Source organism: Streptomyces sp. NPDC050806 (assembly GCF_055586425.1).
The window spans coordinates 168,004-210,485 of sequence record NZ_JBVJIF010000012.1; the positions used below are offsets into that span (position 1 = coordinate 168,004).

A 42,482-nucleotide genomic window follows, 5' to 3' on the forward strand; every position below is an offset into this window, starting at 1 on the left:
ACCATCATCGGCGGCCCGATGGAGATCAACGGGATCAACCCGACGGGCGGCCGCGAGAAGCGGGTGCGCGAACTGCTGGAGACGGTCGGCCTCAACCCGGAGCACTACAACCGCTTCCCGCACGAGTTCTCCGGCGGCCAGCGGCAGCGCATCGGCGTGGCCCGCGCCCTCGCGCTGGAACCGAAGCTGATCATCGCCGACGAGCCGGTCTCCGCGCTGGACGTCTCCATCCAGGCCCAGGTCGTCAACCTCCTCCAGGAACTCCAGCGGGAGCTGGGCATCGCGTTCCTCTTCATCGCCCACGACCTGGCGATCGTCCGGCACTTCAGCCAGCGGGTGGCGGTCATGTACCTGGGCAAGATCGTCGAGGTCGGCGACCGCGAATCCATCTACACCCGCCCGCGCCACCCGTACACGCACGCGCTGCTCTCCGCCGTACCGGAGGCGAAGTTCACCGAGGACGACGAGGAGCAGCGCGAGCGCATCCGGCTCGCGGGCGACGTGCCCTCGCCGGTCAACCCGCCCTCCGGCTGCCGGTTCCGCACCCGGTGCTGGAAGGCACAGGAGAAGTGCGCGACGGAGGAGCCGCCGCTGCTCCAGATCGCCGGCAACGCCGCGGGCCACCTGACGGCCTGCCACTTCCCCGAGGAACCGACGCTCGCCGCGCGCGGCGAGGACATCGTCCTCGACCCGGCGCTGGCCGCGATCGAGGACGCGGCGGATTCGGACTGACGGTCCCGCCACGGCAGGCCAGGACCGTTGCCGGCTGCCGCGCCGTCGTGGCCGGTCGCGCAGTTCCCCGCGCCCCTGACGGGCGCCCCGTAGGGGCGCGGGGAACTGCGCGAGCAACCGGCACGGCGCGCCAGCCGGCCACCGGCCCCAAGGGGCACCCCCGGTCGCCGCCCGCCCCTACTCGCTCGGCACGACGTTCCGCTCCTCCGCGAAGTGGCACGCGGAGGGATGGTGCGCAGCACCGGCCACCCCCTCGAACCCCGCCGGAACGGCAAGCGGCGGAACGACCTCCGCACACACCGACCGCGCCTTCCAGCACCGCGTGCGGAACCGGCACCCCGACGGCGGATCGGCCGGCGACGGCACGTCCCCGGCGAGCAGAATGCGCTCCCTGTGCTCCCGGGCCTCCGGATCCGGTACGGGCACGGCGGACAGCAGCGCCTGGGTGTACGGGTGGGTGGGGTGCCCGTAGATCTCGTCCTCGGTGCCGGTCTCCACGATCCGGCCCAGGTACATCACCGCCACCCGGTCCGAGATGTGCCGCACCACCGACAGGTCGTGCGCGATGAAGACGTAGCTCAGGTCGAACTCGTCCTGGAGACGCTCCAGCAGGTTCACCACCTGCGCCTGGACCGAGACGTCCAGCGCGGAGACCGGTTCGTCGGCGACGATGATCTCGGGCCGCAGGGCCAGCCCCCGCGCGATGCCGATGCGCTGCCGCTGGCCGCCGGAGAACTGGTGCGGGTACCGGTTGACGTACTCCGGGTTCAGCCCGACCACGTCCAGCAGCTCCTGGACCCGGCGCCGCCGGTCGCCCTTCGGCGCCACCTCCGGGTGGATGTCGTACGGCTCCCCGATGATGTCGCCGACCGTCATCCGCGGGTTCAGCGAGGTGTACGGGTCCTGGAACACCATCTGGATGTTGCGGCGGACCGCCTTCAACGCACGCCCGGACAGGGCGGTGATGTCCTCGCCGTGGTAGCGGATCGCGCCGGCGGTCGGCCGCTCCAGGCCGACCAGCGTCTTGGCGACGGTGGACTTCCCGCAGCCCGACTCCCCCACGATGCCCAGCGTCTCGCCCTTGCGCAGGTCGAAGGAGACCCCGTCGACCGCCTTGACCGCGCCGACCTGCCGCTTCAGGACGATGCCCTGGGTCAGCGGGTAGTGCTTGACCAGGTCACGCACTTCGAGAATGGCCTCAGCCGGCATGCGGGGGCTCCTCGTCTCGCAGGGTCTCCTCCCAGAAGTGGCAGGCGCTGGTCCGGCCCGCCGCCACGTCGTACTGCGGCGGCCGGTCCGTGGCGCACCTGTCGCGGGCCCGCGGGCAGCGCGGGTGGAAGGGGCAGCCGGGCGGGATCGCGGTCAGGCTCGGCGGCAGGCCCTTGATCGCGTACAGCTCCTGGCCCTTCTGGTCCAGGCGCGGGATGGAGTCCAGCAGGCCACGCGTGTACGGGTGGGCCGGGGCGCGGTAGAGGTCGTGCACGGGCGCGTGCTCCACGATCCGCCCGGCGTACATCACCGCGATCCGGTCGGCGACGTCCGCGACCACCCCCAGGTCATGGGTGATCAGGATCAGCCCCATGTCGTACTCCCGCTGGAGGTCGGCCAGCAGGTCCATGACCTGCGCCTGGACCGTGACGTCCAGCGCGGTCGTCGGCTCGTCCGCGATGATCAGGTCCGGCTCCAGGGCCAGCGCCATCGCGATCATGATGCGCTGGCGCATGCCGCCGGAGAACTGGTGCGGGTAGTCCCCGACGCGGCTGCGGGCCGCCGGGATCTTCACCCGGTCCATCAGCTCCACCGCCTTGGCGCGCGCGTCCTTCCGCTTCATGCCCTGGTGGACCTCGTACATCTCGCCGAGCTGGGCGCCGACGGAGAGCACCGGGTTCAGCGAGGACAGCGCGTCCTGGAAGATCATCGCCATCCGGGCACCGCGCACCTTGCGCCGCTCCTCGGGCGCGGCCTTCAGCAGGTCCTGTCCCCGGAAGAGGATCTCGCCGCCGGTGACGAAGCCGGGCGGCGAGTCGAGGATGCCCATGACGGCCTGCGCGGTGACGGACTTGCCGGAGCCCGACTCGCCCAGCACGGCCAGCGTCTCGCCCGCGTCGACGCGGTAACTGACGCCGTTGACGGCCCTGGCGACGCCGTCCCGGGTACGGAACTCCACGTACAGGTCGCGCACGTCGAGCAGCGCGGGCGACGCCGCGCCGGGATCGGGCGCGGCGTCGGGGTTCGTCGCGGTGGCCATCGGCTCTCTCCGTCTCCTCAGCGCAGCTTGGGGTCGAGGGCGTCGCGCACCGCGTCGCCGAGCATGATGAACGCCAGCACCGTGATCGACAGCGCGCCCGCCGGATACAGCAGCATGTGCGGCGCGTTGCGGATGTAGGTGGAGGCGGTGGAGATGTCGATGCCCCAGGAGACGTTGGGCGGCTTCAGGCCCGCGCCGAGGTAGGACAGCGTGGCCTCCAGGGAGATGTAGGTGCCCAGCGCGATGGTGGCGACGACGATTACGGGGGCCACCGCGTTCGGCGCGATGTGCCGCAGCAGCATCCGGCCGTTGGAGGCGCCGAGCGCCCGCGCGGCCTGGACGTAGTCGTTCTGCTTGGCGGTGACGACGGAGCCGCGGGCGATCCGGGCGATCTGCGGCCAGCCGAGCAGCACGATGAAGCCGACCACCGGCCAGACCGTCTTGCTGGTGACCACCGAGAGGAAGACCAGGCCGCCCAGCAGTACGGGGATGCCGAAGAAGATGTCGGCGAGCCGGGAGAGCAGCGCGTCCCACCAGCCGCCGAAGAAGCCCGCGAGGCCGCCGAGGAGGCTGCCGAGGAGCGCGGCGCCGGCGGTGGCGCAGACGCCGACGGTGATGGAGGCGCGCGCCCCGTAGACGGTACGGGTGTAGACGTCCCGGCCCTGGGTGTCGAAGCCGAAGGGGTGGCCGGGGGCCGAGCCCTCCTGGGCCTTGGCGAGGTCCGCGCGGTACGGGTTCCCGTCGGTGATCAGCTGCGGCCAGATCGCGATCACGACGAGGAAGAGGATGATCAGCGCGGAGATGAGGAAGACGGGATTGCGCCGCAGGTCGCGCCAGGCGTCGCCCCACAGGCTGCGGGGCCTGCCGTCGGGGCGCCCGCCGCCCCGCCCGTTCCGGCCGCCCTCCAGGGTCTCGGCCTCGGCCATCGCCAGGGCGGTGGTGGCGCCGTCCCCGTGCGTGACCGCCTCTTTGGGCACGTAAGCGTCAGGCATAGCGGATCCTCGGGTCGAGTACGGCGTACAGCAGGTCGACGACGAGGTTGGCGAAGAGGAAGACCAGTACGAGGACGGTGACGAAGCCGACGACGGTGGGCGAGTTCTGCCGCAGGATGCCCTGGTAGAGCTGGAAGCCGACGCCGTGGATGTTGAAGATCCGCTCGGTGACGATGGCGCCGCCCATCAGCTGGCCGATGTCGGTGCCGATGAAGGTGATCACCGGGATCAGGGAGTTGCGCAGCAGATGGCGGGTGACGACCCGGCGGCGCGGCAGGCCCTTGGCGACGGCCGTCCGTACGTAGTCGGCGCGGGCGTTCTCGGCCAGCGAGGTGCGGGTCAGCCGGGTGACGTACGCGAGCGAGACCAGCGCGAGCACCACACCGGGCAGCAGCAGCTCGGTCAGGTACGCGTCGGTGGAGACGGTCGGCGTCACCCACCCCCACTTCACGCCGAGCAGGAACTGCAGCACATAACCGCTGACGAAGGTCGGAATGGACACCACGACGAGCGTGAAGACGAGCACCGAGGTGTCCAGCGCGCGCCCGCGGCGCAGCCCGCTCAGCACCCCCAGCGTGATGCCGACGACGATCTCGATGACGATGGCGACCAGGGTCAGCCGCAGGGTGACGGGGAAGGCGGTGCCCATCAGCTCGGTGACCGGCTGCCCGTTGAAGGCGGTGCCGAAGTCCCCGCGGAAGATCTGGCCCATGTAGTGCAGGTACTGCTTCCACAGCGGCTGGTCGAGGAGGAGTTCCTCGCGGATCCGCGCCGCGGTGGCGGGGTCGGGGGCGCGGTCGCCGAACATCGCGGCGACCGGGTCCCCGAGCGCGTACACCATGAAGAAGATCAGGAACGTGCTGCCGATGAACACCGGGATCATCTGGAGCAGCCGCCGGATGACATAGCGTCCCATGGGGTCAGCTGCCGACCTTGATCTGCTCGTAGACGGGCACGCTGAACTGATTCAGCCGGACGTTGCTCAGCCGGTCCGTATATCCCCCGCTGCCGTTCTGGTACCAGAGCGGGATCACCGGCATGTCCTTGACCAGGACCCGCTGCGCGTCCTGGAACTTCTTCACCGCCGCCTGCTGGTCGGGCTCGGCATTCGCCTCGTCGACCAGCTTGTCGAACGTCTTGTTGCTGTACTTGCCGTCATTGGAGGAGGCATCGGTGTAGTACATCGGCTGGAGGAAGTTCTGGATGAGCGGATAGTCCATCTGCCACCCGGCCCGGAACGGCCCCTTCATCTTCTTAGCCGTGATCTGATTCCGGTAGTCGGCAAAGGTCCCCACCGGATTGCCCACACACGCCTTGTCGTCCTTCAGCACCTTGTTGACGCTGTTGCAGAGCGCGTCGACCCAGTCCTTGTGCGAGCCGGTGTCGGCGTTGTACGTGACGGTGACCTTGCCACCGGGCAGCCCGCCGCCCTCCTTGATGAGCTTGCGCGCCTCGGCCGGCTTGTACTGGCACGCCTCCCCGCACAGGCCCGCCTTGTAGCCGCCGTCCGCCTTGAGCACCGGGGAGGTCCAGTCGGTGGCCGGGGTGCGGGTGTTCTGGAAGATCTGTTTGGTGATCGTCTTGCGGTCGATCGCCATGGACAGCCCCTGCCGCACCTTGGCCATCTTCCGCGTCCCCCACTTCGGGTCGTACATGGGGAAGGTCAGGGTCTGAATGATTCCCGCGGGCTGATTGATGTACCGATCGCCGAGGTCCGCCTCGGCGTTCTTCAACTGCGCGGCCGGAATGTCGTCGGTGAGATCCAGATTCCCGGCCTGCAGATCGGTGTAAGCGGTGTTGTTGTCGGTGTAGACCCGCAGATCCACGCCACCGTTCTCGGCCTTGTCGGGCCCCTTGTACTTGCTCCACTTCCGGAGCTTCATGGCCGAGCCCTTGTCGTACGACTCGATCTTGTACGGCCCGTTCCCGACCGGCTTCTTCAACCACCCGTCATGATCCTTGAAAAACGCCCGCGGCAGCGGAGCGAACGCCGGGTACCCCAGCGTCTGCGGCCATGTGGAGAACTTCTGATTGAGCGCCACGGTGAAGGTGGTGTCGTTCTTGACCTTCAACCCGGAGAGAGTCTTCGCACTCGGCTTCCCGCTCTCGGGATGGACCTTCTCATACCCGTCGATATACCCGAAGAAATAGGCGTTCTTCTGATTGTTCTCCAGATTGGCCCCGTAATTCCACGCATCCACGAACGACTGCGCCGTGACCGGCTCCCCGTTGCTGAACTTCCACCCCTTCTTGATCGTGACCGTGTAGTTCTGCTGGTCATCGGTCTCGATCTGCTGGGCGAGCATGTCCTTGGCCTCGCCGGTCTTCGGGTCGTACCGCTTCAGCCCCCGGAAAACCATGTCCAGGACCTTGCCGCCCTGCACCTCATTGGTATTGGCCGGCTCCAGCGGATTCTGCGGATCCCCCCACGACGAGCTGAGCACCCCCTTCCCGTCACCACCACCGCCGCCACCCCCGCCACCACACGCCGTCGCCACGAGAGCGACCGCCACCGTTCCCACCGCCCACTTCGCACGGGTGGCTCCACGCATCCGGTGCCTCCTCCGACCAATAGGTACGTAGGCCATATAAGAACGCACAAGGGATGACACCGCACTTCTGTCACGGCCGTACGAGCCGCACGCTTCCGGGAAACCGCCCGAATGCGGGAGCACGGCCACGCGCATGGCGGGCGGAGGCACGAACGGCGAAGGCGCCCGGGGCACGGATGCTTCGGGCGCCTTCGACGGGCGGGTAGGGGGTCAGGCCGCCCCGACCACGTCCTTTTCTTCCGCGAAGTGGCAGGCCGACTCGTGGGCGGCCGGGGAGCCGGTGGCCTTGAAGACCTCGGGGACGGCGAGGAGGGGGGTTTCCTCGGCGCACTTGTCCTGGGCTTTCCAGCAGCGGGTGCGGAAGCGGCAGCCGGAGGGCGGGTTGGCCGGGGAGGGGACGTCGCCGCTGAGGATGATGCGCTCGCGGGCGCCGCTGACCTCCGGGTCGGGGACCGGGACGGCCGAGAGGAGCGCCTGGGTGTAGGGGTGCGTCGGGTGCTCGTAGATCTCCTCGTCGGTGCCGATCTCGGCCATCCGGCCCAGGTACATCACGCCGACGCGGTCGGAGATGTGCCGGACGATGGAGAGGTCGTGGGCGATGAAGAGGTAGGAGAGTTCGTACTCGTCCTGGAGCTTCTCCATCAGGTTGATGACCTGGGCCTGGACCGAGACGTCCAGCGCGGAGACCGGCTCGTCGCAGATGATGATCTCCGGGTTGAGCGCGAGGCCGCGGGCGATGCCGATGCGCTGGCGCTGGCCGCCGGAGAACTGGTGCGGGTAGCGGTTGACGTACTCGGGGTTGAGGCCGACCACGTCCAGCAGCTCCTGGACCTTGCGCCGCCGGTCGCCCTTGGGCGCCACCTCGGGGTGGATGTCGAAGGGCTCGCCGATGATGTCGCCGACCGTCATGCGCGGGTTCAGCGAGGTGTAGGGGTCCTGGAAGACCATCTGGATGTTGCGGCGGACGGCCTTCAGGGCACGCCCGGACAGCTTGGTGATGTCCTCGCCCTTGTAGAAGACCTCGCCCGCGGTGGCCCGCTCCAGGTTCATCAGCAGCTTGGCGACGGTGGACTTGCCGCAGCCGGACTCGCCGACGATGCCCAGCGTCTCGCCCCGGTACAGGTCGAAGGAGATCCCGTCGACCGCCTTGACCGCGCCGACCTGCTTCTTGAACAGCACGCCCTGCGTGAGGGGGAAGTGCTTGACCAGGTTGCGGACCTGGAGGATGGGCTCGCGGCCGCCCGCGGCCTGCTCGGCGGACTGCTCAGCCATGGAGCGTCTCCTTCCAGAAGTGGCACGCGCTGCCGCGGTCGTCGGCGACCGTGACCAGGGCCGGGATCTCCGTACGGCAGACGTCCTGGGCCTTGGGGCAGCGCGGGTGGAAGGCGCAGCCGCCGGGGATGTTCAGCAGGTTGGGCGGCAGCCCCTTGATCGCGTACAGCTCCTGGCCCTTCTGGTCCAGGCGCGGGATGGAGTCCAGCAGACCGCGGGTGTACGGGTGCGCGGGGTTCTTGTACAGCTCGCGCACGGGAGCGTTCTCGACGATCCGGCCGGCGTACATCACCGCGATCTTGTCGGCGACGTCGGCGACCACGCCGAGGTCGTGGGTGATCAGGATCAGGCCCATGTTGTACTCGCGCTGGAGCTCCGCGAGCAGGTCCATGACCTGGGCCTGGACCGTCACGTCGAGGGCCGTGGTGGGCTCGTCGGCGATGATCAGGTCCGGCTCCAGGGCCAGCGCCATGGCGATCATGATGCGCTGGCGCATACCGCCGGAGAACTGGTGCGGGTAGTCCCCCACCCGGTTCCTCGCCGCCGGGATCTTGACCTTGTCCATCAGCTCGATGGCCTTGGCCTTGGCGTCCTTCTTGGACAGGCCCTGGTGGACACGGAACATCTCGCCGAGCTGGTAGCCGACGGAGAGCACCGGGTTCAGCGAGGACAGCGCGTCCTGGAAGATCATGGCGATCTTCGCGCCGCGGATCTTGCGGCGCTGCTCGCCGGACATGGTCAGCATGTCCTGGCCGCGGAAGAGGATCTCGCCCCGCGGGATCTTCGCCGGCGGCATGTCGAGGATGCCCATGATCGCCTGCGCTGTCACGGACTTGCCGGAGCCGGACTCGCCCAGCACGGCGAGCGTCTCGCCGGCGCTGACGCTGTAGTTGACGCCGTTGACGGCCTTCACGACGCCGTCCCGGGTGTGGAACTCCACGTGCAGGTCACGGACCTGGAGCAGCGGCGTTCCGGCCGCTTCCGGCGTCCGCGGCTCGGGAACGGCCGCGGTCTTCTCGGTGGTGGTCACGTACGCCTCCCTCAGCGCAGCTTGGGGTCGAGGGCGTCGCGCACCGCGTCGCCGAGCATGATGAACGCCAGCACCGTAAGCGACAGCGCACCTGCCGGGTACAGCAGGGTGTGCGGGGCGTTGCGGATCTGGGTGGCGGCCTGGGAGATGTCGATGCCCCAGGAGACCGTCGGCGGCTTCAGGCCGACGCCGAGGAACGACAGGGTGGCCTCCAGCGAGATGTACGTACCGAGCGCGATGGTCGCCACGACGATGACCGGCGCGAGGGCGTTCGGGGCGATGTGCCGGAGCAGCATGCGCGGGGTCGAAGCGCCCAGCGCACGGGCCGCCTGCACGTAGTCCTGCTGCTTGGCGGTGATCACCGCGCCGCGCGCGATACGGGCGATCTGCGGCCAGCCGAGCACGGCCATCAGCAGCACGACGGTGAAGATCGAGCCGCCCTTGACGACGGACAGGAAGACGATGCCGCCGAGCAGGATCGGGATGCCGAAGAAGATGTCGCCGATCCGGGACAGCAGCGCGTCCCACCAGCCGCCGAAGAAGCCGGCGAGGCCGCCCATGACGCAGCCGATGACGGCGGCGAGCAGGGTGGTGCAGATGCCGACGGTGACGGAGGCGCGGGCGCCGTGGACCGTACGCGCGTAGACGTCGCAGCCCTGCTTGTCGAAGCCGAAGGGGTGGCCGGGGGCCGCGCCCTGCGCCGACTTGGACACGTCGCAGGCGTACGGGCTGGTGCTCGTCATGATGCTCGGCCAGATCGAGACGACGACCAGGAAGAGGATCAGTACGGCGGAGATGTAGAAGATCGGGTTGCGCCGCAGATCCCGCCAGGCGTCGCCCCAGAGGGAGCGGGCCTTGTCGGCCTGTGCCGGCGCGGGCTCGGCCGCCGGTCCGGCGAGCGCCTCCGCGGGGGTCTTGGTCATCTCAGGCATACCGGATCCTCGGGTCCAGGACCGCGTAGAGCAGGTCGACGAGCAGGTTGGCGGCGAGGAAGACGACCACGAGCACGGTCACGAAGCCGACCACGGTCGGCGCGTTCTGCCGCAGGATGCCCTGGTAGAGCTGGTAGCCGACGCCCTGGAGGTTGAAGATCCGCTCGGTGACGATGGCGCCGGCCATCAGGCCGCCGATGTCGGTGCCGAGGAAGGTGACGACCGGGATCAGGGAGTTGCGCAGCAGGTGCACGCTGATCACGCGGCGGCGCGGCAGGCCCTTGGCGGTGGCGGTGCGGATGTAGTCGGAGCGGATGTTCTCCGCGATGGACGTACGGGTCAGCCGGGCCACGTACGCCAGCGAGACGCCCGCGAGGACGATGCCGGGCAGGATCAGTTCGTCGAACCGCACGTCGGCGGAGACCGACGGGGAGGCGAGGCCCCACTTCACGCCGACGAAGTACTGCAGCAGGTAGCCGGTGACGAAGGTCGGGATGGAGATCACGATCAGCGTGAGCACCAGCACGCCGGTGTCGATCAGGCGGCCGCGGCGCATGCCGGCGATGACGCCGAGCGTGACGCCCACCACCAGTTCGATGGCGAAGGCGACCAGGGTGAGCTGGATGGTGTTGGGGAAGGCGTCCCCCATCAGCTCGATGACGGGACGGCCGTTGAAGGCGGTGCCGAAGTCACCCTGGAAGATGCCCGCCATGTACTGCAGGTACTGGCTCCACAGCGGGTCGTTCAGGTGCAGGGACTCCCGGATCTGGGCGGCGGTGGCCGGGTCGGGGGTCCGGTCTCCGAACATGGCCGCGACGGGGTCGCCGAGCGCGTAGACCATGACGAAGATCAGGAAAGTGGTGCCGATGAAGACGGGCACCATCTGGAGCAGTCGTCGCACGACGTAGCGCCCCATGTGGTCCTCCAGATATGCGCCGACGCGGGCACGGCCGGGCCCGCGGCCTCCTGAGAGAGGCCGCGGGTGGCCGGCTGTCCCCTGCCGCCGTGAGCGGTCGGAATGACTGGGCCCCGCTCAGGGGCTCATGCGTCGGACGGGTCAGCCCTTGACCTTGATGTCGGAGAAGACCGGCACGCTGAAGGGGTCGAGCGTCACGTCGGAGACGTTCTGGGACCAGCCGGCGACGCCGTTCTGGTACCAGAGCGGGATGGCGACCATGTCGTCCAGGACCAGCTTCTCGGCGTCCTGGTAGGTCTTGGTGGCCTTCTTGGTGTCGGGCTCGGCCGCGGCCTTCTTCAGGAGACCGTCGAACTCCTTGTTGCTCCAGTGCGAGTCGTTGGAGGAGGCACCGGTGCCGTACAGCGGGGTCAGGAAGTTCTCGATCTGCGGGTAGTCCATCTGCCAGCCGGCGCGGAAGCCGCTGGTCATCTCACCCTTGGTGATCTGGGTACGGAAGTCGGCGAAGGTGCCCACGGGGTTGCCCACGCACGCCTTGTCGTCGCCCAGCACCTTGTTGACGCTGTTGCAGACCGCGTCCACCCACTCCTTGTGGGAGTCCTTGTCCGCGTTGTAGCTGATGGTCATCTTCCCGCCGGGAAGGCCGCCGCCCTCCTTGATGAGCTTCTTGGCCTCGGTCGGGTTGTAGGCGCAGGCGTCGCCGCAGATGTCCTTGGAGTAGCCGTTGGCGTCGCCGAGCACCGGGGAGGTGAGGTCGGTCGCCGGGGTGCGGGTGCCGTGGTAGATCTTCTCGGTGATCGTCTTGCGGTCGATCGCCATGGAGATGCCCTTGCGGACCTTCTCCATCCCCTTCTTGCTCCAGGCGCCCTTGTCCAGCGGGAAGCTGACGGTCTGCACGATGCCGGCCGGCTGCGAGACGTAGTTGCCCTGCAGGTCGGTCTTGGCGTTCTTGATCTGCTCGGCGGGCAGGCTGTCGAGCACGTCGAGGTTGCCGGCCTGCAGGTCGGAGTACGCGGTGTTGGAGTCCGTGTAGACCTTGAGCAGGACGCCCTTGTTCTTCGGCTTGTCGGCGCCCTTGTACTCCGGGTTCGGCACGAGCTTCATCTGCGAGCCCTTGGAGTACGAGTCGACCTTGTACGGGCCGTTGCCGACGGGCTTGTCGAGGTAGCCCTTGTGGTCGGTGAAGAACTTCTCGGGCAGCGGCGCGAAGGCCTTGTAGCCCAGGCGCGTCGGCCAGGTCGACATCTTCTGGGTGAGCTTGACGGTGAAGGTGTGGTCGTCGACGACCTTCAGCCCGGAGAGGGTCTTGGCGGTCGGCTTGCCCTCGGCCGGCGCGACCTTGTCGTAGCCCTCGATGTCGGAGAAGAAGTAGCTGTTCTTCTGCTGGTTGGTGGCGAGCGCGCCGTAATTCCAGGCGTCCACGAAGGACTTGGCGGTGACGGTCTCGCCGTTGGAGAACTTCAGGCCCTTCTTCACCTTGATGGTGAAGGTCTGCTGGTCCTTGGTGTCGATGGACTCGGCGGAGTCGTTGTGGGCCTCGCCGGTCTTCGGGTCGTAGCTCTTCAGGTTGGCGAAGATCATGTCGAGGACCTTGCCGCCCTGCACCTCAGTGGTGTTGGCCGGCTCCAGCGGGTTCTGCGGGTCGCCCCACGCGGCCCGTACGACGCCGGCTTCCGAGCCCGCGCTGTCGCTGCTGCCGCCGCACGCCGAAACCCCCAGGGCCACGGCTATCGCTCCTGCGACCCAAGTGGCGCTTCTGGCACCGCGCATGGGACTGCCTCCTCATGAGTCCATTCTTGACATGGAAAGGAGCCGGTCGTCCGCTGACACCCCTGACAGCGCGCGACCAGCCCCCGATGCTCGTGAGTCGGCGCCTTTCACAGCGCGTGACCCATTGACCCGAGCTCAATAGCCCCCATCCTCAGTCACGTTCGCCCCATAAGCCACGAGTTAGTGGTTACTTTTTGGTCACATCGCGGTGAGCCTCGTTCGGAATCCGGACAAACCAATCCATCCAGACGGGCAAAAATCGGACCTCCCGCCGACCGGCGGTTCCCTTGTGTCCATTTTCCGGACGCCCGGCGGGGTGGTGGACGACCCGCGGCGTCTTGACGTCACCAAGCATGTGCGGTAAGTGACCCTCTCCGCGCACGAAAGCGCCCCGCCGGACAGGAAGTCCGGCGGGGCGCTCCGTCGCTCTACTGGGGCCCTGCGGGCGTCAGTTGTGCTTGGCGCGGGAGGCGGCGCGGGCGCGCTCGCGGGCGTCCAGGTTCACCTTGCGGATACGCACGGCCTCCGGGGTCACCTCGACGCACTCGTCGTCGCGGCAGAACTCCAGCGACTGCTCCAGGGAGAGCTTGCGCGGCGGCACGATCGCCTCGAAGGAGTCGGCGGAGGAGGAGCGCATGTTGGTGAGCTTCTTCTCCTTGGTGATGTTGACGTCCATGTCGTCGGCGCGGCTGTTCTCGCCGACGATCATGCCCTCGTACACCTCGGTGCCGGGCTCGGTGAAGAGCACGCCGCGCTCCTGGAGGTTGGTCATCGCGAAGGCGGTGACCGAGCCGGAGCGGTCGGCGACCAGCGAGCCGTTGTTACGGGTCGTCAGCGTGCCGAACCACGGCTCGTGGCCCTCGTGGATCGAGTGCGCGATGCCCGTACCGCGGGTGTTGGTCAGGAACTCCGTACGGAAGCCGATCAGACCGCGGGAGGGCACGATGAACTCCATGCGGACCCAGCCGGAGCCGTGGTTGGACATGTTGTCCATCCGGCCCTTGCGGACACCCATGAGCTGCGTGACCGCGCCCATGTGCTCCTCGGGCACGTCGATGGTCATGCGCTCGGTCGGCTCGTAGGTCTTGCCGTCGACCTCCTTGGTGACCACCTGCGGCTTGCCGATGGTCATCTCGAAGCCCTCGCGGCGCATCTGCTCGACCAGGATGGCCAGCGCCAGCTCACCGCGGCCCTGCACCTCCCAGGCGTCGGGGCGCTCGGTGTCCAGCACGCGCAGCGAGACGTTACCGATCAGCTCGCGCTCCAGGCGGTCCTTCACCTGGCGCGCGGTGACCTTGCGGTCCTTGACCGCGGCCTTGGCGTCCGCGCCCTTGCCGGTGCCGCCGCGGCCGACCAGCGGCGAGGTGTTCGTGCCGATGGTCATCGAGATCGCGGGCTCGTCGACCGTGATCAGCGGCAGCGCGACCGGGTTCTCCGGGTCGGCCAGCGTCTCGCCGATCATGATGTCGGGGATACCGGCGACGGCGCAGATGTCACCGGGGCCCGCCACCTCGGCCGGCTTGCGGGTGAGCGCCTCGGTCATCATCAGCTCGGTGATGCGCACGCTCTGGACCGACCCGTCGCGCTTCATCCACGCGACGGTCTGGCCCTTGCGCAGCTCGCCCTGCTCGACGCGGAGCAGCGCGATACGGCCGAGGAAGTTGTCCGCGTCGAGGTTGGTGACGTGGGCCTGCAGCGGCGCGGCCTCGTCGTACTCGGGGGCCGGAACGGTGTCCAGGAGCGTGGTGAAGAACGGCTCCAGGTTGGTGCTGTCGGACGGGACGGTGCCGTCCTCCGGCTTGGTCAGCGAGGCGACGCCGTCACGGGCGCAGGCGTAGACGATCGGGAACTCGATCTGGTCCTCGTCCGCGTCCAGGTCCAGGAAGAGGTCGTAGGTCTCGTCGACGACCTCGGCGATCCGGGAGTCCGGCCGGTCGGTCTTGTTGATGCACAGGATGACCGGCATCTTCGCGGCCAGCGCCTTGCGCAGCACGAAGCGGGTCTGCGGCAGCGGGCCCTCGGAGGCGTCCACGAGGAGGACGACCGCGTCGACCATCGACAGACCGCGCTCGACCTCACCGCCGAAGTCGGCGTGGCCGGGGGTGTCGATGATGTTGATCGTGATCGGGTCCCCGCCGCTCTTGGGGTGATACTTCACCGCCGTGTTCTTGGCGAGGATCGTGATGCCCTTCTCACGCTCCAGGTCGTTGGAGTCCATCATGCGCTCGTCGAGGTTCTCGGCGGCGTGCGCGGCGAAGGCTCCCGCCTGCTTGAGCATGGCGTCGACAAGGGTGGTCTTGCCGTGGTCGACGTGGGCGACGATGGCGACGTTACGAATGTCGTGGCGCGTGGGCATACTTGCGGCGCTTCTCCCGGATTGTGGATGACGGCGCGTACGGTCCGGCACGCGCGCCCGCCGGGCATCATCACGCCACGGCCTCACCCCATGGTACGGGGCTGGCGCGGCAACAGCCGCCCCAGCCCGTTCGCACCCGTGCTGACCTGCTACTTCTTGTATCCGATGTCCTGGTACCTGGGTGTCGCGAAGCCAAAGGCGCCGACATTGGCCAGATCGGACCTGGCCGCGACGAGCTGTGGCCGGCGGTACAGCGGGACCGACCCGGCGGCGGCCCAGATCCGCTGGTCCGCCTGGGCGACGAGATCCCGCGCCGCCTCGGGGTCCAGCTCGGCGGATGCCTGGTCGAAGAGCTGGTCGATCCGGTCGGTGCCGACCCGGGTGTAGTTCTGCTCGACGGTGAGCGAGCCGTCCGCGGCGGGCCGGGGCTTGGCGTAGATGGGCCGGGCGTCGGTCGCCGGGTAGGCGCTGCCCGGCCAGGAGTAGAGCGCCAGGTCGTAGTCGCCGGACGCGATGTGGTCCTGGAAGTAGCTCTTGTCGGCCACCTTCTGGACGGTCGTCCGTACGCCGATCTTCAGGAGCATTTCCGAGATCCGGTCGGCGACCGTCCGCAGCTGGGCCGTGCCGGGGCCGTCGGGCAGGACGAAGCGCAGCATCAGCGGCCGGCCGTCCTTCTTCACGAAGACGGCGCTCCGGCCGGCCGCCGCGTCGTCGTGGCCGCGCGCCTGCCGGCCGTGCTCGGCGGCCTTGCCGTCCTTGTCCCCGGACCCCTTGCCGTCCTTGTCCCCGGCCTCCCCTCCGGGCGCGTCCGCGGCGCCCGGGACGTCCATCCCGGCCCGGACGGCCCGCTCCTCCGCGGGCGCCTTCTCGTCCTCGGCGGCCTGGGCGTGCTCCCGGTCCGTACGCTCCGCGTCCGCCGCGAGCCGGTTCCGCTCGGCGGCGGCCGCGGCCTCGCGGGCCTGGACGACGCTGAGCGGGCCGGCCGGGCCGGTGCCGGCGACGTCGTCCCCGCCGGCCCCGGGCTTGGTGTCGTCCCAGCCCGCCGCGAGCGCGGTCGTCTGCTGCCGGGCGGCCTCCGCCAGGACGTCGGCCTCGTCCCAGGCGTCCGCGGCGCGGCCGCTCGCCCGCTCGTACGCGGCGTACGCGGCCGAACCGCGGTCGCCCAGGGCGCGCCGCCGCTCCGCACGCGCCGCCACGTCGTACAGCGCCGCGCTCTGCCGCAGCAGGGCGGCCCGCTGGACGCCCGCCGAGCCGGCGCCGGTCAGCGTGGTGAGCGTGACGGGGGCCGTCGCGGCGGGCCGGTCGGCGCCGGCGCGGCCGGGGCCGCTGTGCGGCCGGCCGGCCCCGTTCTGGGGGCCCGGCTGCCCGTTCTCGCCGTCGGACCGGCCGGTGTCCGCGTCGGTCCGGCCCCGGCCCGCCTCCCGCTCGCCCGGCTGCGCGTCGGTCTTCTCCCCGCCGCCGGCCTCCGGCATCCGCCAGCCCGCGTCGGCCAGCAGGGCCTGGGCCGCGTCGGTGTCCTGGCCGCCCAGCGCGCCGCTGTTGTCGCGGTACCCGGGCTGCCCGGCGAGCAGCAGGTGGCTGCCGACCGGCGCGGCGGGCAGCCGGAGCGGGCCCAGCACCTCCTTCGCCAGCGCCGTGCGGTCGATGGCACGGGCCACCGCGCGGCGGACCCGCTCGTCGGTGAGCGGCCCCGTGCTGCCGTTGAGGGCGAGCTGGGTGAAGGACGGCGAGAGGGCGCGGTGGACGGTGTAGTCGCGCAGGTGGGCGCGGCGCGCGGCGGCCGCGGCCGCCTCCGCGCGGCGCTCCTGCTCCGCCGCGCGCTCGGACTCGCTGCCGCGGGCCTGCGCCTGGTGGCGCAGCGCGTCGGAGGAGACGGCGCCGCGCGGGGCGTCGTCCCCGACGGCGGCCTGCTGGTTCGTGCCGCGCGCCGTGGTGATCTCCTTGGCGGTGCCGCGGTCGACGTCCGCGACATCGATCCGGCCCTCGGCCAGCGCCTTCGCCCGCTTCGCCGCGGGCACCTCGGTGAGCACGATCTTCTTCAGCCGGGCCCGGCCGCCCCACCACTTCGTGTTCCGTACGAGGGAGAGGGTGTCCTTCCGGCCGTCCTTCGTCCGTACCCGGAACGGCCCGGCGGAGACCGCGAGCCGGGAGCGCGCGCCGTCGTTGAACGCCGCCGGGCTGCCCATCACGCTCTTCGGGTACAGCGGGGTGAAGAGCGACGGCCAGTCGGCGTACGGCCGGGCGAAGACCACCTCGACCTCGCCGGACTTCCCGGCCGTGACCTTCTCGATCCGGTCGTAGCCGGCGTTGCGGGCGGTCCAGTACGCGGCGTTCTCGCCGCGCAGCGCCTTCCACTGGGCGGCGAAGTCGGCCGCGGAGATCCGCCGCCCGTCGCTCCACCGCGCCTCGGGATCGAGCGTGTACTTCACGATCTGCTTCGGCTCGCGCTGAGTGACCTCGGCGGCCTTCAGATAGTCCGCGTTGCGCTGTGGTGCGCCGTTGGCGTCCACGGTGAACAGCGCGGGGAGGACCGCGCCCGCCACGGTGTCGGTGCCCTGCCCGGCGTCGGCCTGGAAGGCGTTGAAGGTACCGGGCAGCTCGTCCACGGCCCACCGGACCGTCCCGCCGTCACGCAGCGTCGCCGCGGCGGCGGGGGCGATGTCCTGGCTGCCGGCCCCGGCCGCGGCCGGCTCGTCGTCCCCGCCGCAGCCGGCCATCAGGGGCAGCGGGAGCAGCGCGCCCGCCGTGAGGAGTGCCACCCGGCGGCGCCCGCGGCCCGCCGCCCGGCCGCCCTGGATGCCGCGCGGTCCGCTGTCGTCGGTCATCTGTTACCTCCGGGCTCGCCCGCGCGGCGCCGCCGCCGCTGATCACATTCGGCCGACTTTGCGGCTCATCACACCTATGGCCCGTCCACTGAAAACGACGGCGCGGGGCGTGGGGCGGCGACACGGCGGCCGCACTTCCCAAGGCCACCCGGTCGGCCCAATGGGGCGCGGGCCGACCGGCGGTGCTCCCCTATGCGCCATCGTGACCCGGAATACGGCCCTATCCCTTCCCAACCGCGACTGTGACGCGCGACACTCGCAGGCGCATGAGATTGCCGACCGCACCCTCGGAAGTGAGGGCTCGTCATGTCCTTGCACGATGATCTGACGGCTGTGCAGCGCAGCCTGGAGGACCTGGTCCGCTCGGTCGGGCGCCTGGAGCAGCGGGTCGGCGGCGGGCTGGAGATCCGCCGGGTCCGCAGCGACACCGAGCACCTGCGCGAAAGCCTCGAACTGCTGCGCGCCCAGACCGCTCCCGACTCCGCCGACCGTCCCGCGCCGACCGCGGGACGCGCGGTGTCCGACATGGTCACCATCCCCGACGCGCCGTACGACGCCTCCCTGTGGACCGACGCCGAGGACGAGGGGCTGGGCGCACGCGACCGCCGGGCCCCGTAGGCACCCCGCTCGTGCCCGGGCGCCCCCTCCCCCCGATCCGTCAACCGCTCACGGAGTCTGACGTTGGCCACAGGTACCGAACCTTCAAGGACAACCGGCGCGAGCGGGGTGCACGGTCCCGCTCGCGCCGCCATCCCCGCCCGCCACCTGCGCACCGAGCGCTGGTGGCTCTATCCGGCGGGCACCGCAGCCGGACTGCTCGCGTTCATCGTGTACTCGACCTGGCGGGCGTTCGCGAACGCCGACTACTACCACGCGCCCTACGTCTCGCCCTTCTACTCCCCCTGTCTCGCGGAGAACTGCGAGACCATGCGCGGCGGCCCCAACTGGGAGCTGTTCGGCGGCTGGTGGGGCCTGTCCCCCGCGCTGCTGATCCTGATCTTCCCGCTGGGCTTCCGGCTGACCTGCTACTACTACCGCAAGGCCTACTACCGCGGCTTCTGGGCCTCGCCCCCGGCGTGCGCGGTCGCCGAGCCGCACAAGAAGTACAGCGGCGAGACCCGTCTCCCGCTGATCCTGCAGAACATCCACCGGTACTTCTTCTACGCGGCGCTGCTCGTCGCGGGCGTGCTGACGTACGACACCGCGCTCGCCTTCCGCGACGAGAGCTACGCCTGGGGCCATATGGGCCTCGGCTCCCTGATCTTCCTCGTGAACATCGCCCTGATCTGGGCGTACACCCTCTCCTGCCACTCCTGCCGGCACATCGTCGGCGGGCGTCTGAAGCACTTCTCCAAGCATCCGGTGCGGTACCGGATGTGGGGCTGGGTGAGCCGGCTGAACGCCCGGCACGCGGTGCTGGCCTGGGCCTCGCTGATCAGCGTGGCCGCCGCCGACTTCTACGTCTATCTGCTGTCCGTCGGGGCCTTCGACGATCCGCGGTTCTTCTAGAGCTCCCAGGAAGGGTGCGCATTTTCATGACGCAAGTCGAACGGCAGGCCTGGGACGTGGTCGTGGTGGGCGCCGGCGGCGCCGGCCTGCGGGCCGCCATCGAGGCCCGCGAGCAGGGCATGCGGACGGCCGTCATCTGCAAGTCCCTGTTCGGCAAGGCCCATACGGTCATGGCCGAGGGCGGCATCGCCGCCAGCATGGGCAACGTCAACGAGGGCGACAACTGGAAGGTCCACTTCCGCGACACCATGCGCGGCGGGAAGTTCCTGAACCACTGGCGGATGGCCGAGCTGCACGCGCGGGAGGCCCCGGACCGGGTCTGGGAGCTGGAGACCTGGGGCGCGCTCTTCGACCGCACCCCGGACGGCCGCATCTCGCAGCGCAACTTCGGCGGGCACGAGTATCCGCGCCTCGCCCACGTCGGCGACCGTACGGGGCTGGAGCTGATCCGCACCCTCCAGCAGAAGATCGTCTCGCTGCAGCAGGAGGACGAGCGGGACCACGGCGCGTACGACGCGCGCCTGAAGGTCTTCCAGGAGTGCACGGTCACCCGGGTGCTCAAGGAGGATGACCGGGTCGCCGGAACGTTCTGCTACGAACGCGAGTCGGGCCGGTTCTTCATCCTGGAGGCCCCCGCCGTGGTGCTGGCCACCGGCGGCATCGGCAAGTCCTTCAAGGTGACCTCCAACTCCTGGGAGTACACCGGGGACGGGCACGCGCTGGCGCTGCTCGCCGGGGCACCGCTGGTCAACATGGAGTTCGTGCAGTTCCACCCCACCGGCATGGTCTGGCCCCCGTCGGTGAAGGGCATCCTCGTCACCGAGTCGGTCCGCGGCGACGGCGGGGTGCTGCGCAACAGCGACGGCAAGCGCTTCATGTTCGACTACGTCCCGGACGTCTTCAAGGAGAAGTACGCGCAGTCCGAGGACGAGGGCGACCGCTGGTACGAGGACCCGGACACCAACCGCCGCCCGCCCGAGCTGCTGCCCCGCGACGAGGTCGCGCGGGCCATCAACGCCGAGGTCAAGGCGGGCCGCGGATCCCCGCACGGCGGCGTGTTCCTGGACGTCTCCACCCGCATGCCGGCCGACGTGATCCGGCGCCGGCTGCCGTCCATGCACCACCAGTTCAAGGAGCTGGCGGACGTGGACATCACGGCGGAGGCGATGGAGGTCGGGCCGACCTGCCACTACGTCATGGGCGGCGTGGACGTCGACCCGGACACCGCGGCGGCGACCGGCGTCCCCGGCCTCTTCGCCGCGGGCGAGGTGGCCGGCGGCATGCACGGCTCCAACCGGCTGGGCGGCAACTCCCTCTCCGACCTGCTCGTCTTCGGGCGGCGGGCCGGGATGTACGCAGCGGAGTACGCCGCGGCGCTGGCAGCCGGCGAGCGGCCCGCCGTGGACCCGCTGGAGACCGGGGCCGCCGAGGCGGAGGCGTTGCGGCCGTTCAGCGCGGAGGGCTCGGGCACCCCCTCCGCCGGGGGCCCGGCGGAGAACCCGTACACCCTGCACCAGGAACTCCAGCAGGCGATGAACGACCTGGTCGGCATCATCCGGCGGGAGCCGGAGATGGAGCAGGCGCTGGAGAAGCTGGCGGACCTGCGGGTACGGGCCCGGCGGGCCGGGGTCGAGGGCCACCGGCAGTACAACCCGGGCTGGCACCTCTCGCTGGACCTGCGGAACATGCTGCTGGTCAGCGAGTGCGTGGCGCGGGCCGCGCTGGAGCGCAAGGAGAGCCGGGGCGGTCACACCCGGGACGACCACCCCGAGATGGACCGCCGCTGGCGCCGGGTCAACCTGCTGTGCCGGCTGGCCACGACCGACGGCCGGCCCGGGCTGCCCGAGGATCCCGCGCTGGCCCACATCCACCTGGACCGCCGGGACATGCCGCCGATCCGGGGCGACCTCATGGAGCTGTTCGAGCGGGACGAACTGGCGAAGTACCTGACGGACGAGGAGCTGAGCTCGTGAGTTCGTACGACGCGCACTTCAGGGTGTGGCGGGGGGACGCGGCGGGCGGCAGCCTCGGCGACTTCACCGTCACGGTGAACGAGGGCGAGGTGGTGCTGGACATCATCCACCGGCTGCAGGCGACCCAGGCCCCGGACCTGGCGGTGCGCTGGAACTGCAAGGCCGGCAAGTGCGGTTCGTGCAGCGCGGAGATCAACGGCCGGCCGCGGCTGCTGTGCATGACGCGGATGTCGGTCTTCGACCGCGCGGAGACCGTCACCGTCACCCCCATGCGGGCCTTCCCCGTCATCCGCGACCTGGTCACGGACGTCTCCTTCAACTACGCCAAGGCCCGCGAGGTGCCGGCGTTCGTCCCGCCCGCCGACCTCAAGCCCGGCGAGTACCGGATGCAGCAGGAGGACGTGGGGCGCGCGCAGGAGTTCCGCAAGTGCATCGAGTGCTTCCTCTGCCAGGACACCTGCCACGTCGTCCGTGACCACGAGGAGAACAAGGAGGCGTTCGCCGGTCCCCGCTTCCTGATGCGCGTCGCCGAGCTGGACATGCACCCGCTGGACGCCGCGGCCGGCGAGGGACTGGACCGCAAGCGTGCCGCGCAGGAGACGCACGGCCTGGGCTACTGCAACATCACCAAGTGCTGCACCGAGGTCTGCCCCGAGCACATCCGGATCACCGACAACGCGCTGATCCCCCTCAAGGAGCGGGCCGTGGACCGCAAGTACGACCCGCTGGTCTGGCTGGGGAAGACGATCCGTCGGCGCCGCTCGGGGTGACGTCCCCGGCGCGGGGCGCGCTGCTCAGAACAGGCTGAGCAGCGCGTCCGCCGGGTCCACCGGCTCGGTGTCGCCGTCGGGCAGGTCCAGCTCGAACCAGACGGTCTTCCCTCGGGGTGTGCGGCGGCTGCCCCAGCCCCGGCTGAGGAGGCCGACCAGCTGCAGGCCGCGGCCGCCCTCGTCGGTGTCCCGCGCGCGGCGCCGCCGCGGCTGGGCGAGATCGGCGTCCCAGACCTCGCAGACCAGGGTGCGGTCCAGCAGCAGGCGGAGCCGGATGTCGCCGTGGCCGTGCCGCAGCGCATTGGTGACCAGCTCGCTGACCAGCAGCTCCGTCGTGTCGACCAGGGCTTCCAGGCCCCAGTCGGTGAGCTGGTCGCGGGCCAGTTCGCGGGCGCGGGCGACCGAACGGGCCTCGGGCGCGAGGCTCCAGTCGCCCACCGCGTCCTTGGGCAGGCCCTGCACCCGGGCCATCAGCAGCGCGATGTCGTCCTCGCCGTGCCGGGTGTCCAGCGCGGAGAGCACGTGGTCGCAGGCGTCCTCCAGCGGCCGGCCCGCCGCCGACAGGGCCGCGCGGAACGCCTGCAGCCCCTCGTCGAGCGGATGGTCCCGGGACTCGACCAGACCGTCGGTGTACAGGGCGAGCAGCGCCCCGTCCGGCAGCTCGACCTCGGTCTCCTCGAAGGGCTCGCCGCCGACGCCCAGCGGCATGCCGGGCGGTACGTCGAGAAGCAGGGCGTCCTCGCCCTCCTCCACCAGGACGGGCGGCAGATGGCCGGCGTTGGCGAACGTACAGCGCCGGGTGACCGGGTCGTAGACGGCGTACACGCACGTGGCGAGGTAGACCTCGGAGAGGTCGGCGGCGCGGTCGGTGCGCCGGGAGCCCACATGGGCGCCCGCGCCCGCCTGCGCTCCGGCCTCCGCGCCGGTCCCGGAGCCCGCGTCCGGTCCGGCGTCGCCCGCGGCTCCGCGCCCCCGCGGGCCCGAGCGCGCCCCGCTGCCCGTGGCGCCGAGCCCGCGCGCGATCTCGTCGAGCGCCGAGAGCACCTCGGCGGGCTCCAGGTCCAGCAGGGCCAAGGTACGTACCGCCGTACGGAGTTCGCCCATGGCGACCGCGGCGCGCAGGCCGCGGCCCATGACGTCGCCGACGACCAGCGCCGTGCGGTGGCCGGGCAGCTCGATGACGTCGAACCAGTCGCCGCCGACCTCGGTGGCGGTCGTACCGGGCAGATACCGGCAGGCGATGTCCAGGCCCGCCGCCTCGGGGTCGCCGGGCGGCAGCAGGCTGCGCTGGAGGATCAGGGCGCGCTCGTGCTCGCGGCGGTACAGCCGGGCGTTGTCGATGCAGACGGCGGCGCGCGCGGCCAGCTCCACGGCGAGGGCGGTGTCCCGCTCGCCGAAGGACTCGCTGCCCTTCGTACGGGAGAACTGCACCAGGCCGACGACGGTGTCCCGGGCGACCATGGGCACGGCGAGCGTGGAGTGCACGACGGCGCTGCCCAGTTCGGGCCGCTCGTCGGTCTCCCGGCCCGGGATGATCTGTGCCTGGGCGGTACGGAGCGCGCCCGCGCAGGGGGAGTTGAAGGGGAAGCGGTGCACCGCGCCGACCGCGACCGTGCCGTCGTCGTCCGCCGCGTCCCCGCCGGGCACGCCGCCGCTGCCGCCCTGGGGCAGCGGCCCGTCCGACACGGCGCTGGCGAAGGCGACCCGGCGCAGCTCCGCGCTGCCGTCGGTCATGCCGGGCGGCGCCTCGTCCCCGGCCAGCAGCCCTTGGTAGAGGTCGACCGAGGCCAGGTCGCAGAACTGCGGTACCGCGACGTCCAGGAGCGTGCGCGCGGTGGTCTCCAGGTCCAGGGAGTTGCCTATCCGCGCCCCGGCCTCGTTCAGCAGCGCGAGGTTCCGGCGGGCGTTGGCGGCCTCCCGCTCGGCGCGGCGGCGCCCGGTGACGTCGGAGGCGAGCGCGGCGACGCCGATGGGGCGGCCGCTGGCGCTGTGCAGCCGGTACAGCGACACCGACCAGCGGCGGCGCTCCTCCTCGCCGTGCGGGGTGCCGACCAGTTGCATCTCGGCGACCGGCTCACCGGTCTCCAGGACCCTGCGGAGCGCGGCGTTGAGCCGGTCGGCCTCGGGGCGGGGGAGGTAGTCCTCGGGCGCCGCGCCGCAGAAGCTGTTCGGCGTGCCGCCGAAGACGGTGGCGAAGCGCTCGTTGACCCGGCGCAGCCGCAGGTCCGTGCCGAAGAGCATGAAGCCTATGGGGGACTGTCCGAAAACCGCCTGCGCGGCGGCCAGATCGGTCTCGATGCCGCGCAGCGCCCGCACGTCCACGACGAGACAGACCGCGGCGCGCTCGCCGCTGCCGGTCTCGGACGGCATGACGTAGATCTCGGCGAGGCCGTCGACGGGGGCTTCCGAGCCCGTGCGGTAGGGCACCAGGCCGGTCCACTCGCGGCCGTCGAGGATCTCGCTGACCGTGCGGTGGCCGGCGTCGCGCAGCTCGCGCGGGACGAAGGCCTCCACGGGGTCCTGGCCGATGGCGTCCTTGGCGGGGATGCCCAGCATGTCGGCGGCGCGGCGGCTCCACTGCTCGATGCGGCCGTCGGGCCCGAGGGCGAAGGACGCGACACGGATGTAGTCATAGATCGATCCGGGCGCGCTGCTCTGCCAGACCGGCGGACCGTCCGGTACAGCCGTACGGTCCGACCCATCCCTCATCGCAGGGTGTTCCTCACCCGCTGACATCTCGCTCACGAGCCCCGTCCCCTCCAGCTCATCGTGCCCGGACCGGACAGGCCGAGTATCCAGCAACACGGCTATCCGGAACACGGTCTTCACGATCACAGCACAGTCTCGATCGCAGGTCATCGACAAGATCTCGATGAATTCGCAACGATCGTGACCCACCCTGACTCATAACCAGCCACGGTGCGCTCCAACCTCCCCACCAGGCACGAAGCAGTGATTTCTGCCCACGGACCGCAGGGGGCGCGGCCGTCCGGCGTGCCTCAGCCGGTCTCGGCGAGCTCGAACCACACCGTCTTACCGCTCCTGCCCCGTCGGGTGCCCCAACGACGGGCGCTGCATGCCACCAGCTGCAGCCCCCGGCCGCCCTCGTCGTCGGGGGCCGCCGTGCGCTCGCGGGGCGGGTCGGGCAGCGGGTCGGACACCTCCACGAGGAGGTCGCCCCCGCGCAGCCGGACGATGCGTACGCCGATCGGCCCGCTGGCGTACCGCAGGGAGTTCGTCACCAGTTCGCTGACCAGGAGGACGGCCACGTCCACCGCCGGCTCCAGATCCCAGTCGTGCAGCGTCTCGCGGACCATGGCGCGGGCCGTACGGACCACGCCCGGCTCGGCGGGAAAGCTCCACTCCGCGATCGGGGGGACCGCGGCCGTACCGAGGCGGCGGGCCTGCGACGCAGGAGACCCCGGGGGCCCTGCCGCTGCGCTGTCGCTCACGCCGATCACTTCCCCAGCCCGATGCTCCCCCGGCGGTTTTGTACATTTTGAGGGGGGTTAATCAGCACATACCCGATATCAGGGCCGGGTTATCGCCCCAAGAGGGTCATCGCGGTGCATCGTGGCGCGAACGGCGTAGCCGATCAGCCGAGCGCCCCCTGCCTCGTGAGCCTGCGCACGGCCTCCGCCACGGCCGGCCGGTCCTGGTCCAGCCAGTCCACCGCCCCCTCCTCACCGGGCGCCAGCCAGCGCAGCACATCGTGGTCCTGCAACGGCCGCGGAGTGCCGGAGACCAGCCGTACGGTCCACACCTGGAGCACCAGTCCGGGCTTCAGCGGCCACTCCCCCGGGATGCGCGCCAGCGGTTCCACCGCCACGCCCAGCTCCTCGCGCAGCTCCCGCACGAGCGCCTGCTCGGGCGTCTCGCCCTCCTCGACCTTGCCGCCGGGCAGCTCCCAGCGGCCGGCCAGCTCCGGCGGCGCACTCCGCCGCGCGGCCAGCAGCCGACCCCGGTCCAGCACCGCTCCGCCCACCACCACGCGTACCGCACTCATGCGCCGCAGCTTATGCGGCCCCGCTCCCCTTCCTCCCCGGGCCCTGCGGCCTCAGGCGGTGGCGCGGTCGACCCGCTCGACCACGTAGAGCCGCTGGTGTCCACGGTCGTCGAGCCGGTCGGCGACCTGTTCCGCCTCCGCGCGCGTGGCATACCGGCCGACGCGGTAGCGGTTGCCGTTGTCGTCCTCGCGGATGACCAGCCACGGCAGTACGACGCCACTGTCGGTCATCGCGCTCCTCCGTCCGCCGTCCTGCGCGCGGTGGCGCGCCCGTCCTGCACTAACACCGAAAACCCGTTCCGCATATGCCCGAGCCTACGCCCGACCTTCACGCAACGGATACGTCTTTGCACAAAGAGACACCGAACCGGCCATGCCACCGTCCACATGCGATAACAGGCGTCTCTCGCACCACGGACGGACGGCCCGGAAGACCCACGCACGACGGCCGCCCGGCACCGAGGAGGTGCCGGGCGGCCGGGCGGTGTGCGGGCGGCGGATCAGGCGCCGGCGCCGACCTTCTCGGCCGGGCCGCGGCCCTCGCCGTCACCGTCGGTGGCCGCGTCCCGCTCGGCGGCGGCCAGCGCCTCGGTCTCGGCCGCCACGAGCGAGGGGTTGCGCCAGGAGCTGCGGACGCCCCAGTAGTAGAACGCCAGGGCGATCACCACGACGACGGCGAGGTCCACGCCCTGCGGGATGAAGCCGCGGCCGCCGAACTCCGTGCCGCCGCAGTACGACACCGCGGCCATCACCAGGAGGTACGCCACCATCCAGGAGCCGGCCTTCAGGTGCGGCTTCAGCTCGGCCCACGGCTTGCGCAGCTCGTACCAGGCCCAGACCGGCAGGCCGACGGCCATGATCAGGATGACCTTGCCGGTGAGCGGCCAGCGGCCCCAGTACAGGACCAGCGAGCCGAAGACCATCGCGATCGGCGCGATGACGGGCATGGCACGCAGCTGCACCGGGCGGCGCAGGTCGGGCGAGAGGCGGCGCAGCGACATCACGGCGACGGGGCCGGTGATGTAGGAGATGACCGTCGCGATGGAGACGATCTCGGCGAGCGAGCCCCAGCCGCGGAAGACCGCGAGGAACAGGAACGCGATGACCAGGTTGAGGACCAGGGCCGGACGCGGCACACCGGTCTTCTTGTCGACCTTGCCGAAGATGCCGGGCAGGTGGCCGTTCTCCTGCACGCCGTGGATCATGCGCGAGGTGGTGGCGGCGTAGATCATGCCGGTGCCGGACGGGGAGATGAAGGCGTCCGCGTACAGCAGCATCGCCAGCCAGTTCAGACCCCAGGCGAGCGAGAGGTCGGCGAGCGGGGAGTTGAAGCCGAGCCCGGCCCAGCTGCCGGCCTTGGACAGGTCCTGGGCCGGGACGCCCATCAGGAAGGCGACCTGGAGCGCCAGGTAGATGACCAGCGCGATCACGATGGAGAGGATGACCGCCTTGGGCAGCGACTTGCCCGGGTTGCGCGCCTCGGCCGCCATGTTCAGCGGGGACTGGAAGCCGTTGTAGGCCCAGACGATGCCGGAGAGGGCGACGGCGGTGAAGACCGCGCTCCAGCCGTTCGGGGCGAAGCCGCCGAACTGCTTCACGTTGCTGGTGTCGAAGTGCGCCAGCATGAGCGCGCCCGCGGTCATGATCGGGACGACGACCTTGAAGACCGTGATCGCGGTGTTGGTCTTCGCAAACAGCGTGATCGCGAACCAGTTCAGGAAGAAGTAGAAGACCAGCAGCACGCTGGCGAACGCGACGCCGGAGCCGGTGAGCTCCTTACCGTCGTACAGGCCCTGCGCCCAGCCGAAGTCCCAGGAGCTCATGTACTGGACGGAGGCGGTCGCCTCACCGGGGATGACGGAGACGATCGCGATCCAGTTGGCCCAGGCGGCCAGATAGCCGGCCAGCGAGCCGTGCGAGTACTGGCCGTACCGGACCATGCCGCCGGCCTTGGGGAACATCGCGCCCAGCTCGCTGTAGGTGAGGGCGATGGTGAGGGCGACGACCGCGCCGATGACCCAGGCCAGGATGGCGGCGGGGCCGGCGATGGCGGCGGCCCGCTCGGCCCCGAACAGCCAGCCCGAGCCGATGATCGACCCAAGTCCCGTGGCCGTCAGGGCGATGGTCCCGAGGGACCTGCGGTAGTTCGAGGAGGAGCCCTGCTCCGCGCTCGAGGTCTTCGGCGTGCTCAACGTGCTTGGTCTCCTGATCTTCCCCCACGGCCGTGCACAAACTTCGCCATCGTAAAAGCGAAACGGAAGATCGGAATCCAAGGAAGGGTCAAATACCCCTGCTCACTGAGGGGGTGTGAGTTTTTCAACATCACCTTCCACCCGGCAAATACGGACAAATAGCCACAGAAGGGCCGCCGGAGTGGGAGGTTACGTGCCGGTACGCACGGTGAGCGGCGGAAGTTGGGCATTCCGGCGCATCGCGACGCCTGCCGCCGGCCCTGCTCACCGGCGGGCCGGACTCACTTCACGGGCAGGTGGTACGCGACCCGGTGCCGGTCGGCGAGCATGACCACGTCGGCGGTCTCCACGGGGCGACCGCCCGCGTAGTACGTCCGCGAGACGACCAGGACCGTATGCCCGGGAACCCCGCCCAGCGCCATGGCCTCCTCGGCCAGCCCCGGCCGCGCCCCGACCTCCTCGACGACGTTGTCAACGATCAGATCGATGGCGGCCATCCGCTCGACCACCCCGCGCCCGGCCAGCGGCCCCTCCTCGGGCAGCATCACGGGGGTCCGCCCGGTCACCTCCAGCGGCTCCCAGGAGGTGGAGAGCATCGTCGGCTCACCCTCGGTACGGAAGAGGTAGTGGGTGCGCATGACCCGCTCGCCCGGCCTGATGCGCAGCCGGTCGGCGACGGCCTCGCTCGCCTCGTCCTGCTCGCTGCTGGACTCCCAGGTGCCCTTGATCTTCTCGTCCGACTGCTCCTGGCGGAACGGCGTCGCGCCGGCCCCGGTGCGGTAGCCGGCGCGGGCGACGCGGCGCTGGGCGGGGCGCTCCCGGACGTAGGTGCCCGATCCCGAGCGGCCCTCCACCAGCCCTTCGGCCATCAGCACCTTGCGCGCCTCCAGCGCGACGGTGTCCGAAACGCCGTACTCCTCGCGGATGCGGGCCTGTGACGGGAGGCGAGTGTGCGGCGGCAGCACGCCGTCGACGATCTTCTGACGCAGGTCACCGGCGACGCGAAGGTACGCGGGCTGCTCACCGAAAGGCACATGCCCTCCCAAGGGCTTGACAGTCAGCAACAGCGTGGCAACCCACCGTTGCCACCCGCAAGCCTGGGCCACTTATTCACCCGATGTGATGAAACGCAGCTCAGCAGGCATACGAGTGGGGTCCCGCGCGCCCCGGCGCACGCCTCGGCCGGGCGCCGACACCCCTCGTGAGCCCGCGAGATCGGCGCGTCCCTCGCGTCACCGGCGCCCTCCCTCCCCTCATTACGCATATGCATCCGCACACCCCCTCGCAAGTGCAGACGCATCCGCACCATCCGGCCCTCCTGTGCCCGCCCCACGACCGTCGAGGATCGGCCGCACCGCACGGGCCGGTTTCCGGCCATCTCCCCGGGGCCCCGTGGGAGGATCGGCGGAGGCGTACGCCGCCCGTCGGCACGCCGTTCAGGGAGCCGGCGCACACGTGCGCCGTCCCGGGAAAGGAGCCCCCGTGCCCGCACCCGAACCCACCTCCTCCGGACCGGCCGGCCTCACCCCGCTGCCCGACGACTGGGAGCGCGCCCTGGCGATCGTCGCCCACCCCGACGACCTCGAATACGGCGCGGCCGCGGCGGTCGCCGAGTGGACGGACGCCGGCCGCGAGGTCACGTACCTGCTGGTCACCCATGGCGAGGCGGGCATCGACGGGATCGGCCCGGACGAGTGCGCGGTGGTCCGGGAGGCCGAGCAGCGGGCGAGCGCGGCGGCGGTCGGCGTGCAGAACGTGGAGTTCCTGCACCACCCCGACGGCGTCATCGAGGCCGGGCTGCCGCTCCGCCGCGACCTGGCGGCGGCGATCCGCCGGCACCGCCCGGAACTGCTGCTCACCATCAACCACCACGACACCTGGGGCGGGGTGCACTGGAACACGCCCGACCACCGGGTGGTCGGGCGGGCCGTCCTGGACGCGCCGGGCGACGCGGGCAACCGCTGGATCTTCCCCGAACTGTTCGAGGAGCACGGGCTCGCGCCCTGGAACGGCGTGCGCCGGGTGGCGGTGGCGAGCTCACCGCACCCCACGCACGCCGTCGAGGTCGGCCCCGGCATCGAGCGCGCCATCGCCTCGCTCGCCGAGCACCGCGCGTACATCGAGGGCCTCAACAGCGGGGCGGAGGGCCCGGAGTCCTACGCCCGTCACTTCATCGAGCAGCTGCTCGGAACGGCGGGCGACCACCCGGCCATCACCTTCGAGGTCTTCCCCCGCTGAACGGGGCCCCGCCGACCGGGCGCCGCTCGCTGGAGGCGGTAGCCGGCGGGGTGCGGTCGGTCGGCGGCACCACTCCGGCATCGGACCAGAACCGGATGGTCTTCACGCTCAGACCGGTCAGCCGGGACAGCTCACCGATGCCCAGGAGGGTGTCGTCGTTCATGTCCACACCCTGGAGTCTCCCGCGGCTGGAGACTCAAGTCCTGCGTCACGTGACCGCGCGGACGCGGTTCGAGGCAGTCCGGCGTCACGTGGCCGCGCGGACGTGGTTCGCGGCGCGTTCCGCCTCCCGGACGACCGCTTCGGTATCGACGCCGACCAGCTCGCCGCGTGCCTTGCGCGGCTGCCCGTCGACGAAGACGTACGAGACGTTCGGCGGCTGGCCGTTGAGGACGATCTGGCTGACCCAGTCGAAGCGGGGCGCGAAGTTGAGGGTGCCGGGGTCGAGGACGAGGACGTCGGCGCGCTTGCCGGGCGTCAGGGAGCCGACCGTGTCGGCCATCCCGATGCACTCGGCGCCGCCCAGCGTCGCCATCCGCAGCACGGCCGGGATCGTGGGGTGGATCTCCGCGTCCTCGTGCCGGGCCCGCTGCAGCCCGACCGCTGCCTTCATCACGTTGAACATGTCGGAGGTGTCGTTGGTCCCGCCGTCGTGGCCGAGTCCGGCCCGGATCCCGCGCCGGTGCATCGCGGGCAGCGGCATGATGCCGGAGGCCAGCCGCATGTTGCTGAGCGGGCAGTGCGCCACCCGTACGTCGTGGTCGGCGGTGAGCGCGATCTCCTCGTCCGTGAGGTGGATCGCGTGGTTCATCAGCAGCCGGGGGCCGAAGGCATCCGCCTCGCGGAGCGAGCGGATCGGGTCGTCGGCGCGGTCGTCACGGTGTTCCAGGACGTGGGAGTTGAGCATGGTGCCGAGGTCGTCGGCGACCTCCCGGAAGCGGCGCAGCTCCGGTACGGCCCGCATGCCCGCGTGCACCGAGACCTGCGCGGAGGCCAGCGGCAGCGGGTCCAGCAGCTCCTTCTTCACCCGGGGTATCAGGTCGATGGTGCCGGCGTTCTGGGTCATCGCGTACACGAAGCGCAGGCCGGTGTCGTCCAGCGCCCGTACGTACTGCTCGCTGGTGTCGTACGGGATGGCGTGCACCCAGTCGACGAGGGTGGTGACACCGGCCTGGAGTGCGTCCAGGGCGGCGAGGTGGACGAAGCGGTACATGTCCGCGGGGTCGATCTTCGGGAGGGTGGCGCGGTTGCAGGCGGCCAGCCAGCCGTTCAGGTCCTGGTCGGCGCAGCCGCCGCGGATGCTGGACTGCCACAGGTGGTTGTGCAGGTCGACGAAGCCGGGCAGGACGAGGCTGCCGCGCGCGTCGATCACCCGGGCGCCCGCCGGTGCCGTCAGCCCGTGGCCCACCGCGGCGAGCCGGCCGCCGCGCATCAGCACGTCCGCGTTCTCCAGGGCGCCCAGCTCGCCGTCCCCCACGTCCGGGTCCATGGTGAGCACGAGGTCGGCGCCGCGCAGGAGGGTGCCGCGCCCGCCGTCGCCGGGTCTCGGCGGTGCCTCCGGCCGCGGCGCCGCGCCGGCGATGCCCGTGGCCAGCGGCACGCTTCCCAGACCTGCCAGAACCGTTCTGCGCGTCAGTTTCGGAAAACTCATTCCGTCGTTGTACCGCGGGTAACACTCGCCCCCGAGAGGCGACTTCCAGCCAACTGACTCTCTGTCAGTTCTACCGAACGGACCGGCCGGGACCTCGTATCAATGCGCGAGCCGACCGTACGTCAGGAGTCCGCCGAGCCGTCCCGCAGCAGTCGCCGCACCGTCGCGAGCGAGCTGCGCGACGCGCGCGTCCACACGGCGCTCACATACACGTGCTCGCCCTCCGGCTCGAAGGTGAACGTTCCGCCGTTCCCGGCCGCCGCCAGCCGCTCGGCCAGCAGCCGCGCGTCGGCGGCGAAGAGGTCCCGGCCGCCCTGGAAGACGTGCACCGGAGGGAGCCCGGCCAGGTCGGCGAACTGGGGACTGAGCAGCGGGTCGCGCGGATCGGTGCCGTTCGCCCACAGCCGCCCCGCCTCGATCAGGTCCCCGGTGCGCAGCAGCGGGTCGAGTGGTTCGAGGGTGGGCAGCGCGGGATGCGACATGGTGAGGTCCAGCCACGGCGAGAACAGCAGCACCTGGCGGGGCCGGCCGGCGCCCGTGTCCCGGTATGTGAGTGCCTGGCCGAGCGCGAGCCCGCCGCCGGCCGAGTCGCCCCCGAGCGTGACGGCGCCGGGCCCCGCCTCGGCGCACAGGCCCTCGTAGACCGCGCGCAGCAGGGCGTACGCCTGCCGCGCGTCGCCCTCGGGCGCGAGGCGGTAGAGCGGGACGGTGAGGGTGACGCCGGTGTCCTTGGCGGCGTGCTGGAGGAGCCACCAGTGGGCCTCCTGCAGCGGGAAGGCGTACGCGCCGCCGTGCGTGTAGAGCAGGTGCCGGCCGGTGGCACCGCGGCGCGGGGTGAGCCGCAGGACCGGGCGGCCGGCAACCACGGAGCGGGTGACCGCGTACCGGGCGCGCAGCGGGGCGGGGACCGGTGCGGCCTCCTGGGCCGGTGCCTCCGAGACCGTCCGCCGCGTCCCCGCCATCCGTCACGTCATCCCTTCGCCGTGCCTCTCACCGGGCCTCGTCCGGCGCCCCCGCCACGGGTGCGGCCCCGGTGCCGGCGGCGTCCTCGGCGCCATCCTTCGTGCGGCCCGCCGCGGAGTCCAGGAACCCCGCCGCCAGCGCGGCGAAGTCCGCCGCCCGTTCGATCTGTGGCATGTGCCCCGTGGCCGGGAAAAGATGGCTGCGGGCGTGCGGCAGCGCGGCGACCGCTGCGTGGAAGTGCTTGACCGGCAGCACCTTGTCCGCGTCCCCCCAGACGACCAGCGTGGGCACCCGGGCGGCCGCCGTCCGTGCCAGCAGGGCGCGGCGCCAGCCGGGGTACGTCCCGAGGACGGGCACGCCCAGGCTCAGCAGCGTGGCGACGAACGTGCCCCGGAAGTCCGGCTGCCCGCCGACCTTTCCCGCGTGCCGGATCAGCTCCTCGGTGGCGTGCCGGGGGTCGTGGAAGAGGTCCCGGTTGACCTGGACACCGGCCGCCCTCGCCCGTCCCCGGAACCGCCTGCCGACCCCGGGCAGCGCGGCCAGCACCGCGTACCCCATCGAGCCCAGCGAGAGGTTGGCCTCGCGTCCGAAACCGGCGCTGTTGGCGAGCACGAGGGTGGCCACCCGGCCGGGGTGCTCCGCGGCGACGGTCATGGCGACCGCGCCGCCGAGGGAGTTGCCCATCAGGTGTACGGGCCGCCGCTCGTCCAGCGTGTCCAGTACCCCGACCACGGCCCGCGCGAAGGCGGTGAGCCCGGCGCGGCCCGGCATGCGGCGGGTCAGCCCGAAGCCGGGCAGGTCGGTGCTGAGGACCCGGTACCCGCGCGCGGCGAGCAGGTCGTGGGTGAGCTGCCAGTCCTCCAGGCTGCGGGCGATGCCGTGCAGCAGCACGACCGGCGGGCCGTCGGCCGGGCCGCTGACGCGTACCCGGACGGGGTGCCCGGCGACGTCCACGTATGTCGCGTCGGCGGCGGTCACTTGGCGGCCTCCGCCCGCGTGTGCGCCTGCGGCCGGCCCGGCGCGTGCCCCGGCGCTCGGCCCGGCGCCTGCGGCCGGCCGCGCACCGCCGCGCGGGGCGTGGGCTTCAGCGAGCGCCGGAGGTTGGTGCGCATCGTCGTGGCGGCGTCGAGCACGTAGTTCTGGCGTACCTTCCACGGCCCCCGGTCGCCCTGGCGCGGGAAGGCGTCGATGGAGCGCTTGACGTACCCGGCGGCGAGGTCGAGGAGCGGGCGTTCGGCGAGCGGCCGGCCCGGTTCGGGCACCACGGCCGCGTAGTCGTTGCGGTCCATGAAGTTCAGGACCTTGCACACCAGCCGCGAGGTGAGGTCGGCGCGGAGCGTCCAGGAGGCGTTGGTGTAGCCGATGCAGACGGCGAAGTTGGGCACGCCGGTCATCATCGCGCCGCGCCACACGAACTGCCGCGACAGCTCGACCGGCCGCCCGTCGACCCGCGGCGCGATACCACCGAAGGCGAGCAGCTGCAGCCCGGTGGCGGTGACGACCACGTCCGCCTCCAGCACCTTGCCCGACTTCAGCCGGATGCCTTCGGGCACGAAGCTCTCGATGTGGTCGGTGACGACCTCGGCCCGGCCCTGCTTCAGCGCCTTGAAGAGGTCGGCGTCCGGCACCGCGCACAGCCGCTGGTCCCAGGGGTCGTACGACGGTGTGAAGTGGTCCCGCACCGCCTGCTCGTCCTTCAGGACCCGGGTGTTCAGGCGGGTCAGCAGCTTCCGTGCGGCCTGCGGGCGGCGTCGGCAGAACTGGTAGAAGCCGATGCCGAAGAGGATGTTCTTGGTGCGGACGGCGCGGTGCGCCACGCCCGCCGGCAGCGCGCTCCGCAGCTTGTCGGCGATCCGGTCCCGGCCCGGTACGGCGCTGATCCACGTCGGTGTGCGCTGCAGCATCGTGACCCGGTCGGCGCGCCCGGCCATCGCGGGCACGAGCGTGACAGCGGTGGCCCCGCTGCCGATGACGACGACGCGCTTGCCCGCGTAGTCCAGGTCCTCGGGCCAGAACTGCGGGTGCACGACGGTCCCGGTGTAGCTCTCGATGCCGGGGAACTCCGGCGCGTGCCCCCGCTCGTAGTCGTAGTACCCCGCACAGGAGTACAGGAAGTCGCAGGTCAGAGTGGTGCGTACCGGCTCTCCCGGCGCTCCCTCCGGTCGCCGCTCGACGGTCAGTGTCCACCGCGCGTCCTCGGTCGACCAGTCCGCCGAGACCACCTTCGTGCGGTAGTGGATGTGCCGGTCGATGCCGAACTCGGCGGCCGTCTCCTTGATGTACCGCAGGATCGAGGACCCGTCGGCGATGGACTTCGCGTCCCGCCACGGCTTGAAGGGATAGCCGAGGGTGAACATGTCCGAGTCCGAGCGGATGCCCGGGTACCGGAAGAGATCCCAGGTCCCGCCCATGGAGTCGCGGGCCTCCAGGAGCGCGTACGACCGGCCGGGACATTCGGTCCGCAGCCGGTAGGCGGCGCCGACGCCGGAGAGGCCGGCGCCGACGATCACGACGTCGAGGTGCTCGGGGAGCGGGCGCCCGTCGGACGGGCGCTCGGAGGTCGGCTGCGAGCCTGCGGAAGTCGTCATGGTCATAGTCTGCGGAACGCGCCCGGCGGCATTCTTGACTTCACACGACACGTATTTGACCCTGAACGACATGCCTCTGCCCCTTTCCCTGCCCCTGAACGACATGTCAGCGATCAGGGCGGCGCACCCGTGATCGGGCCGGCATGTCGGTGATCAGGTCGGCGGGGCTGCGCGGCTTCCGGGCGACCGTCGCCGAGCTGGGCGGCAACGCCGAGGAGTACGCCACGGCCGCCGGCCTGCCCGTCGCGGCGCTGGACACCGACGACCTGCTGGTCGACGATCTCGCCGTGACCGAGGTCCTGGAGCTCGCCGCCGCCGCGCTGGACCGCCCCGACCTCGGGCTCCGCGTCGCGTCCCGGCAGGATTTCGGCATGCTGGGCGCGCTGGCCCTGGCCATCCAGAACTCCCCCACCGTCGCCGACGCCCTCGAATGCACCTCGCGCTATCTCTTCGTCCACGCGCAGGCCCTCAGCCTCAGCCTCGAACCCGACCCGTACGACGCGCCCGGCATCGCCGCGCTGCGCTACGGCCCGCACCCCGGCCTCCCGGCCCCCGTCCAGGGCACCGACCTGGGCCTCGGCTTCCTCCACCGCGCCATCCAGTTCCTCGTCGACGGCCCGTACGGCCTGCGCACCGTCGAACTCCCCTACCGCCCCGCCGCGCCCCTCGCCGCCTACGAGGAATTCTTCGGCGCCCCCGTACGCGTCGGCCGCCCCGCCGCCCTCCTCCGCGTACCGAGGAGCCTCGGCGGTCGGCCGCTCGCGGGCGGCGACGAACACCTGCGCCAGCTCGCCCTGGCCTTCCTCGCGGAACGGGCGCCGGAGGAGCGGGCCAGCCTCGTCCCCCGGGTCCGCGGCGCGGTGCAGCATTCGCTGGGCACGGCCCCGCCCGACATCGGCGCGGTCGCCCGCCTGCTCAGCATCCACCCGCGCACCCTGCAGCGCCGGCTGCGCGAGGAAGGCACGACGTACGCGGCGATCCTCGACGACGTACGCCGCCAGGCGGCCCGCCACTACCTCACCGGCACCGCCCTCCCCATGACCCAGATCGCCGCCCTCCTCGGCCTCTCCGAACAGTCGGCCCTGAGCCGGTGCTGCCGCCGCTGGTGGGGAGTGTCGCCGACGGCCGTACGCCGGGGCGGCGGCGCGGCAGCTGCCGACCGGGGACAGGCGTCTGTCGCGCAGGGGTAAGCGTCTGTCGCGCAAGGTCAAGTACGGTGCCGCCCTCCCCGGGCAGACTGGTGCCGCCCGGGGACCGCCCCGCCGCCGGCCGCACGGCCGCCGAGCCCCTTGGAGGAGCCCATGCCCGCAGCTCTCGCCCCCTACCGGTTCGCCGGCGGCACCGCGGTCCTGACCGGCGCGGCGAGCGGAATGGGCGAGCACATGGCCTACGGCCTCGCCGCGCGCGGCAGCGGCCTCGTCCTCATCGACCGGGACGCCGACCGGCTGGCCACCGTCGCCGACCGGATACGCAAGGACCACCCGGCCCTGCCCGTCGACACGCACGTGGCCGACCTCGCCGACACCGCGGGCCTGGACGCCCTGGTCGCCCGCATCACCGCGGCGCACCCGCGGATCACCCTGCTCATCAACAACGCGGGGGTGGCGCTCGGCGGCCGGTTCGAGCAGCTGACGGCCGAGGAGTTCGACTGGGTCATGGCCGTCAACTTCCGCGCTCCGGTGGCCCTCACCCGCCTCTTCCTCCCGCACCTGCTGCGCACGCCCGGCAGCCACATCGTCAACCTCTCCAGCCTGTTCGGGCTGATCGCGCCGCCCGGCCAGTCGGCGTACGCGGCCAGCAAGTTCGCCCTGCGCGGCTTCAGCGAAGCGCTCCGCCACGAGCTCGCCGACCGCGCCACCGGCGTCACCACCGTCCACCCCGGCGGCATCCGCACCCGTATCGCCGAGACCGCCCGGGTGGCCGCCGGAACCACCGAGGCCGAGATCCGCGCGGGCAAGGAGAGCTTCGCGAAGCTGCTGACCTACCCCGCCGACAAGGCGGCCGAGCAGATCCTGGCCGCCGTCCGCACCCGCCGCCCCCGCCTCCTCATCGCCCCCTCCGCCGTCGTCCCCGACGTGCTCGCCCGCCTCTTCCCCGCCTCGTACATGAGCGTCATGAACCGGCTGCGCCCGTCGGCGGGACGCAGGGCGGCGGGCTCCGCGGGTTCTTCCGCTTCCGCTACTCGCCCCGTTTCCGCCACCCGCTCCGCCTCCTCCCGGGCAGCGAAGTCCTGACGCCCGCTCAAGTCCCCCTCTCCGGTCAATCGCCCTTCTTGGGGCAGGGTTCGTGCTTCCCCGCGCTCCGGGCGCGGGCGTACGCCTCGCCGGTCGCCGTGAGCCACCTGTCCTGCTGCTTCACGCCGGGGCAGAGGAAGGGCGGGAAGTGGACGGCGCGGTACCCGGCGCCGCGCGGCAGCTCGCCGGTGATCTCGAAGGGCTTGTTGCCCGGGCGGCTGAGGACCATCTCCGCCGGGGCGCCGGCCACCTGGTAGTGGATCCGGTACCGCCAGCGGCAGTGGCCCTGCTTCGACGTGGCGTGGATCAGGAACGCCTCGCTCTCGTTCTGCTTGAGCGTGATGTGCTTGGCGTGCGGGCCGGTGAAGTACGCCTCGCTCTTGTCGACGCCCTTGGCGCTCGTGGTGGTCGTCATCATCCTGGGCGTCGGCGAGTCGACGGCCACCTCCAGCGGGATGACGTCCGCCTCGCCCTGGCTCGGGCTGAGTACGAGCGTGCCGCCGAGCGGCGCCGTGCACCGTCCGCCCTCCACCTCGGGCACGATGTCGGTGATCCGCACCTGCTGGGCGGCGCGGCCCTCCAGGGTGACCATCCACTCGGAGTCCCCGACGTCGACGATGTCCGCCTTCTTCCACCAGTCCGGCGTACTGGGCACCGGCGCCGCCGCGGCACCGTCGCCCTTGCCGCCACGGATCACGTACGTGCCGTTCTCCTTGACGTTCTGCACCTCGACGACGTCGATGGCGCCCTCCGGTGAGATCCGGTCCGGCAGCCGGTCGAGCGAGAACACCGACTTCGCCGCGCCGACCAGCACGTCCTGGAACGTCACGGCCGCCACGCTCAGCAGGATCCCGGCCAGCCAGGTGGCGGGGCTGCGCAGAAAGCGCAGCCGGCTCGGGCTCTCCTCGGGGGCGGGCCGGGGCCGGCCACCGCGGCGGACGCTGGCCCGGGTCAGGGCCCCGTTCCCGTTCCTCCGGGCCGCCGGTCGGTTACTGGGCATGGCCGGTTCGTACCTCCTCCGGGGCCGGCTCCGTACCGTGCCCCCGACGTCTCATCACCAGAACGGCCACCAGGCACGCGGCGCCCGTGGCCCAGCCCCACGCCGTGCCGAACCGGACGGCGTCACCGATGGCCAGGTCGAACGACGTGACGGCGTCCGTCGATTCCTGCCGCGGAGCCAGCCACCACGGCAGTGCGCCGTCCTCGTCCTTGCCGCCCACGACGGCGCCCTCCACGACGGCGGCCGCCAACGCGGCGAGCAGCGTCGCGTACCAGCACCGCATGAAGAGGCGCAGCGGGCGGCGGGCGTCGGCGCGCCGCACCACGGCACGCAGCGCCGCCGTCAGCACCACCAGCAGCACGAGGCAGATCAGGAGCGTCGCCAGCCATCCGGTGGTGGTCTCGGTCCGCAGGGGGCGCAGCCGCAGCGCCGGGTAGAGGATCCCGCTCCAGTCGTCCGCCAGTTCCGGCGGCCGGTACGGCAGCCAGAGTTCGGGGTCGAAGGTGAGGGCGGGCTCCTGTTCCAGCCGGCGGACGTTCACGTGCCGCAGGACGGGACCGCCCGCGACCGCCAGCAGCACCGCCGGAATGAGCGCCGCGAACACCGCCTCCCAGCGCTCACGGCGGGTGCCGGGCACCTGCGCCACCGGCTCTTCGTCTCCGTTTTCGCCGGTCACCCGCAGCAGTTCCCGTACCGGCGCCCAGCGCCGCAGGATCCACAGCTCCGCCCACGTCAGAAGCGGCATCCAGGCGAACGAGAGGGCGAACTGCGCGGCCACGCCCGAGCCGCCCGCCTGCCGGGCCAGCACCAGCTGGTCATGGGACGTGGGCAGGTACGTCCACTCCAGCGGATGCAGGACCGGTCCGGTCAGGTCGGCGACCCCCGCGGCCAGCAGCACGGCTCCGAGCAGCGCCAGGCACGTCCCCCACCGCGGCCGCAGCCCCGGCGCGGTCCGCAGTACGGCATAGGTCAGCACGGCGCAGACCACGACGAAGAGGAGCTGAGGCAGCCACCCGCCGACATGGTCGGGGTCGCGTACGACGAACCCGACGGCATCCAGGCCGAGCAATCTGGCCTGCCCGGTGAGACAGAGGTCCTGGACCGCCAGGACCCGGCGGCACACCGGCACGAACCCGAACAAAAAGCCGGCCTGGGCCGCGGCAGAGCTGCCGGCCAGCAGGACGGACAGAACGCGGTTCACCGTGAGATCCCCCGAAAACACATGTCATCAGCGCACACGCACCAGCACGAGCACCGATCAGACCGCTCACCAGTCTGCCCTACGCACCGCACGCGCACCATGCGCAGCTCAGCTCAACTCCGCCGCCCACAGCCCCATTTCCGCGCCCCTCGCACCCGTCCTCACACCCGTCCTCTCACCCTTCCTCTCCCCCGACCCCGTACTTCGCCGCGTACTTGCGGGCGATCTCCAGCTGCTCGCGCTCCATCCACGGCGCGGCGGCCAGCATGTCCGGCAGCGTCCTGCGCTCGGTCGTCACGGCGCGGAACAGCCGCCCGACGGTCACGTCGTGCTCGGGCCGGTCCACCACCTCGACCGCGTCCCCGGCCCGGAACTCCCCGGGCCGTACGACGCGCAGCATCACCCCCGGCGAGCCCGCGAGCGTGAACCGCCGCAGCCAGCCCTTCTCGCCGAGCCAGCCGGCGAACGTACGGCACGGAATCCGGCCGCCCGTCACCTCCAGCACGACCTCGTCCCCGATCCGCCACCGCTCGCCGACGAGCGCGTCGCGCAGGTTCATGCCCGCCGTGGTGAGGTTCTCGCCGAACGCCCCGTCGACGAGCGGCCGCCCCAACTCCTGCTCCCAGTCGTCCAGTTCCTCGCGGGCGAACGCGTAGACGGCCCGGTCGTCACCCCCGTGGAACCGCAGGTCGCAGACCGCGTCCCCGGCCACCCCGCTCGCCCCGACCCCTGCCGGCCCGGGCGCCGCCACCCGCACGGGCCCGCTCACCGGCCGCTTGTCGATACCTGTCGTCCCCGACGGCGCATCGGTGTACTCGACCACCTTCGCCACCCCGACATTCACACTGAGGATCTCCATTCCCCGAATCTATGCCGCCCACCAGCCGAGAAACGCGGCGACCGTGCCGCACGGACGGCGCCCCTCGGGAGATGCCACAGACGGCGCCTCACAGGAGGGGCGGACTCGTCAGGGGCGGACTCGTCAGGGGCACGGGAGGGGCGGACTCGTCAGGGGCACCACGGCACACCGGGGGCATTCCGTCCACCGCGATGAAGTTCCGGTTACGCGCCGGAGGCACCGTCCCGAGCGGCACACGAATGCGCGCAGCCATTAACTCCGCACATGTCCTCATTAGGTACTTTCGTGGCGGCAGCGGCCGTGTCACGGGTGTGCTACGCCCCCCTACCCTCGATTGCACCGCCCATAACGGCTTGATAGACATGACTCCGCTTATGTAGCCGTCCAGCCCGGCAGGGGGAGCCAGATGAAGTTCGACATGGGTTCGCAGGTGCTGTCGACCCTGCAGACGAAGTCGCGGGGATCGAGCGAGGACCTCGGAGGGCTGATCCGCCAGCTCGTGGATGCCGCTGCCCCTCTGGAGGGCAAGTTCAACGGCTCCGGCAAGGCGGCCTTCGACCAGTTCAAGGCCCGCTCCGACGAGATCGCGTCCTCGCTGCAGAGCTCGCTCTCGGGAATCCTCGGCGGCCAGAAGGGCATGGACTCGGCGTTCAGCTCGGGTGACCAGGAGCACGGCGACAACGCCCGCCAGCAGATGTCGTCGGCCAATTTCGACGCGGCCCGATTCGGCGGCCGCTGAGCCACAGGGAATCCGGCCCGCTCGCACCACTGACGACGGGCCGTTGATTCTTCGATCCTTCGACGGGCCCCGGCAGCCGGGACGTCGAGCTGATGGAAATTTCACGGGGAGTGAGTGTTGATGGGTGCTGCGGGTCAGGATCGTCGTTCGTACGACACGGGTGCGTCGGCGGATGCGCAGGGCAATATCCAGACGGTGATTGCGCGGTTGGAGCAGGTGATTACCGCGCGGGACGGTCAGGTGAAGGCGGCGATGGCGGATTTCACCGCCGATGGCGTGGCGGATGAGTACCACGGCAAGGAGCTGCGCTGGAATCGGGCCTCGCAGGAGGTCAAGAACATTATTCAGCTGTTGAGGACGACGCTGGAGAAGAACGACGGGACGGCGCAGCACACGCTGTCCAAGGCGAAGTCCGCGGTGGACAACATCGGCTGACCCGCTTTGGTGGGTGTGGTCGGGCAACGGGGAGCAGGGGTAGCGCATGGCGGGCTGGGATCTGGATCCGCAGGGCATTTCGGGTGTGCTGAAGACGACCGGTGAGTTCGCCGGGAAGATCGAGACGCATACCAAGGCGTACGGGGAGCATCTGCAGTCCGCGGCGACCAGTGCGGGCACCATTGCCGCCGAGGGCGAGGCCCAGGGCGGCGGTGGTGGTAAGGGGGAGAAGCCGGGCGGGGGTCTGGTGGCGCTGGCGTTGTCGCAGTTCTCCGAGCACACCATCAATGATCTGAAGTTCATCGCGATGCGGGCGGGCAAGTCCCTGAACGGGGCGGTGGATGCCACCACCGCCTACACCAACGGGGATCTGGAGATGGCCGCCGAGTCCCAGCGCAAGGCGCTGGGTGCGGTGGATGTGGACCCGACGAAGGCGGGGGTCCAGGAGCGATGAAGATCGAGCTCAAGCCCGATCAGATTCCGCAGTACACCGGGGACC

37 protein-coding genes (1 of these 37 running past the window's edge) are annotated in these 42,482 nt (G+C 71.2%); 11 read left to right on the top strand and 26 right to left on the bottom strand.

Annotated elements, in window-relative coordinates; genetic code table 11:
- Nucleotides 1-732, top strand: the 3' portion of a protein-coding gene (locus tag ACZ6WH_RS34320; protein ID WP_469733421.1) for an ABC transporter ATP-binding protein. Its footprint begins 393 nt before the window's first position; 732 of the gene's 1,125 nt are visible here — the last part of the coding sequence; its start codon lies beyond the left edge, outside the window; the stop codon is at nucleotides 730-732.
- A gap of 177 nt (nucleotides 733-909) precedes the next feature.
- Here ACZ6WH_RS34320 and ACZ6WH_RS34325 read toward each other — a convergent pair whose 3' ends face one another.
- From ACZ6WH_RS34325 to ACZ6WH_RS34380, 12 genes are all read right to left on the bottom strand, one after another.
- Entirely contained in the window at nucleotides 910-1,941 is a 1,032-nt protein-coding gene (locus ACZ6WH_RS34325) for an ABC transporter ATP-binding protein (RefSeq protein ID WP_469733423.1), read from the bottom strand.
- Nucleotides 1,931-2,980, bottom strand: a complete 1,050-nt coding sequence (locus ACZ6WH_RS34330) for an ABC transporter ATP-binding protein (protein WP_469733425.1) — start codon at nucleotides 2,978-2,980, stop codon at nucleotides 1,931-1,933. Before ACZ6WH_RS34330 ends, ACZ6WH_RS34325 begins: the two co-directional genes overlap by 11 nt.
- A 17-nt stretch (nucleotides 2,981-2,997) precedes the next feature.
- Nucleotides 2,998-3,972, bottom strand: a complete 975-nt coding sequence (locus ACZ6WH_RS34335; protein ID WP_432858475.1) for an ABC transporter permease — start codon at nucleotides 3,970-3,972, stop codon at nucleotides 2,998-3,000.
- Nucleotides 3,965-4,888 carry an ABC transporter permease gene (locus ACZ6WH_RS34340; RefSeq protein ID WP_399717954.1) on the bottom strand — a complete coding sequence of 308 codons (924 nt, stop codon included), beginning with the start codon at nucleotides 4,886-4,888 and terminating at the stop codon, nucleotides 3,965-3,967. The genes ACZ6WH_RS34335 and ACZ6WH_RS34340 overlap by 8 nt, the downstream gene beginning before the upstream one ends.
- Nucleotides 4,889-4,892: 4 nt before the next feature.
- A complete protein-coding gene (locus ACZ6WH_RS34345; RefSeq protein WP_469733428.1) occupies nucleotides 4,893-6,524 on the bottom strand; it encodes a peptide ABC transporter substrate-binding protein in 1,632 nt (543 codons plus the stop codon).
- A 210-nt stretch (nucleotides 6,525-6,734) separates the two neighbouring features.
- Nucleotides 6,735-7,796 carry an ABC transporter ATP-binding protein gene (locus ACZ6WH_RS34350; RefSeq protein WP_432858470.1) on the bottom strand — a complete coding sequence of 354 codons (1,062 nt, stop codon included), beginning with the start codon at nucleotides 7,794-7,796 and terminating at the stop codon, nucleotides 6,735-6,737.
- Nucleotides 7,789-8,826, bottom strand: coding sequence for an ABC transporter ATP-binding protein (locus tag ACZ6WH_RS34355; RefSeq protein ID WP_469733430.1), 1,038 nt, complete (start codon nucleotides 8,824-8,826; stop codon nucleotides 7,789-7,791). The genes ACZ6WH_RS34350 and ACZ6WH_RS34355 overlap by 8 nt, the downstream gene beginning before the upstream one ends.
- Before the next feature lie 11 nt (nucleotides 8,827-8,837).
- Entirely contained in the window at nucleotides 8,838-9,749 is a 912-nt protein-coding gene (locus ACZ6WH_RS34360) for an ABC transporter permease (protein ID WP_469733481.1), read from the bottom strand.
- 1 nt (nucleotide 9,750) lies between these two features.
- Nucleotides 9,751-10,674: an ABC transporter permease gene (locus ACZ6WH_RS34365; protein ID WP_399717973.1), complete on the bottom strand. Its 924-nt coding sequence runs from the start codon at nucleotides 10,672-10,674 to the stop codon at nucleotides 9,751-9,753.
- A 141-nt stretch (nucleotides 10,675-10,815) separates the two neighbouring features.
- Nucleotides 10,816-12,444, bottom strand: a complete 1,629-nt coding sequence (locus ACZ6WH_RS34370; RefSeq protein WP_469733432.1) for a peptide ABC transporter substrate-binding protein — start codon at nucleotides 12,442-12,444, stop codon at nucleotides 10,816-10,818.
- 448 nt (nucleotides 12,445-12,892) lie between these two features.
- Nucleotides 12,893-14,800, bottom strand: coding sequence for a translational GTPase TypA (gene typA / locus ACZ6WH_RS34375; protein ID WP_469733434.1), 1,908 nt, complete (start codon nucleotides 14,798-14,800; stop codon nucleotides 12,893-12,895).
- 149 nt (nucleotides 14,801-14,949) lie between these two features.
- Nucleotides 14,950-17,625 (bottom strand): ABC transporter substrate-binding protein, encoded by a 2,676-nt coding sequence (locus ACZ6WH_RS34380; protein ID WP_469733436.1) that lies wholly within the window; start codon nucleotides 17,623-17,625, stop codon nucleotides 14,950-14,952.
- Nucleotides 17,626-17,931: 306 nt separating this feature from the next.
- Between ACZ6WH_RS34380 and ACZ6WH_RS34385 the strand changes: the two genes are divergently transcribed.
- From ACZ6WH_RS34385 to ACZ6WH_RS34400, 4 genes are all read left to right on the top strand, one after another.
- Nucleotides 17,932-18,243 carry a hypothetical protein gene (locus tag ACZ6WH_RS34385; RefSeq protein ID WP_432858460.1) on the top strand — a complete coding sequence of 104 codons (312 nt, stop codon included), beginning with the start codon at nucleotides 17,932-17,934 and terminating at the stop codon, nucleotides 18,241-18,243.
- Nucleotides 18,244-18,306: 63 nt separating this feature from the next.
- The gene (locus ACZ6WH_RS34390) at nucleotides 18,307-19,134 is read left to right on the top strand and encodes a hypothetical protein (RefSeq protein ID WP_361563678.1); all 828 of its coding nucleotides are present in this window, start codon (nucleotides 18,307-18,309) and stop codon (nucleotides 19,132-19,134) included.
- 26 nt (nucleotides 19,135-19,160) lie between these two features.
- Complete coding sequence (locus ACZ6WH_RS34395) at nucleotides 19,161-21,107, top strand: fumarate reductase/succinate dehydrogenase flavoprotein subunit (RefSeq protein WP_469733439.1); 1,947 nt, start codon at nucleotides 19,161-19,163, stop codon at nucleotides 21,105-21,107.
- A complete protein-coding gene (locus ACZ6WH_RS34400; protein WP_469733441.1) occupies nucleotides 21,104-21,877 on the top strand; it encodes a succinate dehydrogenase/fumarate reductase iron-sulfur subunit in 774 nt (257 codons plus the stop codon). The genes ACZ6WH_RS34395 and ACZ6WH_RS34400 overlap by 4 nt, the downstream gene beginning before the upstream one ends.
- Before the next feature lie 24 nt (nucleotides 21,878-21,901).
- Here ACZ6WH_RS34400 and ACZ6WH_RS34405 read toward each other — a convergent pair whose 3' ends face one another.
- The 6 genes from ACZ6WH_RS34405 to ACZ6WH_RS34430 form a co-directional block, all read right to left on the bottom strand.
- Nucleotides 21,902-24,586 carry a SpoIIE family protein phosphatase gene (locus tag ACZ6WH_RS34405; protein ID WP_469733443.1) on the bottom strand — a complete coding sequence of 895 codons (2,685 nt, stop codon included), beginning with the start codon at nucleotides 24,584-24,586 and terminating at the stop codon, nucleotides 21,902-21,904.
- A 290-nt stretch (nucleotides 24,587-24,876) separates the two neighbouring features.
- Nucleotides 24,877-25,248 (bottom strand): ATP-binding protein, encoded by a 372-nt coding sequence (locus ACZ6WH_RS34410; protein WP_361564074.1) that lies wholly within the window; start codon nucleotides 25,246-25,248, stop codon nucleotides 24,877-24,879.
- A gap of 224 nt (nucleotides 25,249-25,472) precedes the next feature.
- Entirely contained in the window at nucleotides 25,473-25,883 is a 411-nt protein-coding gene (locus tag ACZ6WH_RS34415) for a (deoxy)nucleoside triphosphate pyrophosphohydrolase (protein WP_432858450.1), read from the bottom strand.
- Between the two features lie 51 nt (nucleotides 25,884-25,934).
- Nucleotides 25,935-26,114: an SPOR domain-containing protein gene (locus ACZ6WH_RS34420; protein WP_030619689.1), complete on the bottom strand. Its 180-nt coding sequence runs from the start codon at nucleotides 26,112-26,114 to the stop codon at nucleotides 25,935-25,937.
- Nucleotides 26,115-26,383: 269 nt separating this feature from the next.
- Nucleotides 26,384-28,075 (bottom strand): APC family permease, encoded by a 1,692-nt coding sequence (locus ACZ6WH_RS34425; RefSeq protein WP_469733446.1) that lies wholly within the window; start codon nucleotides 28,073-28,075, stop codon nucleotides 26,384-26,386.
- A 281-nt stretch (nucleotides 28,076-28,356) separates the two neighbouring features.
- The gene (locus ACZ6WH_RS34430) at nucleotides 28,357-29,109 is read right to left on the bottom strand and encodes a GntR family transcriptional regulator (protein WP_432858443.1); all 753 of its coding nucleotides are present in this window, start codon (nucleotides 29,107-29,109) and stop codon (nucleotides 28,357-28,359) included.
- 448 nt (nucleotides 29,110-29,557) lie between these two features.
- Here ACZ6WH_RS34430 and ACZ6WH_RS34435 point away from each other — a divergent pair, with 448 nt between their 5' ends.
- Complete coding sequence (locus tag ACZ6WH_RS34435; RefSeq protein ID WP_469733448.1) at nucleotides 29,558-30,313, top strand: PIG-L deacetylase family protein; 756 nt, start codon at nucleotides 29,558-29,560, stop codon at nucleotides 30,311-30,313.
- Here the strand turns inward: ACZ6WH_RS34435 and ACZ6WH_RS34440 are convergent.
- From ACZ6WH_RS34440 to ACZ6WH_RS34460, 5 genes are all read right to left on the bottom strand, one after another.
- Nucleotides 30,288-30,476: a helix-turn-helix domain-containing protein gene (locus tag ACZ6WH_RS34440; protein WP_469733450.1), complete on the bottom strand. Its 189-nt coding sequence runs from the start codon at nucleotides 30,474-30,476 to the stop codon at nucleotides 30,288-30,290. The genes ACZ6WH_RS34435 and ACZ6WH_RS34440 overlap by 26 nt on opposite strands.
- Nucleotides 30,477-30,560: 84 nt before the next feature.
- Nucleotides 30,561-31,964: an amidohydrolase family protein gene (locus ACZ6WH_RS34445; protein ID WP_469733452.1), complete on the bottom strand. Its 1,404-nt coding sequence runs from the start codon at nucleotides 31,962-31,964 to the stop codon at nucleotides 30,561-30,563.
- A gap of 122 nt (nucleotides 31,965-32,086) precedes the next feature.
- A complete protein-coding gene (locus tag ACZ6WH_RS34450; RefSeq protein ID WP_469733454.1) occupies nucleotides 32,087-32,926 on the bottom strand; it encodes an alpha/beta hydrolase fold domain-containing protein in 840 nt (279 codons plus the stop codon).
- Between the two features lie 28 nt (nucleotides 32,927-32,954).
- Nucleotides 32,955-33,905, bottom strand: a complete 951-nt coding sequence (locus ACZ6WH_RS34455) for an alpha/beta fold hydrolase (RefSeq protein WP_469733456.1) — start codon at nucleotides 33,903-33,905, stop codon at nucleotides 32,955-32,957.
- Nucleotides 33,902-35,515, bottom strand: coding sequence for a flavin-containing monooxygenase (locus tag ACZ6WH_RS34460; RefSeq protein ID WP_469733458.1), 1,614 nt, complete (start codon nucleotides 35,513-35,515; stop codon nucleotides 33,902-33,904). The genes ACZ6WH_RS34455 and ACZ6WH_RS34460 overlap by 4 nt, the downstream gene beginning before the upstream one ends.
- A gap of 143 nt (nucleotides 35,516-35,658) precedes the next feature.
- Here ACZ6WH_RS34460 and ACZ6WH_RS34465 point away from each other — a divergent pair, with 143 nt between their 5' ends.
- Nucleotides 35,659-36,705: an AraC family transcriptional regulator gene (locus tag ACZ6WH_RS34465; protein WP_469733459.1), complete on the top strand. Its 1,047-nt coding sequence runs from the start codon at nucleotides 35,659-35,661 to the stop codon at nucleotides 36,703-36,705.
- 111 nt (nucleotides 36,706-36,816) lie between these two features.
- Entirely contained in the window at nucleotides 36,817-37,749 is a 933-nt protein-coding gene (locus ACZ6WH_RS34470) for an SDR family NAD(P)-dependent oxidoreductase (RefSeq protein ID WP_469733460.1), read from the top strand.
- A gap of 25 nt (nucleotides 37,750-37,774) precedes the next feature.
- Here ACZ6WH_RS34470 and ACZ6WH_RS34475 read toward each other — a convergent pair whose 3' ends face one another.
- The 3 genes from ACZ6WH_RS34475 to ACZ6WH_RS34485 all read right to left on the bottom strand — a co-directional run bounded on the left by ACZ6WH_RS34475 (nucleotide 37,775) and on the right by ACZ6WH_RS34485 (nucleotide 40,809).
- Nucleotides 37,775-38,749 carry a hypothetical protein gene (locus ACZ6WH_RS34475; RefSeq protein ID WP_469733461.1) on the bottom strand — a complete coding sequence of 325 codons (975 nt, stop codon included), beginning with the start codon at nucleotides 38,747-38,749 and terminating at the stop codon, nucleotides 37,775-37,777.
- A complete protein-coding gene (locus tag ACZ6WH_RS34480; protein WP_469733462.1) occupies nucleotides 38,739-39,950 on the bottom strand; it encodes a hypothetical protein in 1,212 nt (403 codons plus the stop codon). Before ACZ6WH_RS34480 ends, ACZ6WH_RS34475 begins: the two co-directional genes overlap by 11 nt.
- Before the next feature lie 175 nt (nucleotides 39,951-40,125).
- Nucleotides 40,126-40,809, bottom strand: a complete 684-nt coding sequence (locus ACZ6WH_RS34485) for an MOSC domain-containing protein (protein ID WP_469733463.1) — start codon at nucleotides 40,807-40,809, stop codon at nucleotides 40,126-40,128.
- Nucleotides 40,810-41,215: 406 nt separating this feature from the next.
- Between ACZ6WH_RS34485 and ACZ6WH_RS34490 the strand changes: the two genes are divergently transcribed.
- The 3 genes from ACZ6WH_RS34490 (at nucleotide 41,216) to ACZ6WH_RS34500 (ending at nucleotide 42,437) form a co-directional block, all read left to right on the top strand.
- Nucleotides 41,216-41,548, top strand: coding sequence for a hypothetical protein (locus ACZ6WH_RS34490; RefSeq protein ID WP_399718038.1), 333 nt, complete (start codon nucleotides 41,216-41,218; stop codon nucleotides 41,546-41,548).
- A gap of 120 nt (nucleotides 41,549-41,668) precedes the next feature.
- Nucleotides 41,669-41,983 (top strand): pore-forming ESAT-6 family protein, encoded by a 315-nt coding sequence (locus ACZ6WH_RS34495; RefSeq protein WP_432858421.1) that lies wholly within the window; start codon nucleotides 41,669-41,671, stop codon nucleotides 41,981-41,983.
- A gap of 46 nt (nucleotides 41,984-42,029) precedes the next feature.
- Nucleotides 42,030-42,437, top strand: a complete 408-nt coding sequence (locus ACZ6WH_RS34500; protein WP_469733464.1) for a DUF6507 family protein — start codon at nucleotides 42,030-42,032, stop codon at nucleotides 42,435-42,437.
- Nucleotides 42,438-42,482: the final 45 nt, after the last annotated feature.

Bases quoted from the DNA above. Each gene is read 5' to 3' on its own strand.
- ACZ6WH_RS34325 (WP_469733423.1), bottom strand. From the start codon at position 1,941: ATGCCGGCTGAGGCCATTCTCGAAGTGCGTGACCTGGTCAAGCACTAC.
- ACZ6WH_RS34330 (WP_469733425.1), bottom strand. From the start codon at position 2,980: ATGGCCACCGCGACGAACCCCGACGCCGCGCCCGATCCCGGCGCGGCG.
- ACZ6WH_RS34335 (WP_432858475.1), bottom strand. From the start codon at position 3,972: ATGCCTGACGCTTACGTGCCCAAAGAGGCGGTCACGCACGGGGACGGC.
- ACZ6WH_RS34340 (WP_399717954.1), bottom strand. From the start codon at position 4,888: ATGGGACGCTATGTCATCCGGCGGCTGCTCCAGATGATCCCGGTGTTC.
- ACZ6WH_RS34345 (WP_469733428.1), bottom strand. From the start codon at position 6,524: ATGCGTGGAGCCACCCGTGCGAAGTGGGCGGTGGGAACGGTGGCGGTC.
- ACZ6WH_RS34350 (WP_432858470.1), bottom strand. From the start codon at position 7,796: ATGGCTGAGCAGTCCGCCGAGCAGGCCGCGGGCGGCCGCGAGCCCATC.
- ACZ6WH_RS34360 (WP_469733481.1), bottom strand. From the start codon at position 9,749: ATGACCAAGACCCCCGCGGAGGCGCTCGCCGGACCGGCGGCCGAGCCC.
- ACZ6WH_RS34365 (WP_399717973.1), bottom strand. From the start codon at position 10,674: ATGGGGCGCTACGTCGTGCGACGACTGCTCCAGATGGTGCCCGTCTTC.
- ACZ6WH_RS34370 (WP_469733432.1), bottom strand. From the start codon at position 12,444: ATGCGCGGTGCCAGAAGCGCCACTTGGGTCGCAGGAGCGATAGCCGTG.
- typA (WP_469733434.1), bottom strand. From the start codon at position 14,800: ATGCCCACGCGCCACGACATTCGTAACGTCGCCATCGTCGCCCACGTC.
- ACZ6WH_RS34380 (WP_469733436.1), bottom strand. From the start codon at position 17,625: ATGACCGACGACAGCGGACCGCGCGGCATCCAGGGCGGCCGGGCGGCG.
- ACZ6WH_RS34385 (WP_432858460.1), top strand. From the start codon at position 17,932: ATGTCCTTGCACGATGATCTGACGGCTGTGCAGCGCAGCCTGGAGGAC.
- ACZ6WH_RS34395 (WP_469733439.1), top strand. From the start codon at position 19,161: ATGACGCAAGTCGAACGGCAGGCCTGGGACGTGGTCGTGGTGGGCGCC.
- ACZ6WH_RS34405 (WP_469733443.1), bottom strand. From the start codon at position 24,586: ATGAGGGATGGGTCGGACCGTACGGCTGTACCGGACGGTCCGCCGGTC.
- ACZ6WH_RS34415 (WP_432858450.1), bottom strand. From the start codon at position 25,883: ATGAGTGCGGTACGCGTGGTGGTGGGCGGAGCGGTGCTGGACCGGGGT.
- ACZ6WH_RS34420 (WP_030619689.1), bottom strand. From the start codon at position 26,114: ATGACCGACAGTGGCGTCGTACTGCCGTGGCTGGTCATCCGCGAGGAC.
- ACZ6WH_RS34440 (WP_469733450.1), bottom strand. From the start codon at position 30,476: ATGAACGACGACACCCTCCTGGGCATCGGTGAGCTGTCCCGGCTGACC.
- ACZ6WH_RS34445 (WP_469733452.1), bottom strand. From the start codon at position 31,964: ATGAGTTTTCCGAAACTGACGCGCAGAACGGTTCTGGCAGGTCTGGGA.
- ACZ6WH_RS34450 (WP_469733454.1), bottom strand. From the start codon at position 32,926: ATGGCGGGGACGCGGCGGACGGTCTCGGAGGCACCGGCCCAGGAGGCC.
- ACZ6WH_RS34460 (WP_469733458.1), bottom strand. From the start codon at position 35,515: ATGACGACTTCCGCAGGCTCGCAGCCGACCTCCGAGCGCCCGTCCGAC.
- ACZ6WH_RS34465 (WP_469733459.1), top strand. From the start codon at position 35,659: ATGTCGGTGATCAGGTCGGCGGGGCTGCGCGGCTTCCGGGCGACCGTC.
- ACZ6WH_RS34470 (WP_469733460.1), top strand. From the start codon at position 36,817: ATGCCCGCAGCTCTCGCCCCCTACCGGTTCGCCGGCGGCACCGCGGTC.
- ACZ6WH_RS34475 (WP_469733461.1), bottom strand. From the start codon at position 38,749: ATGCCCAGTAACCGACCGGCGGCCCGGAGGAACGGGAACGGGGCCCTG.
- ACZ6WH_RS34485 (WP_469733463.1), bottom strand. From the start codon at position 40,809: ATGGAGATCCTCAGTGTGAATGTCGGGGTGGCGAAGGTGGTCGAGTAC.
- ACZ6WH_RS34490 (WP_399718038.1), top strand. From the start codon at position 41,216: ATGAAGTTCGACATGGGTTCGCAGGTGCTGTCGACCCTGCAGACGAAG.
- ACZ6WH_RS34495 (WP_432858421.1), top strand. From the start codon at position 41,669: ATGGGTGCTGCGGGTCAGGATCGTCGTTCGTACGACACGGGTGCGTCG.
- ACZ6WH_RS34500 (WP_469733464.1), top strand. From the start codon at position 42,030: ATGGCGGGCTGGGATCTGGATCCGCAGGGCATTTCGGGTGTGCTGAAG.